This is a genomic window from Allobosea sp. RAF48, assembly GCF_052114025.1.
In the GTDB taxonomy this organism is placed as follows: domain Bacteria; phylum Pseudomonadota; class Alphaproteobacteria; order Rhizobiales; family Beijerinckiaceae; genus Allobosea.
Genome location: NZ_JBFRDZ010000009.1, coordinates 161885 through 219555, shown reverse-complemented (window position 1 = coordinate 219555; position 57671 = coordinate 161885). Strand labels below are relative to the sequence as shown.

At 67.0% G+C, this 57671-nt stretch carries 46 protein-coding genes, 1 tRNA gene and 1 pseudogene (1 of these 48 cut by a window edge); 26 read left to right on the top strand and 22 right to left on the bottom strand.

All coding sequences use genetic code 11. The features are described from left to right. Nucleotides 1-690, bottom strand: partial view of a TRAP transporter large permease gene (locus tag AB4Z10_RS18250; protein ID WP_441471798.1) — the 5' portion only. 1158 nt of this gene lie to the left of the window's left edge; only the first 690 of its 1848 coding nucleotides appear in the window; its start codon is at nt 688-690; the stop codon falls past the left edge of the window. A gap of 174 nt (nt 691-864) precedes the next feature. Here AB4Z10_RS18250 and glpD point away from each other — a divergent pair, with 174 nt between their 5' ends. Beyond that, nucleotides 865-2415 carry a glycerol-3-phosphate dehydrogenase gene (glpD, locus tag AB4Z10_RS18245; RefSeq protein WP_441471797.1) on the top strand — a complete coding sequence of 517 codons (1551 nt, stop codon included), beginning with the start codon at nt 865-867 and terminating at the stop codon, nt 2413-2415. Nucleotides 2416-2627: 212 nt separating this feature from the next. On the opposite strand, the gene AB4Z10_RS18240 is transcribed toward glpD, so the two are convergent. The 10 genes from AB4Z10_RS18240 to AB4Z10_RS18195 form a co-directional block, all read right to left on the bottom strand. After that, nucleotides 2628-3893 (bottom strand): peptidoglycan-binding domain-containing protein, encoded by a 1266-nt coding sequence (locus AB4Z10_RS18240; RefSeq protein WP_441471796.1) that lies wholly within the window; start codon nt 3891-3893, stop codon nt 2628-2630. A 58-nt stretch (nt 3894-3951) separates the two neighbouring features. After that, nucleotides 3952-6687 carry a type VI secretion system ATPase TssH gene (tssH, locus tag AB4Z10_RS18235; RefSeq protein ID WP_441471795.1) on the bottom strand — a complete coding sequence of 912 codons (2736 nt, stop codon included), beginning with the start codon at nt 6685-6687 and terminating at the stop codon, nt 3952-3954. Nucleotides 6688-6709: 22 nt separating this feature from the next. Then, on the bottom strand, nt 6710-7762 hold the full coding sequence (tssG, locus tag AB4Z10_RS18230) for a type VI secretion system baseplate subunit TssG (RefSeq protein WP_441471794.1): 1053 nt from the start codon (nt 7760-7762) through the stop codon (nt 6710-6712). Beyond that, nucleotides 7759-9720, bottom strand: coding sequence for a type VI secretion system baseplate subunit TssF (gene tssF / locus AB4Z10_RS18225; protein ID WP_441471793.1), 1962 nt, complete (start codon nt 9718-9720; stop codon nt 7759-7761). The genes tssG and tssF overlap by 4 nt, the downstream gene beginning before the upstream one ends. Nucleotides 9721-9724: 4 nt before the next feature. Next, nucleotides 9725-10273, bottom strand: a complete 549-nt coding sequence (locus tag AB4Z10_RS18220; RefSeq protein ID WP_441471792.1) for a GPW/gp25 family protein — start codon at nt 10271-10273, stop codon at nt 9725-9727. Nucleotides 10274-10433: 160 nt separating this feature from the next. Then, nucleotides 10434-10916 carry an Hcp family type VI secretion system effector gene (locus tag AB4Z10_RS18215; protein ID WP_441471791.1) on the bottom strand — a complete coding sequence of 161 codons (483 nt, stop codon included), beginning with the start codon at nt 10914-10916 and terminating at the stop codon, nt 10434-10436. A 139-nt stretch (nt 10917-11055) separates the two neighbouring features. Beyond that, on the bottom strand, nt 11056-12561 hold the full coding sequence (gene tssC, locus AB4Z10_RS18210) for a type VI secretion system contractile sheath large subunit (RefSeq protein WP_441471790.1): 1506 nt from the start codon (nt 12559-12561) through the stop codon (nt 11056-11058). Between the two features lie 119 nt (nt 12562-12680). Further along, nucleotides 12681-13211 carry a type VI secretion system contractile sheath small subunit gene (tssB, locus tag AB4Z10_RS18205; protein WP_441471789.1) on the bottom strand — a complete coding sequence of 177 codons (531 nt, stop codon included), beginning with the start codon at nt 13209-13211 and terminating at the stop codon, nt 12681-12683. Nucleotides 13212-13330: 119 nt separating this feature from the next. Next, nucleotides 13331-14773 (bottom strand): type VI secretion system protein TssA, encoded by a 1443-nt coding sequence (locus AB4Z10_RS18200; protein WP_441471788.1) that lies wholly within the window; start codon nt 14771-14773, stop codon nt 13331-13333. Nucleotides 14774-14843: 70 nt separating this feature from the next. Then, entirely contained in the window at nt 14844-15401 is a 558-nt protein-coding gene (locus tag AB4Z10_RS18195; RefSeq protein ID WP_441471787.1) for an OmpA family protein, read from the bottom strand. A gap of 118 nt (nt 15402-15519) precedes the next feature. On the opposite strand from AB4Z10_RS18195, the gene AB4Z10_RS18190 reads away from it, so the two are divergent. Genes AB4Z10_RS18190 through tagH form a run of 3 tightly spaced genes read left to right on the top strand, consistent with a single transcriptional unit; the run spans nt 15520 to nt 19334 of the window. Continuing rightward, complete coding sequence (locus tag AB4Z10_RS18190; RefSeq protein ID WP_441471786.1) at nt 15520-17379, top strand: type VI secretion system Vgr family protein; 1860 nt, start codon at nt 15520-15522, stop codon at nt 17377-17379. 14 nt (nt 17380-17393) lie between these two features. Further along, nucleotides 17394-17942 carry a DUF6931 family protein gene (locus AB4Z10_RS18185; protein WP_441471785.1) on the top strand — a complete coding sequence of 183 codons (549 nt, stop codon included), beginning with the start codon at nt 17394-17396 and terminating at the stop codon, nt 17940-17942. A 15-nt stretch (nt 17943-17957) separates the two neighbouring features. Next, complete coding sequence (gene tagH / locus AB4Z10_RS18180; protein ID WP_441471784.1) at nt 17958-19334, top strand: type VI secretion system-associated FHA domain protein TagH; 1377 nt, start codon at nt 17958-17960, stop codon at nt 19332-19334. 127 nt (nt 19335-19461) lie between these two features. Here the strand turns inward: tagH and AB4Z10_RS18175 are convergent, their stop codons facing one another. The 3 genes from AB4Z10_RS18175 to AB4Z10_RS18165 form a co-directional block, all read right to left on the bottom strand. Then, entirely contained in the window at nt 19462-19815 is a 354-nt protein-coding gene (locus AB4Z10_RS18175; protein WP_441471783.1) for a RidA family protein, read from the bottom strand. Between the two features lie 61 nt (nt 19816-19876). Continuing rightward, nucleotides 19877-20665, bottom strand: coding sequence for a hypothetical protein (locus AB4Z10_RS18170; protein ID WP_441471782.1), 789 nt, complete (start codon nt 20663-20665; stop codon nt 19877-19879). 67 nt (nt 20666-20732) lie between these two features. Continuing rightward, a complete protein-coding gene (locus AB4Z10_RS18165) occupies nt 20733-21233 on the bottom strand; it encodes a PAAR domain-containing protein (protein ID WP_441471781.1) in 501 nt (166 codons plus the stop codon). 193 nt (nt 21234-21426) lie between these two features. Between AB4Z10_RS18165 and tssK the strand changes: the two genes are divergently transcribed. From tssK to AB4Z10_RS18135, 6 genes are read left to right on the top strand one after another with little or no spacing between them, the layout of a single operon-like run. Further along, nucleotides 21427-22764, top strand: a complete 1338-nt coding sequence (gene tssK, locus AB4Z10_RS18160; RefSeq protein WP_441471780.1) for a type VI secretion system baseplate subunit TssK — start codon at nt 21427-21429, stop codon at nt 22762-22764. Further along, nucleotides 22761-24206 carry a type VI secretion system protein TssL, long form gene (gene tssL / locus AB4Z10_RS18155; protein WP_441471779.1) on the top strand — a complete coding sequence of 482 codons (1446 nt, stop codon included), beginning with the start codon at nt 22761-22763 and terminating at the stop codon, nt 24204-24206. Before tssK ends, tssL begins: the two co-directional genes overlap by 4 nt. 12 nt (nt 24207-24218) lie before the next feature. Further along, complete coding sequence (gene tssM / locus AB4Z10_RS18150; RefSeq protein ID WP_441471778.1) at nt 24219-27848, top strand: type VI secretion system membrane subunit TssM; 3630 nt, start codon at nt 24219-24221, stop codon at nt 27846-27848. Between the two features lie 4 nt (nt 27849-27852). Continuing rightward, a complete protein-coding gene (tagF, locus tag AB4Z10_RS18145; protein WP_441471777.1) occupies nt 27853-28560 on the top strand; it encodes a type VI secretion system-associated protein TagF in 708 nt (235 codons plus the stop codon). A 10-nt stretch (nt 28561-28570) separates the two neighbouring features. Further along, nucleotides 28571-29380 (top strand): PP2C family protein-serine/threonine phosphatase, encoded by an 810-nt coding sequence (locus AB4Z10_RS18140; protein ID WP_441471776.1) that lies wholly within the window; start codon nt 28571-28573, stop codon nt 29378-29380. Then, entirely contained in the window at nt 29377-31437 is a 2061-nt protein-coding gene (locus tag AB4Z10_RS18135) for a serine/threonine-protein kinase (RefSeq protein WP_441471775.1), read from the top strand. The genes AB4Z10_RS18140 and AB4Z10_RS18135 overlap by 4 nt, the downstream gene beginning before the upstream one ends. A 104-nt stretch (nt 31438-31541) precedes the next feature. On the opposite strand, the gene AB4Z10_RS18130 is transcribed toward AB4Z10_RS18135, so the two are convergent. From AB4Z10_RS18130 to AB4Z10_RS18120, 3 genes are all read right to left on the bottom strand, one after another. Next, nucleotides 31542-31820: a hypothetical protein gene (locus tag AB4Z10_RS18130; protein WP_441471774.1), complete on the bottom strand. Its 279-nt coding sequence runs from the start codon at nt 31818-31820 to the stop codon at nt 31542-31544. 73 nt (nt 31821-31893) lie between these two features. Then, nucleotides 31894-33651, bottom strand: coding sequence for a transglycosylase SLT domain-containing protein (locus tag AB4Z10_RS18125; protein WP_441471773.1), 1758 nt, complete (start codon nt 33649-33651; stop codon nt 31894-31896). A gap of 65 nt (nt 33652-33716) precedes the next feature. Next, nucleotides 33717-35273, bottom strand: coding sequence for a methyltransferase domain-containing protein (locus tag AB4Z10_RS18120; RefSeq protein ID WP_441471772.1), 1557 nt, complete (start codon nt 35271-35273; stop codon nt 33717-33719). A 270-nt stretch (nt 35274-35543) separates the two neighbouring features. On the opposite strand from AB4Z10_RS18120, the gene AB4Z10_RS18115 reads away from it, so the two are divergent. From AB4Z10_RS18115 to AB4Z10_RS18070, 10 genes are all read left to right on the top strand, one after another. Continuing rightward, nucleotides 35544-36572: a trans-3-hydroxy-L-proline dehydratase gene (locus tag AB4Z10_RS18115; protein WP_441471771.1), complete on the top strand. Its 1029-nt coding sequence runs from the start codon at nt 35544-35546 to the stop codon at nt 36570-36572. 216 nt (nt 36573-36788) lie between these two features. Continuing rightward, nucleotides 36789-36862: transfer RNA gene (locus AB4Z10_RS18110), tRNA-Gly, on the top strand. Between the two features lie 674 nt (nt 36863-37536). Beyond that, entirely contained in the window at nt 37537-38139 is a 603-nt protein-coding gene (locus AB4Z10_RS18105; RefSeq protein ID WP_441471770.1) for a flavin reductase family protein, read from the top strand. A 23-nt stretch (nt 38140-38162) separates the two neighbouring features. After that, a complete protein-coding gene (locus AB4Z10_RS18100) occupies nt 38163-39167 on the top strand; it encodes an MsnO8 family LLM class oxidoreductase (RefSeq protein WP_441471769.1) in 1005 nt (334 codons plus the stop codon). 26 nt (nt 39168-39193) lie between these two features. Further along, the gene (locus AB4Z10_RS18095) at nt 39194-40537 is read left to right on the top strand and encodes an LLM class flavin-dependent oxidoreductase (RefSeq protein ID WP_441471768.1); all 1344 of its coding nucleotides are present in this window, start codon (nt 39194-39196) and stop codon (nt 40535-40537) included. Between the two features lie 36 nt (nt 40538-40573). Continuing rightward, complete coding sequence (locus tag AB4Z10_RS18090; protein ID WP_441471767.1) at nt 40574-41110, top strand: GNAT family N-acetyltransferase; 537 nt, start codon at nt 40574-40576, stop codon at nt 41108-41110. A gap of 37 nt (nt 41111-41147) precedes the next feature. Then, nucleotides 41148-42950: an amino acid ABC transporter permease/ATP-binding protein gene (locus AB4Z10_RS18085; RefSeq protein WP_441471766.1), complete on the top strand. Its 1803-nt coding sequence runs from the start codon at nt 41148-41150 to the stop codon at nt 42948-42950. A 27-nt stretch (nt 42951-42977) separates the two neighbouring features. Further along, nucleotides 42978-43910, top strand: coding sequence for an ABC transporter substrate-binding protein (locus tag AB4Z10_RS18080; RefSeq protein WP_441471765.1), 933 nt, complete (start codon nt 42978-42980; stop codon nt 43908-43910). Nucleotides 43911-44115: 205 nt separating this feature from the next. Continuing rightward, complete coding sequence (locus tag AB4Z10_RS18075) at nt 44116-45048, top strand: ABC transporter substrate-binding protein (protein WP_441471764.1); 933 nt, start codon at nt 44116-44118, stop codon at nt 45046-45048. Nucleotides 45049-45066: 18 nt separating this feature from the next. Next, nucleotides 45067-46104, top strand: a complete 1038-nt coding sequence (locus AB4Z10_RS18070; protein WP_441471763.1) for an LLM class flavin-dependent oxidoreductase — start codon at nt 45067-45069, stop codon at nt 46102-46104. Between the two features lie 4 nt (nt 46105-46108). Here the strand turns inward: AB4Z10_RS18070 and AB4Z10_RS18065 are convergent, their stop codons facing one another. Further along, nucleotides 46109-47119, bottom strand: a complete 1011-nt coding sequence (locus AB4Z10_RS18065) for a DUF2891 domain-containing protein (RefSeq protein ID WP_441471762.1) — start codon at nt 47117-47119, stop codon at nt 46109-46111. Then, nucleotides 47116-48042 carry a hypothetical protein gene (locus tag AB4Z10_RS18060; protein WP_441471761.1) on the bottom strand — a complete coding sequence of 309 codons (927 nt, stop codon included), beginning with the start codon at nt 48040-48042 and terminating at the stop codon, nt 47116-47118. Before AB4Z10_RS18060 ends, AB4Z10_RS18065 begins: the two co-directional genes overlap by 4 nt. Before the next feature lie 93 nt (nt 48043-48135). On the opposite strand from AB4Z10_RS18060, the gene AB4Z10_RS18055 reads away from it, so the two are divergent. Beyond that, nucleotides 48136-49047, top strand: coding sequence for a LysR family transcriptional regulator (locus AB4Z10_RS18055; RefSeq protein WP_441471760.1), 912 nt, complete (start codon nt 48136-48138; stop codon nt 49045-49047). A gap of 34 nt (nt 49048-49081) precedes the next feature. On the opposite strand, the gene AB4Z10_RS18050 is transcribed toward AB4Z10_RS18055, so the two are convergent. Further along, nucleotides 49082-50056: a Bug family tripartite tricarboxylate transporter substrate binding protein gene (locus AB4Z10_RS18050; protein ID WP_441471759.1), complete on the bottom strand. Its 975-nt coding sequence runs from the start codon at nt 50054-50056 to the stop codon at nt 49082-49084. 200 nt (nt 50057-50256) lie between these two features. Here AB4Z10_RS18050 and AB4Z10_RS18045 point away from each other — a divergent pair, with 200 nt between their 5' ends. The 3 genes from AB4Z10_RS18045 to araD all read left to right on the top strand — a co-directional run bounded on the left by AB4Z10_RS18045 (nt 50257) and on the right by araD (nt 53736). Then, entirely contained in the window at nt 50257-50958 is a 702-nt protein-coding gene (locus AB4Z10_RS18045) for a GntR family transcriptional regulator (RefSeq protein WP_441471758.1), read from the top strand. Continuing rightward, entirely contained in the window at nt 50948-51865 is a 918-nt protein-coding gene (locus tag AB4Z10_RS18040) for a dihydrodipicolinate synthase family protein (protein WP_441471757.1), read from the top strand. Before AB4Z10_RS18045 ends, AB4Z10_RS18040 begins: the two co-directional genes overlap by 11 nt. Nucleotides 51866-52005: 140 nt before the next feature. Then, nucleotides 52006-53736, top strand: coding sequence for an L-arabinonate dehydratase (gene araD / locus AB4Z10_RS18035; RefSeq protein WP_441471756.1), 1731 nt, complete (start codon nt 52006-52008; stop codon nt 53734-53736). Between the two features lie 124 nt (nt 53737-53860). Here the strand turns inward: araD and AB4Z10_RS18030 are convergent, their stop codons facing one another. Both AB4Z10_RS18030 and AB4Z10_RS18025 read right to left on the bottom strand, forming a co-directional pair. Then, entirely contained in the window at nt 53861-55255 is a 1395-nt protein-coding gene (locus AB4Z10_RS18030; protein ID WP_441471755.1) for a DUF2793 domain-containing protein, read from the bottom strand. A gap of 94 nt (nt 55256-55349) precedes the next feature. Continuing rightward, nucleotides 55350-55483, bottom strand: a pseudogene (locus AB4Z10_RS18025) (aspartate/glutamate racemase family protein); the annotation flags it as partial. A gap of 208 nt (nt 55484-55691) precedes the next feature. On the opposite strand from AB4Z10_RS18025, the gene AB4Z10_RS18020 reads away from it, so the two are divergent. After that, nucleotides 55692-56066, top strand: coding sequence for a VanZ family protein (locus AB4Z10_RS18020; RefSeq protein ID WP_441471754.1), 375 nt, complete (start codon nt 55692-55694; stop codon nt 56064-56066). A 152-nt stretch (nt 56067-56218) separates the two neighbouring features. Further along, nucleotides 56219-57661: an undecaprenyl-phosphate glucose phosphotransferase gene (locus AB4Z10_RS18015; protein ID WP_441471753.1), complete on the top strand. Its 1443-nt coding sequence runs from the start codon at nt 56219-56221 to the stop codon at nt 57659-57661. Nucleotides 57662-57671: the final 10 nt, after the last annotated feature.

Sequence of the window (57671 nt, the reverse complement as noted above, 5' to 3'; positions counted from 1 at the left end):
CGGCTCCGGCAGCAACCCAGCGAAAGGCCCTGTCAGCGAGACGCCGGCCAACAGGGCGAAAGGCAACGGCGCGCCGAGCAGCAGCCCCACTCCGGCGACAAGCGCGGCAACGAGGCTCGGCGTTGGGAAAAAGTCGAAGGAGAGCTGCGCGAGCCCGTAGAGGCCCAAACCCAGCAGCAGTGAGGCAATCGCGCCGGCCCAGCCCCGTTCGAGCCCGCCGCGCAGGAACAGCGCCAGAATCGTCAGCCCGCCCCCGCAGGCGAAGACGGCGAAGCGCAGCGCCTCCGGCAGGCCGAGCACGGTGGACTGGCCACCGACCAGCAACGCGACGTTGACCCCGCCGCCCGCCAGCACAAGCGCTCCATGGAACGCGATCGCATCGGCGGCAATCGCGGCGACCTTGCGGAACCCATCGGGCAGCAGCCGGACCAGCACGTCGAGCCGCATCGCCAGCGTCCCCGTCACCGCGAGCGGAGCGCCGACAGCGATCAGCGCCAGATGCAGCCAGATCGCAAGCTCGTCCGACCAGACGAAGCCGCCGCCGAACAGGTAGCGCCGCAGCACAGCCGCCATGACCACCGCGAACAACAGGGCGAGGATGGCCGCGCCGGCCAGTTCCAGCACATGGCGCAAGGCCGCTTCCGCCCGTGCCGCCGGCCTCCCGCCACGGTTTCGCTCTGTCCCGGTCATCCTGCCGCCATGCCCAGCCTCGCTGCCCAGTTCCGGCCTCCGACGGCCCGCGTCAAGCGATCCGAATTGACATCGCCCATGATTTGGCGACAGGAGCGGGTTCATCGCATCGATGCGGCAGGGCCCGGATGGCGCCATTGCCGATCAGCGTCCAGGTCTGCCAGAAGACGAGCTATGGCTTCCGAAATCACCTCGCCCGCCGCCGGCTTCGGCACGGACCCCGGCGCCCCCTACGACCTCGCCGTCATCGGCGGCGGCATCAATGGCTGCGGCATCGCCCGCGATGCGGCCGGGCGCGGCGCCTCGGTCGCGCTGTTCGAGAAGGACGATCTCGCCAGCGCCACCTCCTCGCGCTCGACCAAGCTGATCCATGGCGGGTTGCGCTATCTCGAATATTACGAGTTCAGGCTGGTGCGCGAAGCGCTGATGGAGCGCGAGCGGCTCTGGGCCATCGCCCCGCACATCATCCGCCCGCTGCGTTTCGTGCTTCCGCATCACAAGGGGCTTCGCCCGGCCTGGCTGCTGCGCCTGGGCCTGTTCCTCTACGACCATATCGGCGGTCGCAAGCTCCTGCCCGCCACCCGCACGCTCGATCTCGCGCACGACGTCGTCGGCAAGCCGCTCAAGGACAACCAGGCGAAGGCTTTCGAATACTCCGACTGCTGGGTCGAGGACGCCCGGCTCGTCGTATTGAACGCGATGGACGCCGCCGTGCGCGGCACCGCGATCCACACGCGCACGCGCGTGGTCTCGGCGCACCGTCAGAACGGCCTGTGGCAGCTCGAAACCGACGGCCCGGAAGGCAGGCGGACGGTCTGGGCAAAAGCGCTCGTCAACGCCGCCGGGCCCTGGGTCGCCGAGGTGCTGAGCGGCGTGATCCACACCAATGCCCGGGCCGGCGTCCGCATGGTTCAGGGCAGCCATATCGTCGTGCCCAGGCTCTACGATCACGACCGCTGCTACATCTTCCAGAACGCCGATGGCCGCATCGTCTTCGCGATCCCCTACGAGCAGGACTTCACCCTGATCGGCACCACCGATCGCGACTACAAGGGCGATCCGGCCGAAGTGGCCGCCACGCCCGAGGAGATCACCTATCTCTGCGCCGCCGCGAGCGAGTATTTCCGCCAGCCGGTCACGCCGGATTCGGTGGTCTGGACCTATTCCGGCGTGCGCCCGCTCTACGATGACGGCGCCTCGAAGGCGCAGGAGGCAACCCGCGACTATGTGCTGACGCTCGACGCTCCCCAGGGCGAGGCGCCGCTGCTTTCCGTCTTCGGCGGCAAGATCACGACCTATCGCCGCCTGGCGGAAGCCGCGATCGCCAAGCTGGCGCCACATGCGCCTTGGGCGGCCCGCGCCAGCTGGACGATGACCGGCGCGCTGCCCGGCGGCGATTTCCCGGTCGGCGGCTTCGACAAGCTGGTCGCCGAGATCGCCGGCGCGTACCCTTGGCTTGAGCGCAAGACCGTGGCGCGGCTCGCCCGCTGCTATGGCACCCGCGCCCGCGAAATCCTTGCCAGCGCGAAGAGCCCCGCCGATCTCGGGCGCCATTTCGGCGCTGATCTGTATGCAAGCGAAGTCCGCTATCTCATGCGCGCCGAATGGGCGCGGAGGGCCGCAGACGTGCTCTGGCGCCGCGGCAAGCTGGGGCTGCGGCTCTCCGCCGACGAGCGCGAGGCGCTCGACGACTTCATGCAGCGGGAAGTCACTGCGGCCGCCTGATCCGTTTTCCCTATAAGAGCAATTGTTTGCGGGCCGACGCGGAATCAATACTGCAAGTTCAGCGTTGGAGCTTGAGTCACTTTCACAGAACCACGTCGTCATCCCGGGCTTGAACCGGGATCCATGCCAGAGCGCTTCCGAGGAAGGTTCCGGTATGGCCCCCAGCTCTCCGCAGCGCTGCGGCGAGCGTTTCGGTAAAAATCGGCACGGCGTCAGAAGCCGCAGATCTCCACGAGCCTGTCCTGCGTCTTCGAGCCGGGAACGCCGTCGACCTTGAGTGGCGGATAGGTCTTCTGGAAGGCCTTGACCGCTTTCGTCGTCTTCGGCCCCTTGATCCCGTCGACGGGTCCTGCTCCGAAGCCCAGCGCGTTCAGCCGAAACTGGACTCCGGTCAACAACGCGGCCTTCGGCGCAGCCTTTTCGCCCGCCTTGATCACCATTTCGGGCAGCTGGATGACGGTCTTGCCCCGCTTGCGTTGCTTGAAGGCATCGAAGCTCGCCTTCACGACCTCCGGCGGCGCGGGGTCGGATTTCGTGGGCGCGGACGTGGCCGCCACGACCACCGGCGCTGCGAAATCGACTCCCTCGAGCGTCTCGATCGCGGTCATGCCTTCGATGACGAAGGCGACGCCCTTGAACAGCGTGATCCCTTGCTCCATCAGCCCGGTGACGCCCAGCGTTTTGACCGCTCCGATCGCCTGCCCCTCCATGAGATTGATGCCGGCCTTGTTGACCGCCCCGTAGTTCAGGCTTTCGACGAGGCTCTCGAGCGTGGCGTGATACCGACCGCCGTAATCGGCGAAACGCACCCGGCCCAGCGCATCGCGCACCGCGATGACGGTATGATTGATCGGCTCGCCTCGGGTGGTCACGCAGCGGATTGCGAAGACCGTGACGCCGTCCTGGGACTTGGCGAGCTGGGTAACGCCCTGGATCGACCTCGCCTGCAGCTGCCTGACCTTAACGCCCTGGGCGATCATGAAATCCATCGCCTGCTTCACATGCGCGCCAAGCTCGTCGACACCGAACTGGTCCTTCGTGATCGACTTCAGCGGCCTGCCGACGGCCTTGGCCATCTCCTTCAGGGTTACGAAGTAGCTCCTCCCCCGCGCGATCGACATGGCGTTGTTGACCGCCTGGAAGGTGCAGGGTCCGGTCACGCCCTGGACCTGCACCGCAAACCGGATCCGTTGCATATGGATCAGCCGCGAGAACATCCCGCCCGCCTTCCCCATCGGGCCGAGCAGGGCAAGCAGGCGCAGGCCGTCCTTGCCGACCCCTGCCAGGCCGCCCTCCGCCATGCCCTGACCGAAGCGCAGCACATCGACATAGCCCGCTCCGAGGTCCATTGAGGTCTGCACGGTGGTGGCAACCGCGACCGCCCACCATTGCGGGTTGTCCTGGACCCATTCGCCCAGTATTTTTTCGGTTTCCCGCTTCTGCTTGTCCCACCAGTCGGCATATTCGGAGAAGGCCATCGTCGCTTCCTTGTCGTGACGGTCTGCTCCTCTTTGTCGATGTCGGACGCCGATCGGTTCACGCCACCTGATAGGCGAAGGCGCCGCCCTCGACGGAAACCCTCGCCTCGGTCAGCGGCTTCTTCTCGAGCTGCAGGTTGAGGATGGCGCGCGAGAGCGCGGGAAGCATCGAGTTGGTGATGATGTTGTCGATCATGCGCCCGCCTGAATCCGGGTCGTTGCACTGGCCGACGATGTGCTCGACCACCGCGCCGTCATAGACGAAGGCCGCCTTGTGGTTCTCGGCCAGCCGCTTGCCGATGCGCCCGAGCTGCAGCCGCACGATGCCGGCCAGCATGTCCGACGACAGCGGATAATAGGGAATGGTCACGAGCCGCCCGATCAGCGCCGGTGGGAAGACCTTGAGCAGCGCGGGCCTGAGGCTCACCGCCATCTGCTCGGGATCGGGCTTGGCCGCGCCGTTCGCCGACATGCTCATGATCTCGTCAGTGCCGACATTCGAGGTCAGGATGATCAGCGTGTTCTTGAAATCGATGCGCCGGCCGGTGCCGTCCTCCATCTGGCCCTTGTCGAAGACCTGGAAGAACAGCTCGTGCACGTCGGGATGTGCCTTCTCGACCTCGTCGAGCAGCACTACCGAATAAGGCTTGCGCCGCACGGCCTCGGTCAGCCGTCCACCCTCGCCATAGCCGACATAGCCGGGAGGCGCGCCCTTCAGCGTCGAGACGGTATGCGCCTCCTGGAACTCGCTCATGTTGATCGTGATGACGTTCTGCTCGCCGCCATAGAGCGCCTCCGCCAGCGCTAGCGCCGTCTCGGTCTTGCCGACGCCGGAGGGGCCGCAGAGCATGAAGACACCGATCGGCTTGTTCGGGTTGTCGAGCCTGGCGCGATTGGTCTCGATGCGCTTGGCGATCATGCCGATGCCGTGCCCCTGCCCGACCACGCGCTTGTTCAGCGTCTCGGCGAGGTTGAGCACCGTCTCGATCTCGTCCTTGACCATCCGGCCGACCGGGATGCCGGTCCAGTCCGAGACGACCGAGGCGACCGACTGCTCGTCGACATGAGCGTAGATCATCCGGTTGGCCGGATCGATCTCGCCCAGCGCCGCGAATTTGGCGTTGAGCACGGCACGCGCGTCCTCGGGATCAGCCGCGAGCTCGGCGGCCGGGGGCTCCGCTTCGGTAGGCGCAGGCGCGACGTTCTCGTTCGCCTCCGGCTTGCCGTTTTCCGTCTTCGCCTCCCCGCCGGGCGCCTTCTCCCCGAGCTTCGCGCGCAGCGTCTTGATCTCCTCGACGATAGCGAGCTCGCCCGCCCAGGCGCCTTCGAGCGCCGCGAGATTCTCCTGCCGCTCAGTGATCTCCGTCTCGATCTCGCCGAGCCGCTTGGTGGCATCGGTGCCGAGATCGGCATCGGCGGTCAGCGACGCCTTCTCCTGTTCCAGCGAGGAGATCGCGACGCGCGCATCCTCGATCGCGGCCGGCGTCGCGCTCTGGCTGACCGCGACGCGGGCGCAGGCGGTATCGAGCAGGCTCACCGCCTTGTCGGGCAGCTGGCGCGCCGGGATATAGCGCGAGGAGAGCTGGACAGCTGCGACGATGGCAGCATCGGAGATGCGGACCTTGTGGTGCTTCTCCATCGGCCCGATCAGCCCGCGCAGCATGGTGCAGCAGCGCGCCACATCGGGCTCGTCAACCTGCACCGGCTGGAAGCGCCGGGTCAGCGCCGGGTCCTTCTCGAAATATTGGCGGTATTCCGACCATGTGGTTGCCGCGATGGTCCTAAGCGTGCCCCGCGCCAGCGCCGGCTTGAGCAGGTTGGCGGCGTCGCCCGTGCCGGCCTGTCCGCCTGCGCCGATCAGCGTATGCGCCTCGTCGATGAACAGGATCACCGGTGTCGGCGAGGACTGCACCTCGTCGATCACGGAACGTAGCCGCTGCTCGAACTCGCCCTTCATCGAGGCGCCGGCCTGCATCAAGCCGATATCGAGCGCGCAGACCTTGACGCCTCGGAGCGGCGGCGGCACGTCGCCGGCCGCGACGCGCTGCGCGAAGCCCTCGGCGATCGCGGTCTTGCCGACGCCGGCCTCGCCGGTGAGAATCGGGTTGTTCTGGCGTCGGCGCATCAGCACGTCGATGACCTGCCGGATCTCGTCGTCGCGGCCGAGGATCGGGTCCATCGTGCCGGAGCGGGCCTTGGCGGTGAGGTCCTGCGAGAAGCGGTCGAGCGCTGTGGTGCCCTTCGGCCCCTCAGCGGCCTCGGCACCCGCCGTGCCGGCTGCTCGCAGGCCTGAGCCGTCCATCGGCCGCAGGTTCTCTTCCTGCGAGCCTTCCCAGATCTTGCCGTAGCCGGCGGCGAGTTCATCGACCGGAATCTTGCCGAATTCCTTGGATAGCCCCGAAAGCGCCCTGCGCAGATCGTTCGACTTCAGCGCCGCGACGAGCAGATGGCCTGTCCTGATCTGCGTCTCGCCGAAGAACAGCGTCGCGTAGTGCCAGCCACGGTCGAGGATATCGACGATGTGGTTGGCGATGCCGGGCATCTCCGTCTCGTTCCGGCGGAAGCCTTCGACCACGCCGCCCAGATCCATCAGCAGCTTCGCGCGGTCGAGCTTGTAATGGTCCGCCGTGAGGGTCAGGTCATTGGCGCTGCCCTGCAGGATCTGCAGCAGCCAATGCGCCAGCTCGACATTGCGGTTGCCGGCGCCCTTGGCCTGCCTCAGCGCCTGCAGGAAGGTGTCGTAGCCGACCCGGTTGAGCTTGCCCGTGACGGCTTCGAGGCTGATATCGGCCATGGTCGTCCCCTTGGAGTATCGGTTAGGCGGCGCTGCTGCGCTTCAGGCGCATGCGCTCGGCGGGATGGAAGCGGGCGTCGCGGCGTAGCGCGCCTTCTTCGATAGTCCAATTCGGCGCCATCCAGCTCGTCCAGCCGAGATGGCCGGACTGGCCGAGCCTGACGGGCTTCACCTCGCCCACCGGCAGCGCCAGCTCGACATCCCATTCGAACTGCTCACCGAGATGCAGGAACACCGCGTCGGCCAGCGGCGCGCAGCGGTCGCCGTTCGGCAGGAAGCGCTGGAACTCACCGAGGTCACCAGCCACGATCTTCACGCGGAACTTGTCCTCGACACTGTAGACGCTGGCGCCGAGCAGCGCGTCGCCGCCAAGCGTGCAATGCGCCCCGCCGAGCCGCGTCCGGTCGGCCGGATCGAAGACGAGACGCATGCCGACGAACTGCTCGATCTCGACCTCGGCCTTGAACAGCCCGGCGAGGAAACGCTGCAGGCGCGAGGCGGATTTCGCTTGCGCGCCGATCAGCCCGGCATGGGCGAGCTTTTCGGCATCGGGCACGCTGTCTCGGGCGAGATAGGGCTTCGAGCCCACGCCGATCATGCTGCCGATATAGGCGGCGAAGCGGTCGAGATCGGGCCTGTCGTGCTGCGCGATCGGCCGTGCATCCGCCCAGGCGCGGTAGAAGAGCTGCAGGAAGCGGTGGTTGAAGATGTCGAGGAAGCGCGGGAAGGCGTCGTCGCGCGCGATCTGCCAGTGATAGCTCTCCTCCGTCGTCGCCAGCGGCAACGCGCCCTGCGGGCCGAGCAGGCCGAGGAACTTGACGAAGAGCCTGAGCCGCCCCTGCGCGTCGCGATCCGCCTCTGCGATGCTCGAGGCGGGGAAGTCGAGAAAGGCCTGCTCGCCCAGCGCGACATATTCCTCCCGCCGCGAAGCGACATCGCCGATGCGCGGACGCTCCGGGAAGCTGCGTTCTAGCCGGCGCATCACCGCATAGAAGTCGAAACGCCAGGGCTCGGCTTCAAGCTGCGCCTGATAGTTCGGCGCCTTTTCCAGCGGAGTGGGGGCGTCTTCCGTCACAGGATGCGCCTCGAACCGGCACGCGGCGGAAAGCGCATGACTTCGCCGCGCTCCACCGTGCGGATCACCGTCTGGGTGAAATGGTTCATCGCCGCGTATTCGGCGAAGAAGCGATCGAGCACCGCACCGAGCAGGAAGACGCCCGAGCCCTCGAAAGCTTTCTCGTCGAGCAGCACGGTGATCTCGAGCCCGCGCCCCGCGCCTGTCCCGGCCCGCTGCGGAAAGCGGCGCACGACGGGGCGGCTGTCGACGCTCTTGATCCCGCGGATGCGCCGCTCGGTGGCGCTGTCGGCGAGATCGGCGAAGAGCGAGAGCAGCTCGCGCAAGGCCGCGCCATTCTCGCCCGCGCCACGCTGGACCAGGCCGAGCTGGTTCAGGCTGATCAGATTGATTAGCCGCCAGGTCACGACGCCCGTCGAGGCTGTCTCGGCGCGCAGCTTGAGCTGCGAGACGACCGGCTCGCGCGGCGGGGTCGGCCCGGCGAGGCAGGCGACGTCGAGCGAGACATTGTCGATCAGGCGGAAATCGGCGCCGCCGACGCCGGTCGGCAGATGCTCGGTCAAATGCCGGTTGGAGCAGAGCGCGCGCACGCTGAGCTCTGCCACCGAGGCGCTGTCGTTCACGCCTGCCGATTCGACCAACGAGATGAACATCTCCGTGCCGGTGTAGTCGGAGGCGCGCCCCTGGCGCCGCTCGGCCGAGGAGCGCCGCCGTGGCAGGCGCCTTTGCGTGTAGTGCAGCCCGTGCAGCGGCGACGCGCCCTCCGGCGAGGAATAGAGCGGGTGCACCGGCTGCTTCTCACGCCCGCCAGCGTAGTGGGCGTGGACGGAGAGAATGCTGTGCGGCTCATAGTCGAGCGCGCGGCTCCGATCCGGCACGACATGAAACTCGTGCTGGTTCGTCTTCACCGGAATGCGATCGGCGGTCTTCTCGAACAGGTTGACCGCGGGCGCGGCATAGAGCGCGAACATCTCCTTGCGCACGGCGCCGGGCAGCCGCGTATTGACCTCGTCGAAGACGAAGATCAGTTCGACCGTCTTGGCCGTGAGCCTCGGCATGATCCCGCCCAGCCCTTCCAGCCGGAAGCCGAGGAACTTGCGCGGGAACCAGAACAGCTCGCGCAGCAGCTCGAAGCCGCGGAAGACGCGCGTATCGGCCGGCAGCATCGCCTCGTCCTCATCGAAGCCGATCTGCTCCAGCCCGCAACCTTCGCCCGGCGTCACCACCGGATCGCCGAACGGGTCGAGATGGCGGAAATGGATGCCGATGCAGTTCGCGAAGAGCTGCTCGTAGAGCGCAACCGCATCGCCCTCGCCGCCGAGCAGATGGAAACTCAGCTCCCGCGCGCGGCAGCCGGCAAACCAACTCGCCGGGTTCTTGAGCGCGTCGGCCGCCGAGGGTTCCTGCACGGGGTCGGCCATGACGCGATGCGTCAAGGTCAGGCGCAGGCCGGCCAGCGCGCGCGGCCCGGCCTTGATGCCGAGCGCCTGCAGCGGCCCCGGCGCGGGAACGTACTCCGCCGCCGTGATCTCGAAGGGCCAGAGCGTGACGTCCGCGCCAAGACGGTAACGGCAGGCGACACGCCGCTCGCGTTCGAGATAGGTCGCATCGACATAGGAGCCACGCGGAATCCGGACGCCCTCGCGCAGGCCCGGATCCGAGTAAGGCGGCGTGATGCCGGCCAGCAGAGCCGAGGGCGTCGGCGCGAGGTAGTTCGGCAGCAGCTGTTCGAGGAGGTTGTTGGTGAACTCCGGGAATTCGTGCTTCAGCTTGAGCTGCACGCGCGCGGCGAGGAAAGCGGCGCCTTCCAGCAGTCCGGCGACCATCGGGTCCATGCGCTCACCGGCAAGCCCGCCGAGCCGCTCGGCGATGCCGGGATACTCCTCGGCGAACTCCTTGCTGTGCTCCATGAAGAGCCGGAGTTCCTGGTTGTAGAGGTCGAGAAACTCCCGGTTCACCGCGTCAGCGCCCCTTGATCGCGATCTTGCCGGTATCGAGTTCGAGATCCGCGACGAACTCGACGGGCACGTTGAGCGGCTCGCAGTTCAGATCGGCGCGGACGAGGAAACGCACCTTGAGCTCGGCCGGATCCAGCGCGTGGTCGCGCTCGACGGCGATCGACTTGCGGATCAGCCGTGGCTCGTAGCCCATCAGCACACCCGCCAGGTCCTCACGGATCGTGTCGACGCGCTGCTCGTCGATCGACAGCCGTGTCATGTCCGGAAAGCCGTGATTGAGGATGGAGCGGCGCACATCCTCCAGCCCCGAAAGGTCGAGCGCGGATGCGAGGTTGACGGTATTCACCAGCGCATCGAGATCGATAGCGATCTCGCGCCTGAGCTTCTGTTCGGTGATGGCAGCCCGCGGCGCCGCGCGTCGGTTCGCAATCACGCGTTCGCCGCCCTCGTCCCTCAGGTCGAGCGCGGTCTTCGCATCCTTTTCCAGATGCGCTTCCCGAAATGCGAACATCAAAGGCGGCCGCAGCCGCTTCTTCGCAATCGGATCGGTCATGTCGCCTCGCCTGCCACGGAAAGGCGCCGGTTCCGGCCGGACCGCCTGACGTCCTCGCGGACGCAGAATGGCGATCCAGCCCTTTGCCGAGGCATCGGATGGGTCCGAAAAGCGCGTTCCACTTTTCGGTCCGATGCCGGCGGAACCGGCGCATTGCACTTCACTTCGCGTTGGCCTTGATGTCCCAGGTCATCGTCATCGCCGCATCAAGATCGCCATCGGCCTTCTGCGGCTTGTACTCGAACTTGATCTTGGCGTAGTTCAGCGAGAACTGATCTGTCGGGATGCTGTTGCCGCCGACTGCATCGCCGGACTGATAGCTCGACACCAGCAGGTCCTCCAGCGTCACGACATAATAGTCCTTCTGTTGCTCGCCCTGCTTGCGGACATAGAGCACGGCCTTCTTGATGTGCTTGCCGCTGGCGCAGGCCTGCGCAAGGTTGGTCGAGGCCTTGCCGACCTGCGAGGTGAAATGGACGTCCTGGAAGCTCGCCTTGCCGGCGCCGCCGCCGGCATTCGCGGCATGCGAACCGGCGTTCGAGATGCCCCAGGAGAAGGAATCCACCTCGATCGTGTCCTTGTGGGTCTTGTCCTTGCTTTCGCCCTTGATGCCGTCGATCTCGAGCAGGAAGTCGGTAGCCATGTTTACCTCCAGAGTGTGAATGGTGGGATGCTCACTTCCGTGAGCGGACCGGTGGACGCACCTCTCCTGTCGCGCCGCCCGGGCGGGCCGGCGCGCCGAAGATTCTCGTTGCCGCCGTCACCTGACGATCAGGTGGCGGTCACTGCTTGGGAGCTGGCAGTCGCGAGACCAGGCTCAGGCCGATATCCATGCCTTCGAGCTGGAAGTGCGGCCGCAGATAGAACTTGGCCGAGTAGTAGCCAGGGTTCTCCTCGTCCTCGAAGACATCGATGCGCGCATCGGAGAGCGGGCGCCGCGCCTTCGTCTCTTCGCTGGAATTGACCGGATCGCCGTCGACATATTCGGTGATCCACTCCTGCAGCCAGCGGCGCAGAGGCTCCTTTTCCTTGTAGGAGCCGACCTTGTCGCGGACCATGCACTTCAAGTAGTGCGCGAAGCGCGAGACGGCGAACATGTAGGGCAGCCGCGACGACAGGTTGTCGGAGGCGGTCGCCGCCACACCGTCCGGCCCCGAGAAGGCCTTGGGCTTGTAGAGCGACTGGGCGCCGATGAAGGCGGCCTTGTCGGTGTTCTTGCGATGGATCAGCGGGATCAGGCCGGACTTGGCCAGCTCCGCCTCGCGCCGGTCGCTGATCGCGATCTCGGTCGGGCATTTCAGATCGATGCCGCCATCATCCGTCGGGAAGGTATGCGTCGGCAGGTTCAGCACCTCGCCGCCCGACTGGACGCCGCGGATGCGGGTGCACCAGCCATATTCCTTGAAGGCGCGATTGACGTTCACTGCCATCGCATAGGCCGCGTTCATCCAGGCGTATTTCTCGCCGCGATGGCCGTCGGTGTCCTCCTCGAAGGCGAACTCCTCGACCGGCTCGGACTTGGCGCCATAGGGCACGCGGGAGAGCACCCGCGGGAGGCACAGGCCGACATAGCGGGAGTCGGCCGCGTCGCGCAGCCCCTTCCAGGCGGCATAGTCCGGCGTATCGAAGACCTTGCCGAGATCGCGCGGGTTCGACAGCTCCGTCCAGCTGTCCATGCCCATCAGGGTCGGATCGGCGCCAGCGAAGAAGGGCGCATGGGCCGCTGCCGCAACCTTCGACAGATCGCGCAGGAGCTGCACGTCGGTCGGGACATGGCTGAAGTGATAATCGCCGACCAGACAGCCGAAGGGCTGGCCGCCGAGCTGACCGAACTCCTGCTCATAGACCTGCTTGAAGAGGGGGCTCTGGTCCCAGCGCGCGCCGGGATAGGTCTTGAGATTGCGGGCGAGCTCGTTCTTCGAGACGTTCATCACCTTGATCTTCAACTGAGCATCGGTCTCGGAGTTGAAGACGAGGTAGTTGAGGCCGCGCCAGGCGCTCTCGATCTTCTGGTATTCGGGTGCGTGCAGCACCTCGTTCATCTGCTCGGTCAGCTTGGTATCGAGCCGCGCGATCATCTCCTCGATCGTGTCGATGACATCGCCCTTGATCAGGGTCTGGTCCGCCAGAGCCTGGTTGACCAGAGTCGCCACCGCGTTCTCGACCTCGGTCGCCGCCCGCTCGGTCTTGGGTTTGAAACTCTGCTTCAGGATCGCCGAGAAATCATCGATCTCGCGGGTCTCTACAGCCGCGCCACCGGGCTGCTGGGTTTGTGCTTCCGCTGCCATTGCCGCCTCGCTCGCTTAACCGCCTGGCGGACCCTTGATCCACGCGAGAGCATTGCTTCTGCGAAAACCGGTTCCCACGTTTTCGCGCATGCTCACACGGCAGGTCCGTGCACCTGTTCTCAGTTCGCCGTCTTGCCTTCGGAAGGTTCGCTCTTGCCGAGCCTGTCCTTCAGCGCCGTCATCAGCTGCGGATCGGCGAGCAGCGCCTTGATCTGGTCGCTCGCTGCCATCTTGCCGTCCATGTAACGCAGCAGGTTGGCGAGCTGCTCGCGCGCTTCCAGGAGCTTGGCCGTCGCCGGGACCTGGCGGGCGATCGCCGCCGGGTTGAAGTCCTCGAACTTCTTGAACTTCAGCGCGACCGAGAGCTTCTCGCTGCTGTCCTCGCCCAGCTTGTTGGGCACGTTGAACGACACGGCGGGCTCGATCGCGGCCATGCGCTGATCGAAATTGTCCATGTCGAAGTCGAGGAACTTGCGCTGCGAAATCTCCGGCTTCTCGATCGCCGAAGCATTGCCGGAAAGGTCGGCGAGAACGCCCATGACAAAGGGCAACTCGATCTTCTGCTCGGCGTTGTACGGGTCCTCATACGTGATGTGGACCCGAGGCGGCCTGTTGCGGCGGATGAACTTCTGTCCTGAATCTCCGGCCATGACGTGCCCTCTGCATCCGTGCCACGTCGACGTAACGTGACATCTTACCCAGTTTCACCCATTATCGATATAGTCGTACCATCGCGACGGAAGGTTCAAAGAAAAGGCGAAAAACTGACCTAGCTGTCGCTCTCCGGAATCTGTGCGACATCGGGCAGGATATTGCCGAGAAGCGACATGAAATCCTGCTGTGCCAGCCCGCAGGCCTTGTCCATCAGCAGCGGCGTCGGGTGCGACGGCTCGACCTGGCGATAGAAGGCAGCAACCGCTCTCATCGCGCTGACCGCGTCGGCACGGCTGCCGATCGCGATCGCCGGCACCGCCTCGGCCGGCGGACGCGCAGCCTCTATCGGCTGCACCTCGGTGGCGCCGCCACCATCTTCCGCGACCCGCGCGTCAGTGGGGCTATCCTCGTCCGCATAGCCGCTATCATCAGCCTCTTCGGCATAGCCCTGCTCTGCGTCGTCCGTTGCCTCGTAGCCATCCGGCGCCGGCAACCGCTCGAGCGGCAGCCGGAATCGACGCAGCTCGCCGATCTCGATCACCGCCTTGTCGACATGCTCGGGAAACATGATCTGGATGACCTCGATCAGTGACTTTCCGATCAGCTGCTGCGCTTGTCCGATCAGCAGGACGGCCGGGCTGGAAGGCTCAGTTTTGCGAAAGTAGCCGAGGCATGCGGCAAGCGTATCCTTCACTTGAAGGATGTTCGAAAGGCCGCCGGGACCGAAGCTCGCAGGGCTCGCTGCCGGCACTGGCGCGTCGTTCGCCGCTGGCGCCACCCCGGCCGGTTGATGGCCCGGAACGCGCCGCGCGATCGCTGCGTCGAGGAAGGCAGCGATCTGGTCGAGAAGCGCCGCCAGGCGCGGAAAGCCGAGGGGATGATCGACACCGACCTTCTCGAGCCAGACCATGCCGATGCGGGCGAGCGCATCCCGCGCCGCGCCGATATGGCCGAGGGTGGCGGTCAGTTGGTCCGGGTCGATCTCCGCCAGCGTGGCATTGATCGCACCCGTGTCGGGATGCTGCTCCCCTTCGACCAGCTTCGTCTCGCCGCTGGCGACGAGCTGGCTGCGGAAGATGAAGGGGCCGAGGCGGCGGCTGACGAAGAGCGGCGCATGCTGCAGCGGCAGCACCACGGTCGGCAGCTCGTCGAGCCCTTGCAACGCGACCTCGCGCATGACGAAGTCGCCGTCCATCGCCCGCGGATGGACCTCCGCCCAATAGCTGCCGAGGAGATCGGCAATGGCTGAAAGGCTGGCCGCGAAACCCGCGACGTCCCGGTTGAGGATCGTCAGCTTGGCCGCGAGCACGAGCAGGCGCAGATCGCGCGAGCGTTGCAGCAGCTTGCCGAGATCGGAAAAGGCGACCGGAAACTCGATGCTGGTGCGATCGAAGGCGACCTGGCGGCCCTCGTCGTCGCGGCGGAAATACGAGGGCGGCAGCGCGACTTCGAGCCGTGCCATGACGTTCATGAAGTCGTTGTCGTCCTCGAGGTCCGGCCCGCAGGGCTCCTCGGCCGAAACGAGCTTCGTCAGTTCGGCAAAATTCAGGCCCGCCATCGCTCTCCCCGCTCACAGGCTGGGCAGTGAGGGCGGAGCCCGCATCGCCCCGTTATTCAGATCCAGCGTCTCATTCGGTGCGCAGGCGGGTTTCCACCCGGCGGTTGTCGCCGGAGAGCGGATCGGCGACGAGCGGCCGTTCCTGACCGTAGCCCTTGGCGACGAGCTTGGTCGGACTGACGCCCTGCTGGCCGAGATAGCGGACCACCGCCTGCGCCCGGCGCTGCGACAGGTTGAGATTGTAGCCGGGGGTGCCGGCGGCATCGGTGTGCCCCTCGACCATGAAGGTCTGCGCGGCGAGCTGCGGCGTCTTCAGAGCCTTCGCGAACTCGTCGAGATTGACCCTCGCCTCCGGCTCCAGCACGTCGGAATTGTATCTGAACTTCACCACGAGATCGAAGGCGCTCGGCGGCCTGGCGACCTCGACGGCATGGCCGGCCTTGGCGCATTCGGCTTCCGTGCCGACGCAAAGACCGCGTGTGAGGCCGGGCTTGGGCGCCGCCGTCGGCCCGAAATGCTTGACGATATCCTCGGCCTTGTAGGTCTGCGCCGCCGCCGGTGCGGCTGCCGTGAGAACCGCAGCGCCGGTCAGTGCGACAAAGGCCATGAAGCCGGACTGCTTGCGCATGGGAACCCTCCCGATAAATGGCGCCATTCGGCGAACGAAGACTTGAGGAGCCGACGATGACTCCCGTTGTTAGTTGCGTCAAGGCGAATTTAAGTTCAATCGGCGAAGGATTTCGTTGATGTCCGCCAATCTAGGGCAAGCTCAAAGAACCGCTTCATTCACGACACCATCTGGTCAAGATAAATTTGCACTTATCAAGTTCGAAGCCAGCGAAGCTTTGAGCGAGTTATTTACCTACAACATCGAAGCAGCAAGCAAAACCGAGAATGCCGACCTGCAAAGTATCATGAGCGAAAAATGCTCGATCAAATTCACGCTCAAGAACAAGAGCGAGCGGGTCCTGAACGGCACGCTGGTCGATGCGCAGTGGCTCGGCCAGCAGGATGACCTCCAGATCTACCGCTTCACTCTGAGGCCCTGGCTCTGGCTGCTCTCGCAGCGGGCAGACTGCCGGATCTTCAAGAACAAGACCGCGCTCGACATCATCAAGGAGATCTTCGGCAAGGAAGGCTCGGCCAGCTTCGAGGATCGGACCAGCGAGACACTCCAGCCGATCGACTACTGCGTGCAGTATCGCGAGACCGATCTCGATTTCGTGCTGCGGCTGATGGAGCAGTACGGCGTCTACTACTATTTCAAGCACAGCGACGGCGACCACAAGCTGGTGCTCTGCGACTCCCGCTCCGGCCATGACGAAGTCGCGGCGGCAGCCGAGCCGAGTTTCCAGGGAGCGTCGTCGGCCTACGCTTTCGTCCCGCAGGGCAACCGCTTCCCCCGCTCGCAGGTCGAGCACCTCACGCATTGGTCGACGATGCGCCGCCTGCGGACCGGCAAGTTCGAGCTCAAGGATTACGACTTCGAGAAATCGGAATCCGACCTCACCGCCCGTGCCGAGGAAGGCTTCCCGAAGGCCAAGTCCTACGAGGCCTACGACTACCCCGCAGCCTACACCAAGCGCGACCGCGGCGAGCATTTCGCCCGCGTCATGGCGCAGGCCGAGCAGGCCAAGGACGACCGGCGCCATGCCGGCGGCGATGCCGCCAGCCTCTATCCCGGCGCGCTGATGAAGCTCTCCGACCATCCGACCGGCTCCGAGAACGCCGAATACCTCGTCGTCAGGGCCAGCCATGCCTACGGCATCCAGAGCTACCGGTCCTCAGGGCGGCAGGACGAGGCGCTCTATCACGGTTCCTACGAGCTGCAGAAAAGCGACCGGCGCTTCCGCGCCCCGCTCGTCACGCCGCGCCCAGCGATCTACGGGCCGCATACGGCCAAGGTCGTCGGCGAGCGCAACCGGGGCGAGGAAGGCGATATCGACGTCGACGAGTACGGCCGGGTCTGGCTGCGCTTCCATTGGGACCGCGAGGACGGCTCGACCTCCTGCCGCACGCGCGTCGCGCAGATGTGGGCCGGCAAGAACTGGGGCGGCCAGGTCATCCCCCGCATCGGTCAGGAGGTGATCGTCGAATATATCGAGGGTAACCCCGACCTGCCGATCATCGTCGGCGCCGTCGTCAACGACCAGCACAAGCCGCCCTACGATCTGCCGGCGAACAAGACCCAGTCGGGTCTCAAATCGGAATCGACCGACGGCGTCGGCTTCCCGGATTGCTACAACGAGATCAAGTTCGAGGACCGCAAGGGCCAGGAAGTCTTCGAGATGCACGCGGAGAAGGACCACAAGGTCGTGGTCAACAACATCGAGACGCGTGAGATCGGCGACAACTTCCAGAGCGGCGGCTATTCCCGCAGGACCACGCTGAAGAAGGGCGACGACAAGCTCGACGTCGAGAACGGCAAGCTCGATATCGAGGCACTGACGGAGATCAATCTCAAGGTCGGCGAGAGCCGGATCAAGATGACGCCGGGCAGCATCGAAATCACCTCGCCCAGCATCAAGATCAAGAGCGTCGGCATGACGGAGGTCGGCAGCGACGGCACCGTCGTGATCAAGGCTCCCATGGTGACGATCAACTGAGAGAGCGGCCGGACATGTCACGCCTGCGTTTCAGCACCGCCAGCGAGGTGTTCGAGACCTTTCCCTCGGCGCATGAGGCCGTCACCATGCCGCCGACAGCCGAGCCGCCGCTCTCGTTCCTGGCGCGGCTCGCCAAGGGTCCGGCGCCGACGGAGGCGATCGGCTTCTGCGCCTTCCTGCTGCCGCGGCGCGAAGCGGTCTGGTGGGGGCTGCAGGCGGTGCGCGCCATGCAGCCGCCCGGCGCGCAGGACCCCGGCCTCGCCGCGGCCGAGGCCTGGGTGCGCGAACCCGGCGACCGCACACGCTTCGAGGCGCTGAAGCTCGCACAGGCCGGCGATCGCGCCCGGCCCGGCACCTGGGTTGCCTGGGCCGCCGGCTATTCCGGTGGCAGCATGGTCGAGAGCCACGGCGTGCCCTGCCCGCCCGACCTCACCGCCAAGATGGTACGCATCGCCGTGCTCAACGCGATCAATCGCCTGCCCTCACGCGAGCGCGAGGTCGCCTTGCATCGCTGCATCGAGGCGTGCATTCGTTTGGCGGAAGACGATGCCGGCAAGCGCTAGCGACGGTTCGAGACCATGGCGCTGACACTGACGATCGAGAACGAGACCTCCCTGCCGGATGGCGGGCCGCTGAGCGTGACCGCCAGCGGCGGGCGTGGCCTCGACATCGGCCGCGATCAGCATCTCGACTGGGCGCTGCCCGATCCCTCGCGTGCCGTCTCCGGCCGCCACTGCGAGATCCGCTTCCGCGACGGCGCCTGGTGGCTGCGCGACATCTCGACCAACGGCACCTATGTCAACGGCGGCGAGCATCGTGTCCAGTCGCCCTATCGGCTCCAGAACGGCGACCGGCTGGAGATCGGCCACTACGTCATCGCTGTGACGATCGATGATGAGGGGAGGCAGGCTCCCCCGGCGTCGTTCTCCTCGCCGCCCTATTCGGCCCGCCCCGAAGCGCTCTGGGAGGCGAACGAGGAAGCTGCCCCGCCCATTGCCCGCCGCGACCTGATGCCGCCCAGCCACGCGAAGCCGGTCCACGCCAGCTTCATCGACTGGGCCGCTGACATCCCAACGCCGGATGCCGGGCCACTCCCACCCGTATCCGCCCCACCCCGCCCCTCACCGGCCTCGCAGAGTGACGACTTCGCCTGGGCGCCCCTGCAGCCGCCACCCGTCCCGCCGGCCGAGCCTGTGGCGCCGATCCCGACGCCCCGGCGCCCGCCCGTGAGCCCTGCGTCGGCAAACCCGTGGGATGAGCCCGTGCCCGACGCCGTACCCGCCGAAGTCTCAAACGCGCCGCCGGAGCCGGCCTTCACGCCCGTGCCGACCTTCCCGTCGGAAGCGCCCGTGCGCGCCGCAGCACCGCCGCCGATCTCGATGGGCGAGTTCATGCAGCGCTTCGCCAAGGGCGCCGGCGTCTCGCCGCAATCCCTATCGGCGCAGGATCCCGGCGCCTTCGCCGAGCAGCTCGGCGGGCTGATGCGCCTGATCGCGGAGGAACTGAAGGGCCTGCTCGCCGCCCGGGCCGAGACCAAGCGCATCGCCCGCAGCACCAACCAGACCATGATCCAAGCGCAGGACAACAATCCGCTGAAGTTCTCGCCGACCGTCGATGACGCGCTGCAGCTGATTTTCGGCCAGCCGCGCAGCGGCTATCTCGATGCGAAGCGCGCCTTCAACGAGAGCTTCCGCGACCTCAAGGCCCACCAGATCAAGACCTATTCGGCCATGCAGCATGCGCTGAAGATGCTGGTCGAGGACCTCGATCCGCAGGCGATCGCGGAAGCCACGGCGCAGGATGGCGGTCTCGGAGGCCTGATCGGCTCGCGCAAGGCGAAGATGTGGGAGGCCTATGTCGCGCGCTGGGAAGCCAAGACCGCGCCTTACGAGAACGGCCTCGTCGACGCCTTCATGATCTATTTCGCCGAGTGCTATGATCGCGGCGGGAAATGACGGCGGCTGACACCGTCATGCTCGCCCTTGTGGTGAGCATCCACGTCTTGGACACGTCACGCGGCAAGGAAGACGTGGATGGTCGGGACAAGCCCGACCACGACGCCGCCGGAGAGCGCACAAGAAGCTACCCCTTCGCCGCCACGGCGGTGATCTCGATGCCATAGCCGGGCGAAGCCAGCTTCGCCTCGACGGTCGCGCGGGCCGGCGCATGGCCGGGCGCCACCCACTTGTCCCAAACTGCGTTCATCTCGCCGATCTTGGCGATGTCGGTCAGGAAGATCTGGACGCTGAGGATGCGCTCCTTGCTGCTGCCGGCTTGTGCCAATGTGTCCTCCAGCAGCGCCAGAACCTCCTCCGTCTGCTCGGTCAGCGAAGCGCCTTCGGTCTTCTCGGCGACATGGCCGGCAAGGAAGACGATGCCGTTGAAGATGGCGGCGTCGCAGTAGCGGGCGGCCAGTCCGATGCGTTCGATGGTCATAGGCTTGCGTCCTGTCGGCGGAATGGTTGGGCCGCCGGCTTCGCCCGCCCGCCCCGGCAGGTCAAGCCGCTGGCAGCGCCAATATCTCGCGGATCGCGCGCGGCTGGAGCTGCCGCGGCAGCTCGTCCATCGCCGCCTGGTAGTAACCGAGAATGCTGAGCTGCTCATAGGTCGCCCAGATCGACTCATCCTCAAAGGCCGCGACGCGCTCCTCGAGGTTCAGGATCATGCCGTATTCGAGGCCGCCCGGTTCGCCATAGACAATCGGCGGGGGCGTCGGCTTGCTGCGCTTGCGTGCCTCGGCCGCGGCGAAGGCCGCGAGCGCACCGGGCTGCCAGATCTGATTATAGGCGGCCGTAACGTCACCAACCGGATCGCCCCTCACGGCCAGGATCTGCCGGCAGGCGGCGGCGAAGGCATCGGTGAGGCCGTTCGCCTCGGCGGCAGAATCCGCCTTGTTGTAGTCGGCGCCGAGCGGCTCGACATAGGCGAAGAGGTTCTCGAGCTGCCGCGCCGCCGGCCCAGACAGGAACAGCCAGGGAAAGGCGCCGTCGATCGAGAGCTGCCCGGGCAGGAGATGCGCCGCCTGTTCGCCGTCATCGGCCCGGAAGAACTGACGTGTCGCCGCCGTGCAGCTCACATGCGGGACCGGCAGCATCGGCCTCTTGCGCCGCGCCGGATCGCGGATCAGCGCCATGAAGCAGAGCGCCTCCGCCACCCGGCCGTTGCGGGCCATGCCGTGGTTCAGCGCCCGGCGCTGATCGGAGGAGAACCGCTGCACGATCTTGTGGCGGAAGCGCTCGCTCTTCGCCTCGCCCCGGTCCGGAACCGTCCGCCTGTTCTTGCCCATCGCGTCACCGGAATAGGAAACGATTCGCAATCAACGGCTTACGCCGTTTTCTTGAATCAGTTCGGGCTCAACCGCCGATCACCACTGTAGGCAGGCCCATTGCGATCTTGTTCGGCGGCCCCAGCGCCTCGATGATCGTATCGCCCATCCGGCAGGCGGGCAGGTTGTTGATCAGCACGGTCTGCGAGCCGTCGATGACCACGCCAGGGCCGTGCGGCTGCGGGGGCATCGGCGTCAGGCAATTGTGGATGTCCGCTCCGCCCGCGGCGCCGGTAATGGTCGAGCTCATCGCTGAAAGCGCCGCCGTCTTGGCCGCCTCCTCCGCAGCCTTCGCCGCGGGAGCGCCAGGCGTTCCCGCGGCAGCGAGCGTTGCAGCCGCGGCCGCCTGAAGCGTCGCATCCGATGCAGCCTTGGCCGACTGGATCGCGGCCGCCGCCGCTGCAGGCACGCCGCGCCAGGCCGGCAGGCTCCCGATCAGCACGTTGGGGCTGCCCGGCCCCGGCTGCAAGATCGGCGGCAGGGGGTGGATCACCGGGTCGGTGGTGCGAGCTGCAGGCCCTTTCGGCATGATCGCTCCCTTGATGACCGCTCCTTGGCCGGAACGGATTCGCCATCGACAGGACTGCGCCGAATTTCTCCGCCCGGCATCCTTCAAGTCAATGACGGCGGCGCGCGCCCCGGAGGCTTAGTATTCCCTTGGTGACGCTCGGTTATCTCCCGGATAAGCTCACCATGCCTGCCTTCGAGTGAGCGAGACCGGAATGTCGTGGTACAGCAAGGTCGTCTGGTCGGAAGGGCTTTTCCTCAGGCCGCATCACTTCCAGCAGAGCGATCGCTACCTCGAGAATTTGCTGGAAAGCCGCGTCAGGAACGTCACGCCCTATCCATGGGGTTTCTCCGTGCTGGAGATCGACCGCGACCTCGCCCAGCAGAGCCGGATCGGGCTGCGACGCGCGGTTGGCGTGATGCCGGACGGCACGCCCTTCGCCATGCCGGACAACAGCCCGCTGCCCGCCGCGATCGAGGTGCCCGAGAACGCCGCCGGCCAGCTCGTCTGGCTCTCGCTGCCCCTTGCCGCTGCCAATACGCGCGAGGTCGAGGACACGCTGAACGGCTCGGCCAGCCGCTATGTCCCCGCCAATGAGATACTGATCGACTCCACTGCTTCGCTGCGCACCGAGGAAGAGATCGACGTCGCCCATCCGCGCCTGACACTGGAGCTGCGCAAGACCTCGAAGGCCGGCTATGTCGGCCTGGCGCTCGGCCGCATCCTCGAAGTGCGCGACCGCGCCGTACTCTTCGACGAGAAATTCGCCCCGCCGGTGCTGGTCTTCTCGGCCTATCCGGTGATCGAGGGCTGGCTCGACCGCGTCATCGGCTGGATCGACAACAAGCTGGAGGAGCTCGCCCGCTACGCCGCCGATCCCACGGCGGGCGGCGGCCTGCAGAGCGCCGACTATTTCGTGCTCCAGCTCCTCAATCGCAGCATCCCCGTGCTGAAGCACATGCGCCGCTCGCGCTTCATCCATCCCGAGCGGCTGTTCACGGTCTTCGTAGCGCTCGCCGGCGAGCTTGCGACCTTCACCACGGCCGAGCGCCGCGCCCGCGACTACCCGGCCTATGACCACGACGACCTGGAGAACTGCTTCGCCCCGGTGGTGCGCGACATCCAGGACTTCCTCTCGGCCAATCTCGGCCGCCGCGCCATCCGGCTGGAGATCGTCGAGCGGGCGCAGAACGCCTTCATGTCGACGATCCGCGACCGCAGCCTCGTGCGCAATGCGACGCTGGTGCTGGAAGTGGCGGCGCGCCGGCCATTGACCGAGATCCAGGCGCAGTTCCCGCAGCTCTTCAAGGTCGGCCCCAACACCAAGATGAACGAGATCGTCCATGCCCATCTGCCGGGCATCAATCTCGTCCATCTGCCGACGCCGCCGCCGCAGATCCGCGCGCTGACGGATCATGTATACTTCTACCTCGACCGCACCTCGCCGCTCTGGCCGGAGTTCAGCACGGCGAGCTCGATCGGCATGCATTTTTCCGGTGACTGGCCCGATCTCGAACTCGAGCTCTGGGCCGTTCTGGAGGGCAGGCGATGAGCGATCCGGGTTCGCCGTCCGACCCGTTCGGCCGTTCCGAGCGGACCATCATCCGGCCGAACCCCGGCGGGCGCCGCGCGTCCCTGCCACCCGCTCCCGCCACGCCCTCGCCGAGCGCGCCACAGGCGCCCCAATCCTATCAGCCGCCGCAGGTGCCCTCGCCCGGCGTGCCCGGCGGCGGCGACGAGTGGATGTCGAACCCGGCGCCGATTCCGCAGCGGCAACAGGCCCCGCCGCCTTCGGGCGGCGGCCAGGCGCTGCCGCGCCGCGAGCAACTGCTGACGCCCAACGCCAATCCGCTGCTGCGTGCCGCAGGCCCGCTCCTGCTGTTGCTCGGGCGGATGCGCGCGAACCTCTCCAACGCTCCCTTCGCCCAGCTTCTCGGCCAGGTCGGTGAGTCCATCGAAGCGTTCGAGCACGAAGTACGTGCCGCCGGCGTCTCGGCCGAGACCGCACAGACCGCGAAATATGTGCTGGCCGCCACCGCCGACGACATCGTCCAGAACATCCCCGGCGACGACCGCCATGTCTGGACCCAGTACAGCATGCTCTCGCGCTTCTTCGGCGAGCGCACCGGCGGCGTCCGCTTCTTCGAGGAGCTGGACAAGGCCAAGGCCGACCCATCAGTCAATTACGACCTGCTGGAGCTGATGCATGCCTGCCTGGCGCTCGGCTTCCAGGGCATCCACCGCACCTTCTCAGGAGGCGCCAACAACCTGCAGATGATTCAGCGCAACCTCTTCGAGACGCTGCGCCGCGTGAAGCAGCCCGACCCCGAGCTTTCGCCGCGCTGGCGCGGACAGGCGATCGCGGCAACGGTCGCGGGCTTCAAGGTGCCGGTCTGGTCGGTGGCGGCGATTGCGGCCGTCGCGCTGCTCGGCGTCTATTTCGTCTTCCGCGCGTTGCTCTCGGGTAATGCCGAGGCGGCCTCAACCGCTCTGCTCTCGGTCCATCCCAAGGGCGAGATCGGCATCATGCGCAAGGTCTTCTCGGCCCCGCCGCCATCTCCCCCACCTCCGCCGCAACCGCCCAAGGTCTGCGCTGCGGTGCAGCCGCCAATCGTCTGCCTGGTAACGCCGAACGTCGTCATCGTCCGCCTGACCGGCATCACCCTGTTCGAGCCGGGGCAAGCCACAGTGCGCGTGGAGTTCCAGCCTCTGATCGAGCGCATCGCCGCGGTGCTGGAGCAGGAGGGCGGCGCGGTGAAGGTCGTCGGCCACACCGACAACGTGCCGATCCGCACCGCCCGCTTCCCGTCGAATGTCGAGCTGTCGCAGGCCCGCGCCAAGGCAGTCGGCGACCTCCTGAAGACCAAGCTCAGCAAGCCCGATCGCATCGGCTTCGAGGGCAAGGGTGCCGACACGCCGATCGCGCCGAACAATACCCCCGCCGGCCGCGCCCAGAACCGGCGTGTCGAAATCCTGATCCAGCGGCAGGGCTAGGGAGGCGAACCGATGAACCTCGCCACCGGGCTGCGCATCCTCGCGATCCTGATCGGTGCGCTCGCGCTCGCGGCGCTGGTCTGGTTTGGCGGTCCCTTCCTCGCCTTCGGCGAAGTCCGTCCCTTCGAGTCGCTCTGGGTCCGCCTGCCCATCGCCGTGCTGCTGCTCCTTGGCGCGCTCGTCTGGATCGGCTTCATCGTCGTCCACCGCCGCAAGGCCACCGCAGCGCTGACCGAAGCGCTGGAAAAGGAGGAGTCGACCGGCGACGGCGCGGCCCTCTCCAGCGCCATGAAGGACGCGCTCGCGACCCTGAAGAGCGCGCGCGGCAAGGGCGGCGGCGACTATCTCTACGACCTGCCCTGGTATGTCATCATCGGCCCGCCCGGCGCCGGCAAGACCACCGCTCTGGTCAATTCCGGGCTGAAGTTCCCGCTGGCGCGCGGCGCGACGCCGGCCGCCATCGCCGGCTCCGGCGGCACGCGCTATTGCGACTGGTGGTTCGCCGAGGATGCGGTGCTGATCGACACTGCCGGGCGCTACACCACGCAGGACACCGACACCAAGGCCGAGAAAGCGAGCTGGTTTGCCTTCCTCGACCTGCTCAAGACCAACCGCCCGCGCCAGCCGATCAACGGCGTGCTGGTCGCGATCAGCGTCGAAGATCTGCTGACCTCCTCGCCTGAGGAGATCGCCGCCCATGCCGACGCGATCCGCTCGCGCCTGCTCGAATTGCACGAGCGACTGAAGGTCGATTTCCCGGTCTATGCCATCTTCACCAAGGCGGACCTGATCGCCGGCTTCAACGAGTTCTTCGGCCAATTGACCGAGCCGCAGCGGCGCATGGTCTGGGGCCATACCTTCCAGACCGCCGACAAGACCCGCAACATGATCGGCGACGTGCCGCCGGAATACGATGCGCTGATCGAGCGGCTGAACGAGCGCCTGCCCGACCGGCTCCAGGACGAGCACAATCCGACCTCCCGCGCCCAGATCTTCGGCTTCCCCAGCCAGATGGCGACGCTGAAGCGCTCGATCGTCGATTTCCTGACCCGCGTCTTCGAGCCGACGCGCTACCACGCCAATGCGACCCTACGCGGCTTCTACTTCACCTCTGGCACGCAAGAGGGAACGCCGATTGACCAGTTGATCGGCGCGCTCTCGCGCAATTTCGGCTCGGACCACGCCGGCGCAGCCTCCTTCTCCGGCAAAGGCAAGAGCTATTTCCTGACCGAGCTGGTGCAGAAGGTCGTGATCGGCGAATCTGGCTGGGTCTCGACCGATCTCGGCGCCGCCCGTCGCACGACCATGCTGCGCATCGCCGGCTTCGCCACGGTCGCGCTCCTGTCGCTCGCGGCGCTCGGACTGTGGTGGACGAGCTTCTCGCGCAACAGCGACCTGATCACCGCGACCAATTACGGCCTCGCCGACTATCGCAGCGCCGCAGCCCCCGTCCTGCAGGAGACCACCGTCTCCGACCGCAATTTCAGTCGCATCCTGCCGCTGCTGCACAAGCTCAGGAACATGCCGGCGGGCTACGCCACCCAGGACGAGCCGACGCCCACGCTCGCAACCTTCGGCCTCAACCAGCGCGAGCGCCTGCAGAACGCGACGGAGATCACCTATCAACAGGCGCTGGAGCGGATGCTGCGCCCGCGCATCATCTTCCGGCTGGAAGAGCAGCTCGAGCAGCAGGCCAACAATCCCGGCTTCGTCTACGAGGCGCTCAAAGTCTACATGATGATCGGCGGCCAGGCGAAGCTGGACCGCGACCTCGTGACCTCCTGGATGCGGCTAGACTGGGCAGAGAACCTCTTCCCCGGCCCGGCCAACGCCAAGGGCCGCGAGGCGCTTGAAGAGCATCTCACCGCCATGCTCGACCTCGACGAGGGCGACACCGAGCCGATGGTCAAGCTCAACCAGTCGCTGATCGAGCAGAGCCAGCGGACGCTGCGCCGCCTCAGCATCGCCGAACGCGCCTATGAACTCCTGAGGACGCAGGCCCGCAGCGAGAGCGCGAAGGACTGGGTCGCCTCGCAGCGCGGCGGCTCTGATGTGCGGCTGGTCTTCGAAGGGATCAGCGGCGAGGACCTCGACCAGATCCGCGTGCCCTATTTCTACACCTATGACGGCTTCCAGACCGCTTTCATCGGCAGGCTCGGCGATATCGGCGACCGCATCGAAAGGGAGCGCTGGATCCTGGGCGAGAATGTCGACCAGCAGGCGATCACCGCCCAGTACGCCACGCTGTTCCAGGATTTGATGAAGCTTTACAGCCGCGACTATGTCGCTACCTGGCAGAAGACACTGCGGCGACTGAAGCTCCGGCCGCTCAACGCAGACAAGCCGCGCTATGTCGCGCTCAGTGCCATCTCAGCCGCGACCTCGCCGTTCAAGCAGGTGCTGGAATCGCTGCGCGACGAGACGCAGATCACGAAAGAACGCCCGAACGCGAAGAAGGCCGTGGCCCAGGCGGCCGCGAAGAACGTGGCGCAGACGCTGGACGAGCGCGCCAGCCAGGCGCTGGGCCGGCTCGGCACCAATCTGCCGATGGCCTCGGCAGGCGTCGACCGCGTGCTCGCCGGCAGCAACGACGTCTCGCTCGGCGCCGATATCGAAGTGCAGTTCAAGCCCTACCACGTCCTCGTCGACGGCGATCTCGGCCGCCGGCCGGTCGACCAGCTCCTCCAGACCTTCTCGGAGATCAGCCAGAACCTCGCCATCGCCGCGACCAACCCGGCCCAGTCGGCGGCGGCAAACGCGGCGCTCGTGCCGCTGATCGCGACGTTGCGCGCCAACTCCTCGCGCTATCCCGCCCCCTTCGACGGCATGATCGTCCAGGCAGTCAACGACTTCGAGGGCGATGCGACCGGCGCCACCGTCGCCCTGCTCCGGCAGGCGCTGGCCGAGCAGGTCACCGGCGTCTGCAACGAGATCGTCACCAACCGCTTCCCCTTCACCAAGGCCAGCGCCCGCGACGTGCCGCTCGCCGATTTCGCCCGGCTCTTCGCGCCCGGCCAGATCATGGACAAGTTCTACAAGGAGCGTCTGGAGCCCTTCGTCGACACCTCCAGGCCGCAATGGAACTGGCGCGTCGACAGCCGCGTCGCCCGCGCCCTCTCGCCGAGCACCCTGCGCGAGTTCCAGCGGGCCAGCGAGATCAAGGAGGCCTTCTTCCCGACCGGCGGCAACCTGCCCTCGTTCCAGATGGTGGTGACGCCGACGGCGCTCTCGGCCGACGCCTCCAACGCCAAGCTCGAGATCAACGGCTTCACGGTGACGAGCCAGCAGGGCGTCAACACACCGGCCCCGGTGATGTGGCCAGGTGGCGGCGTCGGCAAGACGGCGGTGACGCTGACGCTCGGCGGCGGCAGCAACGCTTCCGGCGGCATGTTCGGCGGCGGCTTCTTCTCCTCGGGTTCGCAAGGCGGCGCGCAGGGCGAAGCCAAGCTCTTCGAGAAGGACGGCACCTGGTCCTTCTTCCGCCTGCTCGATGCCGGCTCGGTGCTGAAGCAAGGCGACAATGTCGGCTTCACGCTGAGCGCCGGCGGCCGGCAGGTCGGATATTCCTTCGGCGTCGGCTCTCTCAAGAACCCGCTGATCCTGCCGGCGCTGCGGGAGATCCGCTGCCCTTCCGGGATCTGAGCGCATGCCCTGCGGCCTCTTCGGCAAGCTTCCGGCCAAGCGTGACTTCATCGCGCTCAACGCTCCCTCCGGCTTCCTGGCAGTCTACGAGAAATGGCTGCAGGGCGGCTTGACCGCGAGCAGGCTCGAACTCGGGGGCCGTTGGCAGGAGGCATATCTCAATGCGCCGATCTGGCGTTTCTGGCTGGGCGCCGCCCATGGCGGGCAGACGGTCGCGGGCGCCTTCATGCCGTCGGTCGACGGCGTCGGCCGCTATTTCCCGCTCACCGTCTTCGCCGTTGCCGGGCCCGGCAGCGCTATTCCGCCGCCGGAACTCGATCCGCAGGATCAATGGTTCGCGGCGATCGAGGACTTCCTGCTGCAGGCGCTGGAACCCGATGCGCGCTACGAAACCGTCGCCCAGCGCCTCGCCGCCCTGCCCGTCGCCACCGACCATCTCCTCGCCGCCCCGCCGCAGGACATGGTGCGCCTTTCGGACGGCACCATCGTCAGCGCAGCGATCGCTTCCAGTTTTCCGGAGCGGCTTGCGGCGCTACGCGTTGAGGACCATGCCCGTGCCTACGCGCATGCCTGCTACCTCTGGACCGTGGGCGGGCCGAATTTCGAGCCGCTGGCGCTCACCGGCCAGGCCCTGCCGGATCCCTATCTCTTCTCCGGTCTGCTGACCGGCCGTTTCGATACCCATCTCGAATCCAAGCGCGTCAGCTCATGAGGGCGCTGCCATGAACGACACCCCGCGCGAGGCCTCCGACTTCGAGACCGGCTGCATCAGCCACACCGGCAAGGTGCGCAAGGCGAACGAGGACAATTTCATCCTGCGCCCGGAAATCGGCCTCTGGGCGGTGGCGGACGGCATGGGCGGGCACGAGAACGGGGCGCTCGCCAGCGCGACCGTGGTCGCGGCGCTGGAAGCGGTGGGAACGGCGAGTTCGGCGCCCGATCTGCTGGCCATGCTGGAAGACAGCGTGCTCAACGCCAACGAGACGCTGCGCGCGGAGATCCGCCGGCGCGGCGCCACCATGGGCGCGACCCTCGTCGCCTTGCTGATCCATCAACGCCATTTCGCCTGCCTCTGGTCGGGCGACAGCCGCATCTACCTCGTCCGAGGCGGGCACATCGCGCAGGTCTCGCGGGATCATACCGAGGTGCAGGACATGGTCGATCGTGGCCTGCTGACGCCCGACGAGGCCAAGCGCTCGCCGCGCCGGCACATCATCACGCATGCGATCGGCGTCCATGAGCGGCCGGAACTCGATCTGGAAAACGGCGAGATCGCCGATGGCGACGCCTTCATCCTCTGCTCGGACGGATTGACGGAGCATGTCGCCGATGGCGAAATCCTGCAGGCCGTCGAGGCCGGCGGAGCGCAGGCCGCCTGCGACGCCCTGCTCGCGCTGACGCTCGACCGCGGCGCGCGCGACAACGTCACGATCGTCATCGTCCGCTACCGGCAGGGCGCGACGGAGAAGACGCGCTGGATGCCGAACCGGCGCGCGCAGGGCGCCAGCCCGCCAGGGAGCACCACGCCATGAGCGACGACTCCGAGCGCACCGTCTTCGCGCCCCGCGCCAATGCCCGCCTCGGCACGCGGCTCAACGGCATCTACGAGATCGAGAGCCTGATCGCGGTCGGCGGCATGGGCGAGATCTATCGCGGCCGCGCCATCCAGACTGGCGACGCGGTGGCGATCAAGATGATCCGCCCCGACATGGCACGCGACGAAGCCGTGATCGCCCTGTTCCGACGCGAGGCGGCGGCGCTGCACAACCTCTACAACGAGGCCATCGTCCGCTATTACGTCTTCGCCATCGATCCCGTGACGGAGACGCCCTATCTGGCGATGGAGTTCGTCGACGGCCAGCCACTCTCCGAGCGCATCAAGGAGCGACCGCTGTCGATCCAGGAAGCCGACATCCTGCGCCAGCGCGTCGCGCCGGGGCTGCACGCGGCCCATCGGCTCGGCATCATCCACCGCGACATCTCACCGGACAACATCATCCTGCCCGGCGGCGATCCCTCCCGCGCCAAGATCATCGATTTCGGAATAGCTCGTTCGAGCATCCTCGGCGAAGGCACGGTGATCGGCTCCGGCTTTGCCGGCAAGTACAATTATGTCTCGCCCGAGCAGCTCGGCCTCTACGGCGGCGAGGTCACCGGCCGCTCGGACATGTATTCCTTCGCGCTGGTTCTGGCGCAGGCGGTGACGGGCCGCGCCATCGACATGGGCGGTTCGCAGGTCCAGATTCTCGACAAGCGCCGCCGCCTGCCCGATCTCTCGGCCGTCGATGCACGGCTGCGCCCCTTGCTCGCCCGCATGCTCGCGCCCGATCCGAAGAACCGCCCGGCCGACATGGCGGAGGTCGCGGCCTGGCAATCATCCGCAGCGGGCCGGAAAGCTGCAACCTCCTCCGGCACGACCGGGGAGAAACGCTCCCCTGTGGCACTCGTTGCCGGTGTCGCGGTGCTGGCAGTGCTGGCGGGCGGAGGCCTCTACGCCTGGAGGACCCTGCAGCCCGACCAGGCAGCCCACATGGCGCGGCTGCAAAAGGCCGCCCCGCCTTCCCTGTCCGAGCAGCCGTCGGCGAGCGCGGGCGGCAACGCCGCCAGCAATGGCCCGCCGCCTTTGACCGAAGCTCCCGCTGCCTCGCCGCCCCAATCCACAACCGCCCCGAGCACCGCGGCCCAGGCCCCCGCATCGCCGGCCGCTGCACCGCCTCCGACGTCGTCACCTTCGGCACCGCCACAGCAGAACTCCGGAAAACCGCAGATCGCCACCAACCTCGAACCGGTGCCATCTGCGCAGCCTTCGCGCCCGCCCGTCGCCGAACCCGCCGCCAAGTCGCCGCTACCAGAGGCGAAGCCCGCCGAGAAGCCGCTGGCCGCGGTCATGCAGCCGCCGCCTTCCACGCCACCCGTGACGCCGCCCGCCCCCCAAGCGCCGCCGGCCGCGGCGCAGGAGCCAGAGCCGCGCACGCCCGCCGAACGTATCGAGCGCTATGTCCGCGACTATGATGGCGGGCCCTGCTTCTTCCTCTGGCCGCAGGAGATCGGCGACCGCAAGGCAACGCTGGAGGGCTTCGGCAGCGCCTCGGCCCCCTTCATCGCCTTCGACAACGCCTTCAAGGCCGAGCAGGGTTTCGAGGCCCAGATCAACCTGCGCCCGGTCACCAACGCACAATGCCCGATGGTCGATTTCCTGCGCCAGCCCGGCATCGGGATCGATCGCAGCCCGCGGCTCCAGATCGGCGCCTTCAACATGAAGAGCGGCGATGTCCTCAACGGCTCGGTCGACGCCGGCGGCGGCCAGAACCTCGATGTCGTTCTGATCGGCGACGACGGGCTGGTCTATAATCTGGAGAGCTTCATGAAGCGCGAAGGCGGCAAGGTCACCTTCAACCTCAAGCTCGAATCGACCGGCGGCGCGGCTCGTCCCCAGACCGTGCTCGCGCTCGTCAGCCAGGAGCCCTTGCCGGCGTTGGCCGGCCCGAATCCTGCGCCGGCCAGCGAATTCTTCGCCAATCTCAAGCTCGATCTCGCCCGCCAGACCGGCAAGCTCGGCCTCGCCATCAAGTATTTCCGGATCGAGTAGGTTTCGGCGGGCGCGTCGTTCTCGGGCGCAGCGAAGCGCACACCCGAGAATCTCTCCCCGGAGATGCTCGGGTCGCGCCCGATCATGGCGGAGCGTTGCTTCTCCTACTCCTCCCGGTAGAGCACACCCCACTCGTCCTGCCAGACGTCGTCGACATCCGCGACGACGATCGGCGCCCGGAGCTCGTTGGCGAGGCGGATCGCGGTACGAAAGGCGTCCTTCGCCGGGAGCTCGTCGCTGACGAAATCATTGACGAGATGCCCGCTGGCGAGCTCGGCCGGGCAGAGCACACGGCCGAAGGCCTCGCCGCCACGCTCGCTCAGGCTGAGCGTGATCGCATCGGCCTGTGGCTCGTCGACCTGCTCGAAACGGTTCCCCGGCATGAGCTCTCTCCTTTCAATGCCTCCCGAAGCGGGAGGAGATGGCCGCAGGCGGAATCGCACGCGGCGAAACACGTCACTTCTTCGGCTGCGGGCGCGCCAGTCCCGGCCCCATTGTCGGCCTCACGGCGCTGTAGCGATCGAGCCTGACCTTGATCATGTCGTTGAATTTCTTGTGGACCTCGGACACCGAGAGCGTCTTGGTCTCGCCGCCGGCGTCGGCATAGAAGATCGGCCGGTTGGCCTGGGCAGGCTTCGGCAGCAACTCCGCCGCCTTGACGCCCGGCGTCTCCTCCATCGTCTCGATGAAGGTCTGCGCCGCATCCGGGCCGAGAAAGTGGATGAGGTAGATCTCGCCGCCGGTGAGATGGCGCCCCATCGCGCGCTCGAGCCGCAAGGTGTCGCGCTTGAGCATCTCAGCAGCGAGCAGCGCCGAAATATAGGGTTCGCGCCGCATGTCGAGGATGCGCTGGCGCTGCCCCCCGTCCAAGATGATGAATTGCCGGCCGGAGCGGCCGATCAGCTTCGCTTCCGAAGCGAGCCCGTGCTTGGCCCCGAATTCGTAGATCACGCCGAGCCAGGTCTGCTCGATGAACTGGTAGAGCCCCGTTGCCGATGACGTCTGCGCCTTCACAGCCGTCGAGAAAGAGGATTCCTTGTCGGCGACCGCCATCAGCAGCGTCGGATCAGCACCGACGATCTTGCTCGCGCGCACGATCGTGTCGACCAGATGCCGGCGGATCTTGATCGGCCCGAAGGTCAGGATCTGGTCGGGATCGCCGCCGGAGATCTGCGGCGGCGGTTGCGGGGCGCCGCTGGACGTGGCCGATCCCGTTGGCGCGCCCTGCATCTTCGGCGGCACCAGCAGGATATTTGAGGGGAGCTGCAGCTGATTGACCGGCACCTGCTGGGTCGGCGCATCCTCCTGCGGCCTGATGGCGGCGAGCGACGGATCGTTGTCGAGTGCGAACTGGGCCGCCTGCCGGGCGCCCTCCAGATCCTGCTCGACCGAAGACAGGATGAGCGAGGGGCGAGCCGGGCCGTCCTTGAGCGCGGGGGCGTCCGTTGACGCGACGTCCTCTGTCGCAGCCTGTAAGGGCCGGTCCGGCGGCCGCAGGCGCGCATAGGCGAGACCGAGCACTGCTAGCGCGATACAGGCGATGCCGCCGCCCACGGCAGCGATCGCCACGCCTCTGGAAGGCCCGTGCCTGGGCGCCCGAGCCTGGGCGGGTTCTCCGTCAGGCGACGCTGCCTTCTTCGCCCCAAGTGCCGGAGAACCGACGGCCGAAGCCGGCGCCGAAACCGACGACTGCGCCTTTGCAGCCGGTCCGGCGGCTCTGACGGGGCCAGCCTTCCCAAGCGGCGCAATGGCTTGCGGCGCTGATGGCTGTACGCGAACCGGCTGGCTCGTTGACGAGCCTACCGCATTGCCGACCGAGTGGCGCAGGCTTGCGAACCAGGCCGCATCGCTCCGTTCACCGAGCGCCGAAAGCTCGTCGACGAGCCGCTGCGCCGTCATGTGCGGGACATTGGCCTCCCGCGCGATCGCCGCCGCCGCTCCCTTGCCGGGCTGCTCGGCGAGCGTTTTCAGGGCAAAGAACCAGAGCTGCAGCGGCGTGCGCCGGCTTTCCATCGGCGTGCCGGCGGCGGGATGGATCATATAGTGGCAGTGATTGCAGGCGAAGCCGCGCAGCTTCGGCCGCATCGCGAACGAGGTGCCGCGCCCACAGGCCGGGCAGGCCATGATCGTGCCGCCATGGCGCAGGCGCATCAGCTCGGCGAGGCAGGCCTCCTCGGGAAACAGCGCCTGGAATTGCCGGAAGCGCTCGCTCATCCTGACGGTCCGCGCCTCTTCGTCCCTGACGCAAGGTTACGCCCCGAGCCGCGGGGCAACAATCCTCATGCCCGCAGCAAGGCGAGACGGGCGACATCCTTCAGATGCATCGCCACTTCCGCTGCCGTCGCCCGCTCCGGCAGGTTGGTGACCGCGATGCCCGCCGCCCTCGTCTCGGCCAGGAAGGCGTTCATGTCGTCGAGCAGCGTATCCTGATCGCGCGAGCCATCGAGCAGACTGACGAATTTCCGGACGACGAGGCTGTCGAGCTGGACGGTGCGGTGGCGCAGGTCCGTCACCTCGAAGGCGCTCGAGGCCTGCCACCGCGCGATCTCGCTGGCGGCTGGCTTCTCGCTGATCTGCGTCGTCAGCGCCGGCGGCTCCAGCCGGATGTCGAGCAGCCCCGCCTTGAAGATCGCGATCAGCGCCTCGTCGAGCCGCTCCACCTCGTGATCGAGATCGGGACCGAGCTCGCCGGCCACTTCGCGGCAGGAGCGCGCGACCAGTTCCTCCCAGGCGATGCTGGCCGGCCAGATCGCGCTCATGATGCCGAGCGCCGCCTTGCACAGTGGCAGATCGACCGAAAGCCGCACGCCCTCGTCGAACTCGAAGCGCTCGACGCCAGGCCTCTCCTCCTCCGTCGCCTGCGCGGCCAGCCTTGCATTGGCCGCGAGGTAGTAAGGCCTCAGCGCATCAGCCCGGATGCCCCGCCGCAAGGGCAGTTCGGCCCGGCAGAGCAGTGTCTCGCGGAAGGCGCGCCCGATCAGCAGGTCGAGCATCTGCTCGCGCCGCGCCGCCGCCTCGACCGGGATTTGCGCCAGGAGCTGCTGCGCGGGGCCCTTGGCGGCGCCGTAGAGATTCGGGAACGACGCTTCCGCCAGGAATTGCAATCGGTGCCCCTCCGCAGCAGACAGAACCTCATGCAGCGCGAAAGCCCGCGCCCCCGGATTCAGGTCGTCATGGTAGAAGACATTGTCCGGAAGCTCGTCGATCTGCTTCAGGCGCTGGCGCAGCGCCGCACCGTGATAGCTGTCGGGATCGCTGGCTTCGGCGACCTCCTTGAGCGCGGCGCGCGCCGCCCGCACCCGCTCGCACGGCTCGTCGATGTCGCGGACCGCATAGAGCATGACGTCCCGCGCAAGATCGCGCAGGCGGCAGCCCGGCAGCGCGTTGTAGCTGACATAGGCGACGCCCTGCGGCGCCAGCAATTCGCCGAACAGGGCGATGATCCGCTCTCGTACCGGATCAGGCACCCAGGAATAGACGCCGTGGACGATGATGTAATCGAAGCGTCCGAGGTCGGATGTCAGCTCCAGGATATCCTCCTGCCTGAAGGCAACATTCGACAGGCCGAGCTCTGCCGCATTGGCATTCGCCTGCCGGATCGAATCCCCGCTGAGGTCGATGCCGAGGAAACGGCCCTGCGTATACTGCGCCGCCATCGGGATCAGGTTGCCGCCGCGCCCGCAGCCGAGTTCCAGCACGCGCATCTGCGACGGCAACGCCGGACTCATTCCGTGGAAATGCGCAATGGTCGCCAGCCGCGCCGGGTGGGTCTGCGAGAACGAATGGCCGGGATAGGCCACCGCATCATAGGGGTTGATCGCTGAAGCGCTCGTCATGGCCGCCGCCCGGCTGCGTTCAGCCCATTCGAGCCCAGCCGCCTCTCCGGCGCCTCATCCATTTGAAGGAGCGGCCAAACCATCCTGCTCCAAGCATGTCGAGCGATGGGTCGGCCATGCCGGAAAATCGGCGAGATCAGAAGGGCTCGATCCCGCCCGGCAATTCCCAGGCTCGGACGATATCGTGAAGGCCTGCTTCAACTTCGGCTTCTGAAAGGCGCGTGAACTGGCTAGGCTGCCGGCACACGTCAATCCTGCCGGGTCCCGTCGATGCGCAGCCAAAAGATCATCCATGTCGTCGGCTGCCATGCCGCGGGCGAGGTTGGCGACGTCATCGTGGGCGGCGTCCAGCCGCCTCCGGGCGAGACGATTTGGGAGCAGTCGCGCTTCATCGCCGCCGACGAAACCCTGCGGAACTTCGTGCTCAACGAGCCGCGCGGCGGAGTCTTCCGCCACGTCAACCTGCTCGTTCCGCCCAAGGATCCGCGCGCCCAGATGGGCTGGATCATCATGGAGCCGGCCGACACGCCGCCGATGTCGGGCTCAAACACGATCTGCGTCGCGACCGTGCTGCTCGACACCGGCATCCTGCCGATGCAGGAGCCGCACACCGATATCGTGCTGGAGGCGCCGGCCGGGCTGATCGAGATCCGCGCTACCTGCCGCGACGGCAAGGCCGAGGCGATCAGCCTGCGCAACGTCCCCTCCTTCGCAGCCCGGCTCGACACGACGATCGAGGTCCCCGGCCTCGGCACGCTCACGGTCGATATCGCCTATGGCGGGGACAGCTTCGTCATCGTCGACGCGGCGCGTCTCGGCTTCGCGATCGCGCCCGACGAGGCCCGCGAGATCGCCGAAACCGGCATGAAGATCACCCGCGCGGCGAATGAGCAGCTCGGCTTCGTCCATCCCGGCGATACCGCCTGGGATCACATTTCCTTCTGCCAGTTCGCAGCCCCGGTCGAACGCATCGATGGCGTCCTGACCGGCCGCAATGCGGTGGCGATCCGCCCCGGCAAGATCGACCGCTCGCCGACCGGCACAGGCTGCTCGGCGCGGATGGCCGTGCTGCATGCGCGCGGACAATTGGGCGTCGGCGAGCGCTTCGTCGGCCTGTCGATCATCGGCTCCCGCTTCGACTGCGAGATCGAGGGCCTGACGCGCGTCGGCGATACGCCGGCGATCATCCCGCGAATCACCGGCAGCGCCTGGGTGACCGGCACCTCCCAGCTCATGCTCGATCCCGACGACCCCTGGCCCGCCGGCTACAGGCTCTCCGATACCTGGCCAAAACTCTGAGATGACGCGAGACTGACTGGGAAACGGTACAGCAGCCCTTGACACCTGCCGGTGCGATAGGGAATTTGGCCGCCGATGCGGGTGTAGCTCAATGGTAGAGCAGCAGCCTTAATGCGCCATCGATCAAAACGTTCAAGTTCGACACGGCGGCGGGCTTGAACAATGTAGGTGGCGATTGCGAGTTGATTTTGATAAGGCGTCAGCAATGGCGCGCACGCGGGCGTAGCTTAGTGGTAAAGCACTAGCCTTCCAAGCTAGCTATGAGGGTTCGATTCCCTCCGCCCGCTCCAACTCCCTTCCCGACTGCATAAGCTGAGCCCGCCGCCCTCGGCGACGGACTGCTCCCTCCGCGGCCTCGGCTGTGCGGACCGCGCGTGCTTCGGCCTTGAGGCGGCCGCCCCGCCGGGCGCCGCCCCGGCCGACGAACGGAATTCTCCCGCCGAAGCCCCTGTCGTGGCGCTTTCCACCTCCGGCTCAACTGATCTTTGAAAAGCTGTTTCATTGACCGCGGGTCTCTCCGCAGAAACAATGACAGTATCGAGCGATATTCCTCTCGCTCCTTCGCGGGATTTGCTGGAGCAGCTTGCGCCGCGTCAACAACGCTAAAAGCACCACGATGAAATCGTGGGCTCCGAAGCACGGAGACACGCCGGCGATGCCGACCAACGTCACAGTCAGTTCTGCTGCCCCGCCGCGGAGGCGATGTTCCTGACGGAACGCCGGCGCCGCTGAGCGCCTGACGACTTCCTTTCCGAATTCGTTTTCCCTGCGACGCCGGCCTGCCGGCGAAGGAGACCTCATGTCTCGTGCGAACACCGACAGCAGCGCCGAAGCGCCCAACCGGCTCTCCCCCGCAACAGAAGACGGCCGGGTCATCTCCCTTCCGGCTCGCCGCCATCATCCGACAGCGCGTCAGGCTCCCCCGCCCGCCGCCCCCGATCCGCAGTCTCCGTCAGAGGTTTCCATGGCGATCGTCTCGCTGACCCCCCCGGCTTCGCACGCTGCCATCCGACCAGCGGCGAGCGCTTCGCCGCCTGCGAGGGACGTCAGTCGCGAATTCAGGTCGGCGCTGCGCCATCTCGCCGGCGGCGTCTCCGTCATCACGACGGGGCGTGGCGATGACCGGACCGGCCTGACCGTGACCTCGCTGTCCTCGCTTTCGGCCGAGCCGCCGACCGTGATGTTCGGCGTCAACCTGTCGTCCTCCTCCTTCCCGGTGCTCAAGCGTCACCGCAGCTTTGGCGTGAACTTCCTCACCGCCGCGCAGAAGGAGGTCGCCGACCGCTTCGCCGGCCGCGCCGGCGAAAAGGGCCCCGCCCGCTATGCCGAGGCGCGGTGGAGCGAAGGCCGCACCGGCGCGCCCCTGCTCGAAGGCGCGCTGGCCGCACTGGATTGCGAGCTGGAAGAGCTGATCGAGCGGCACTCGCACGCCATCGTCATCGGCCGGGTGCGCGAGATCAGGCTCGGCGCCAACGATGCCGCCCTTCTCTACTGGCGCGGTGACTATGAGCGGCTCGGCTGGATGGCCGAGGAAGCTCGCACCGCGCTCGGCCTGCGCTCCCTCTGACCTTCTCGATACGGCTTTCCGACATGACCTATAGCCTCAGCCTGCTCGACAAGAGCCCGATCCTCGAAGGCGAGACCGCCGCCACGGCGCTGCAGCGCACGACGAGCCTCGTCCAGGCCGCCGAGCGTCTCGGCTATCGCCGCTTCTGGCTGGCCGAGCACCACGATTTCCCCGGTCTCGCCAGCCCGGCCCCCGAGGTGCTGGCGGCCTATCTGCTGGCGCGCACGCAGCGCATCCGCATCGGCACCGGCGGCGTGCTGCTGCCGCATTACAGCCCCTACAAGGTCGCCGAGATCTTCAACCTCCTGGCCTCGCTGGCTCCCGGCCGCGTCGATCTCGGCATTGGCAAGGCTCCCGGCGGCCTGCCCTTCGCGACCAAGGCCTTGCGGGTGCTCCATGATCCGGCGCGCTCGCCCTCGTTCGAGGCTCTGCTGGACGAGCTCGACACTTTCCTTGCCCCGCCAACCGAGGCACCCGGCCCGCAGGAGAAGGCCCGTGCCTTCCCGGTACCGCCCGTGACGCCGGAGCGCTTCCTGCTCGGCGCGAGTCCCGACAGCGCCCGGCAGGCCGGCGAACGCGGCTGGCACTTCGTTTTCGCCGGCCACCACAATGGCGACCCGAAGGCGATCGAGGTCAGCCTGAACGCCTATGCGAAAGCCGGCGGCCCGGCTGCACTGCTGCTCGCGGTTGCCGCCTTCGCCGCCCCGACGGCCGAGGAGGCACTCAGCCTGACGGAGAACCATCGCGTCGTCCGTCTCACGCTCGACAACGGCCAGAACCTCAATCTCGGCAGCGAGGAACAGGCGGCCGAATACGCCCGCCAGGCCGGCGCCTCCTCCTACAGCACAGAGATCCGCAAACCACACATCCTCGCCGGCACGCCCGAGCAGGTCCGGCGCGAGCTCGACGCGCTGCATGCCCGCTTCGGCATCGCCGAATTCGTCATCGACACGCCGGTGGCCCTCACCGCCCGGCGCCTCGCCTCCGTGACGCTGCTCGCCGGTGAGACGCCGGCGCTGGCGGCCTGATCCCTCCCTCCCGAAAGGACACATCCATGTCCCGCACCCGCCTCACCTTCGGCCTGATGCTGCAGGGCGCCGGCAGCCACATGAACGCCTGGCGCCACCCGAGCAATCCGGCGGATGCCAGCGTCAATCTCGACTTCTTCATCCGCAACGCCCGCAAGGCCGAGGAGAACGGCATCGCCTTCGCCTTCGTCGCCGACGGGCTCTACATCAACGAAAAGTCGATCCCGCACTTCCTCAACCGCTTCGAGCCGCTGACCATCCTCTCGGCACTGGCGACGACGACCAGCAAGCTCGGCCTCGTCGGCACGGTCTCGACCTCCTACAGCGACCCCTTCACCATCGCCCGGCAATTCGCCTCGCTCGACCTGCTCAGCGGCGGCCGCGCCGGTTGGAACGCAGTGACCTCTCCGCTGGAGGGCTCCGGCCGCAACTACAGCCGCCCGCATCCCGAGCACGCGCTGCGGTACGAGATCGCGCATGAGTATCTCGACATTGCCAAGGGCCTCTGGGATTCGTGGGATGACGATGCCTTCCTGCGCGACCGCGAGAGCGGCCGCTTCTTCGACCGCGAGAAGCTCCACGCGCTCAATCACAAGGGCCGCTTCTTCCAGGTCGAGGGCCCGCTCAACATCCAGCGCTCGCCGCAGGGCCAGCCGGTGATCTTTCAGGCCGGCGCGTCCGATGCCGGGATCGGGCTCGCCGGCCGCCATGCCGATGCGGTCTTCGCCAACCATGTCCCGTTGGAGGAAGCGCAGAGCTTCTACCGCAGCATCAAGACCAGCGCCGTCGCCCATGGCCGGTCGGCCGACGAGGTCAAGGTCTTCCCGAGCGCCGGCCCCATCGTCGGGCGCACGCAGGCCGAGGCCGAAGAGAAATACCGGGCGATCCGTGACCTGATCTCGATCGACGACGCGCTCGCCTATCTCGGCCGCTTCTTCGACCATCACGACTTCAGCGCCTATCCGCTCGACGCCCCCTTCCCCGAGCTCGGCGAGATCGGCAAGAACAGCTTCCGCTCGACCACCGACCGCATCAAGCGCAACGCCGCCCTCAAGGGGCAGTCTCTGCGTGAGGCCGCGCTGGAGGCCGCGACGCCGCGCAGCGACTTCATCGGCTCGGCCGAGGAGGTCGCCGACAAGCTGATCGGGCGCGTCGAAACGCAGGCAGCCGACGGCTTCATCCTCGGCTTCCCGGTGATCGGCCAGGGCCTCGACGATTTCGTCGAGCTCGTCATCCCCGTGCTGGAGGCGCGCGGCGTCTACGACCGCAACCTGCCCGGCGCGACGCTGCGCGACCATCTTGGCCTGCCCCGCCGCGAGAGCCGCTACGCGGCGATCTCGGACCTCGCGCCGACGCGCCGCGCCGGCTGAGCCGCCCCGCAACGATTTCACGGAAGGGCTCACGCCATGGCCGACGCGTTTTTCTACACCACCCCCCTGCATCCCCTCGCCCAGCCGCTGGTCGAGCAGCTCACCTGGGAATACGCCACCCGCTACGGCAGCTATTTCGGTGAGCCGCCGGGCGCCGAGATGAGCCGCTACCCGGCCGAGCTCTTCGCCCCGCCGGACGGCAATTTCGTGCTGCTGCTACGTGACGGCCACGCCATCGCCGGCGGCGCCTTCAAGCGCTACGACGAGCGCACCGCCGAGATGAAGCGCATCTGGACCCATAGCGACTTCCGCCGCCAGGGCCTCGCCCGCCGCATCGTGGTCGAGCTGGAGCTGCAGGCCATACGGCAGGGCTACGGCAAGATCTTCCTGACCACCGGCTTCCGCCAGCCGGAGGCCAAGGGCCTCTATCTGGAGGCGGGCTATACCCCGCTCTTCGACGTCTCGGCCGATCCCGAGACCTATGGCAAGCTGCCTTTCGAGAAGGAGCTTTCCGTCCTGCCGGCCTCGCTGCCGCGCCGGCCGGACACCCGCTCCTCGCTCAGCGCTGCCTGACGGGCCGCTCCTCCTTCTCACAAAACAAGAGCCAGCCATGACCCTCGCCAGCGACTTCGCGGGCTTGCCCGCGCACGCCCAGACCCCGGCACCACACCGAGATTTCAGCCGCTATCGCATCGTCCCGGCGCGCTATCCGGCACGCACCATCGGCACCATCTTCGCGGCCGTCGTGCTGTTCGCCGTCCTGAATTCGGTGCTGTCCAATCCGCGCTGGGGCTGGGACGTCTTCGCCGAATGGTTCTTCGCCGAGCCGGTTCTGGCTGGGCTTGGCCGCACGCTGCTGCTCACCCTGCTCGGCACCGTCTTCGGTTTCCTGCTCGGAACCGTGCTGGCGCTGGCGCGGGTCTCGGGCTCGCCGCTGCTCGCCTCGCTGTCCTGGGGCTATGTCTGGCTCTTCCGCTCGATCCCGCTGATCGTGCTGCTGCTGATCCTGAACAATCTCGGCTATCTCTACAGCACGATCTGGCTCGGCATTCCCTTCACCGGGATCAGCTTCGGCTCCTGGCAGACGACACAGCTGATCACGCCCTTCCTCGCCGCCGTGCTGGGACTGACGCTGAATGCCGCCGCCTTCTCCTCGGAGATCGTGCGCGGCGGCATCCTCTCCGTCGACCAGGGCCAGTTGGAAGCCGCTGCGGCGCTCGGCCTGCCGCGCCGTCGCCAGGTCTCGCGCATCGTGCTGCCGCAAGCGATGCGGACAATCCTGCCGACTGCCTTCAACGAGGTCATCACCCTCGCGAAGGGCACCTCGCAGGTCTACATCCTCGCCCTGCCGGAGCTGTTCTACACCATCCAGGTCATCTACCGGCGCAATCTGGAGGTGATCCCGCTCCTGATGGTGGCGACGGTCTGGTACCTCGTCATCCTGAGCGTCCTCTCCTTCATTCAGCACCATGTCGAGCGCTATTACTCGCGCGGCGCCCTGCGCAATCCGCCGCCGTCGGTCATCGACCGCGCCCTGCGCTGGCTGGGCGGCAGCCGCATCGCGGCGGCGACGGCCGCTGGCGGCGTCGCGGTTCCGAGCCAGGCTGCGGCCTCGCAGGGCAAGGTCTCGCTCGCCACGCTCTCCCCGCGCAGCGGCGGCGAGATCCGCATCAGCCATGTCTCGAAGAGCTTCGGCCCGCTCAAGGTGCTCGATGACGTCAACCTGTCGCTGCGCCCGGGCAGCGTCACCGCGATCATCGGCCAGTCCGGCTCCGGCAAATCGACCCTGCTGCGCTCGATCAACCATCTGGAGCGCGTCGACGAGGGCTTCATCGCCATCGACGGCGAGCTGATCGGCTACCGGCAGGACGGCGAGACTCTCTACGAGCTGAAGGAGAAGGACATCCTCGTCCGGCGCGTCGACGTCGGCATGGTCTTCCAGAACTTCAACCTCTTCCCGCATCTGACCGCGATCGAGAACATCGTCGAGGCGCCGGTGACGGTGCGCGGGCTCTCCCGCGATCAGGCGCTGGCCGAGGCGCAGGAACTCCTCGTCCGCGTCGGGCTGGCCGACAAGGCGCAGGCCTATCCGCGCCAGCTCTCGGGCGGCCAGCAGCAGCGCGTCGCCATCGCCCGCGCCCTCGCGCTCAAGCCGAAGGTCCTGCTCTTCGACGAGCCGACCTCGGCGCTGGACCCGGAGCTCGTCGGCGAGGTGCTCGACGTGATCAAGGAGCTCGCCCGCTCCGGCACGACACTGGTCATCGTCACCCATGAGATCGGCTTCGCCCGCGAGGTCGCCGACCAGGTCGTCTTCATGGAGGCCGGACGCATCGTCGAGACCGGCGCCCCTGCCCAGATCCTCGGCACCCCCGATCACCCCCGCACCCGCGAATTCCTCGCCAAAGTGCTCTGACCTCCCCCCCGCACAAGGAAACCGACCATGATCACGCGACGCGATTCATTGAGCCTTCTCGCCGGCGCCGCCTCGGCCGCCATCCTCCCCGCCAGGGCCTTCGCCCAGCAGGCGATCGACCTCTCGCCCGAACAGGCCGGCCGCCCGCGCGCGCAGATTGACGAGGAGGCGATCAAGCTCATCGCCAAGGATGCGAAATTCGCGAAGGACGGCGTCTTCACCATCGCCAACACCGCTGGGCGCCTCCCCTTCGGCAGCTACGCCAACGACACCCGGACGATCATCGGCTCGGAGCCCGACATCGGCCAGCTCATCGCCGATGCGCTCGGCCGCAAGCTCGAGGTCGTACCGACCGCCTGGGCCGACTGGCCGCTCGGCGTCACCTCCGGCAAATACGACGCGGTGATTTCCAACGTCACGGTCACCGAGCAGCGCAAGGAGAAGTTCGACTTCTCGACCTACCGCAAGGACCTGCTCGGCTTCTACGTGAAGAAGGATAACGAGATCGTCATCCGCGAGCCGCGGGACGTCGCCGGCCTCAAGGTCATCGTCTCGGCCGGCACCAATCAGGAGCAGATCCTGCTGCGCTGGAACGAGGCCAACATCAAGGCGGGGCTCAAGCCCGTCGAGCCCCAGTATTACGACGACGACGTCGTGCTCTATCTCGCACTCGAATCCGGCCGCGCGGACGCCTATCTCGGACCCAACGCCCTCCTGAGCTTCAAGGCAGCGCAGGAAGGCAAGACACGGCTCGCCGGCAACTTCAGCGGCGGCTGGCCGGTCCTCGCCGAGATCGCGGTCACGACGCGCAAGGGCGCCGGCCTGGCCGACGCGATTACCCATGCGCTCAACGGCCAGATCAAGAATGGCAACTACGCCAAGGCGCTCGCCCGCTGGAACCTCTCGGCCGAAGCCATCGAGCAGTCCCGCACCAACCCGCCCGGCCTGCCGAAGGCGTGAAAGCCTTCGAAGCTGCTGACCATTCACAGCCCTCGTCCTGAGGAGCGGACGAAGTCCGCGTCTCGAAGGGCGCTCCAGATGCCTCTCGAACCTCCTGAAGCATCCTTCGAGACGCCATTCCAAGGGAATGGCTCCTCGGGATGAGGGCTCGAAAAAGTCATCGGCGTGGCCTGATCGCGCCCCATCTGAAGAATTGGAGACCATCATGATTCCGCGACGGACACTCCTGTCGCTTCTCGTCGGCGCGCTCGGCGCCACGAGCCTGCCCGCCTTCGCCCAGCAGGCGCCCTTCGATCTTGGCCCCGAACAGCCCGGTCGTATCCGCGCCGAGAAGGACCCGGCCGCCGTCGCCGCCGTTCCGAGGGGCTTCACTTTCGTCGAGCCCGGCGTGTTCACGGTCGGCATCAGCCCTGGCGGGCCTCCGCTTTCCACCTATGCCACCGATGCCAAAACCGTGGTCGGCGCGGATCCCGACTTCGCTCAGCTCGTCGCCGACAGCCTCGGACTCAAGCTCAACCTCGTGCCGCTCGCCTGGGCCGACTGGCCGCTCGGACTGGCCTCCGGCAAATACGACGCCGTCATCTCGAATGTCGGCGTCACCGAGCAGCGCAAGGAGAAATTCGACTTCTCGACCTATCGCCAGGGCCTGCACGGTTTCTTCGTCAAGGCCGACAGCAAGGTCACCAGCATCAAGGAACCGAAGGACGCGGCGGGGCTGAGCTTCAGCGTCGGCGGCGGCACCAACCAGGAACGCATCCTGGTCGAATGGAGCAAGCAGAATGTCGCTGCCGGCCTGAAGCCGCTGGAGCTGCAGCTCTTCGACGATGAGGCAGCGCGGCTCGTCGCGCTGCGCGCCGGCCGGGTCGACGTCGTCGTTCAGCCCCATGCCCAGCTCGTCTTCGTCGCCGCCCGCGACAAGGACATCAAGCGCATCGGCACGCTGAGCGCCGGCTGGCCGCTCAAATCCGATGTCGCGATCACCACCCGCAAGGGCAGCGGCCTCGTCGACGCGCTGACGCTCGCCACCAACAACCTGATCAAGAGCGGGAAATACCGGCAGGCCCTCGCCCGCTGGGGCATCGAGGAGGAAGCCGTGGAGCGCTCCGAGACCAACCCGCCCGGCCTGCCGAAGTACTGACATGACGAAACGACTGACATGACCAAGCTCTCGATCCGGCACATCGCCTTCCTGACACCGGGCAACTACGACGACGCCGATCCCCGCAGCGGACTCGAAGATTCGCTCTCGCTGTTCGAACATGGGGAAGCTGTCGGCTTCGACAGCGCCTGGGTGCGCCAGCGCCATCTCGAACCCGGGGTCTCCTCAGCGGCGACCTTCCTGGCCGCCGCGACGCAGCGCACGCGCCGGATCGGGCTCGGCACCGCCGTCATCCAGATGGGCTACGAGAATCCGTTCCGGCTGGCGGAAGACCTCTCGCTGGTCGACGTCCTCTCCGGCGGCCGGCTGAACATCGGGCTCAGCGCCGGGCCGCCGCCCTTCGGCAAGCTGCTGGGCCAGCGTCTCTTCGACGGTGATCCGGCGACGATCGATTTCTCGCATGCCCGTGTCGCGCGGCTCGCCGCGAACATCGAGGGCGGCTGGCTCGGCGATCCCGATACGCGCATCACCTCGGCCGCCGGCGAGCATCGGCCGCGGCTGCGCCCGCACGCTCCCGGCCTGCGCCAGCGCCTCTGGTACGGCGGCGGCTCGCTGCGTTCAGCGCGCTGGGCAGCGGAGAACGGCTTCCACCTGCTGGTCGGCAACATCAACATCGGCGAGGAAACCGATGATTTCTTCGAGGCGCAGCGGCGCCATATCGAGACGTTCCGCGAACTTTGGCGCGGCGCAGTCACACCGCGGATCGCAGTCGGCCGCGTCATCGTCCCGATCGACGGAGCAGACGCCGCGACGCGCCAGCGCTATCGCGACTACGCAGCCAGCCGCCACGCCCGCACCCTCGCCCCGCAGGGCGAACGGCGCACGCAATTCGCGCCGGATTTGGTCGGAACGGCGGCCGAGCTGATCGAACGGCTTGCGGCGGACCCGATCCTGCCGCTCGTCGATACCTTACGGCTGGAGCTGCCCTACAACTTCCGCATCGACGACTACCGCCAGATCATTGGCGACTTCGCTGCCCTCGTCGCGCCGGCGCTCGGCTGGCGCGGAGGAGCTGAGCTGAAGGGAGCTGCCTGAACGGCTACCGCTCCTCGATAGCGAGCACAGCGAAGGTCGCGAGCCAGTGCTCGCCCATATAGTCGCCGGCGATATGCGGCAGACCGGCTTCGAGATGCCGCCGCCCGGCATCGTCGATGACCGGGCGCCGCGCATCGCCCGCCGGCAAGGCCGCGGCGAGCGCGCTCCAGCACCAGGCCCGGCTGAGATTGAGCCCGTCGAGATGCGCGATCTTGCCGTCGGTCCGGTCGCTCACGGTGGCCGGCTTGAACAGAATGRCCGGCTTGCTCTGTGCGACATGCGGCAGGAAGCGCTCGAACCAGGGTAGGAACCGTTCCGCCGGAAGCAGGCGGCGCATGCATTCCGCCTCGATCAGGGCCGAGGATTGGAAATCGTCCCCGCTCGGCTCGCCCCAGGCCGGGCAGTCGACATCAGCGCCGTACCAGCGCAGCGCCGTCTCGCGCAGCAGCGTCAGGAACGCCCCATCCTCAGTCGCCGCCGCATAGTCGGCAGCCATCCGCAGGCCGAAGGCGGTGTTGAAATGCGTGCCGACGCGGACCGGATAGGTCGCGATCGGCAGGAAGTCGCGGAAGCGCTGCGCGAAGATCTCGGCGAGCGGCGCCAGTGCCCTGCCCCAGCGCCCATCGTCTAACCCGTCCAGCTCGGCGGCGAGCTTCAGCAGCCAACCCCAGCCATAAGGCCGCTTGAAGCCGCGCGCCGTCGGGGCAGCGAGATAGGCGCATTCGACTGCGATCTTCTCCGGAACGAGCTGCGCATCAAACAAGGCCACGATGTCGGCGGCGGCCTCCATGTTTGGATAGCGCCGCAGCAGGCGGGCCAGCATCCAGTAGCTATGCACGCAGGAATGCCAGTCATAGCTGCCGTAGAACACCGGATGCAGCGCGCTTGGCGTGCGCGCGTCCTCCGGCCCGGCCAAGGTGTGGTCCGGCTTGTTCGGGTACTCCCGCCGGACATGGCCGAGCGCGATCCGGGCGAAGCGCAGCGCAATCTCTTCGGTCAGGGCGGGGGCGGTCATGGCTTGGCTGTCTCCGGTTCGGCGCGACGCATCACGAAGGCGATCAGGCGTGGGGTCATGTAGATGGGAAACTGCGTCGCCGCGAAGAAAAGCGCCATCGTCGGCGAGGTCGCGGCGCCGAGCGCGGACCAGACCAATCCGACATTACGGTTGCCGAGGGTCAGGCCGACGGTCAACCGCGCGGCGAGGCTGCCGGGCGTCAGGACGACGCCGAGCCCCTGCAACGCGATGTTGCAAGCGAAGGCGAGCGCAACGCAGGACAGCGCCATAGTGGGATCGGCCTCGATCTGGACTCGCACTCCGGCCATCGCGGCCAGCGCGAAGATCAGCAGGGCGCCGAGAACGGTTGCATCGACCGTAGCTCCATGCCGGCCCAGCGCCGCACCCGCATGGCGGCGCAACAGCCAGGCGAACGCAGCGGCTCCGGCCGTCAGAGCGAACAGCCGGAATGCCAGCTCATAGGGGTCGAAACCGATACCGCCGAGCCATTGCGCGAGGAGCGGCACCGTCAGAGGCGCGGCCGCCATCGACAGCAAGGTCACCGTAAGCGGCAGCGTCGGGTCGAGGCCAAGCAGCCGCGCCACCGCCGCGTTTCCGCCGGAAGGCGGTGCGCAGACGGCGAGCACCACCGCCAGTGCAAGCTCAGGCGCCAGCCCGGCACCGCGCACCACCGCCGCGACGAGCAGCGGGCAAACCAGCATCACTAGCCCCGGCAGAAAGAGCGACAGGCGCGGTCGCCGCAATGTCATCAGGAAGGCGTTGCCGTCGACCCTGAGCAATGTGCCCAGGACGATCACGAAGATGGCGGCAGCCATTGCCGGGCGCACAGCATCGGCCAGCGCCGGAATCGCGAGGCCTGCGAGCACCCCGACCATCAGCAATGTCGGTCCACCTGGAATGCAGCGCGCAAGAGAGGGGGACATCGCAGCTATCGGCCCGTCGGTACAACGGATGCCGGTGTAGATACCTCCACGACATTCTTGAAATCGATTGTTCGTATATGCATCATTGTCTGCATGAATTTAGCGTCGATCGATCTCAACCTGCTGGTGGCCTTCGAGGCGCTGATCGAGGAGCGCCACGTCACCCGCGCCGCCGGCCGGATCGGCCTGGCGCAGCCCTCGATGAGCAGTGCCCTGCGGCGTTTGCGCGAGTTGTTCGACGACGAGCTGTTCCTGCGCACCGCCTCCGGCATGCAGCCGACCGAGAAGGCGCTGGCGCTTGCCCGGCCGATCGGCGCCGCGCTCGAGCAGATCCGGCAAGCGCTCGCGCCCCGGCAAGGCTTCGAGCCCGCCACATCGAACCGGCGTTTCGCCGTTGCCGTGACGGACTATGGCGATCTCGTCGTCGTCCCCACCCTGGTCAGGCTGCTGCGTCGAGAGGCTCCGGGCGTCGACCTCGCCGTGCGGCCGATCACCGACGCAGGAGACGCTCTGGCGCGGCTGGAGCGGGGCGAACTCGACGCCCTGATCGGCGGCCACCTGCCCGATTCAGCACTCTGCCTGCGCCGGCGCCTGATCGAGGAACGCTTCGTCTGCATCCGGGACCCTGCGCGCGCCGGAGGCGGAGCCGATATGACGCTGAGCGAGTATGCCGCCCTGCCCCACGCCCTGTTCTCGGCGGCCGGTGGCGACGGCCTGCCGAGCGCCATCGATATCGCCCTTGATCAAATGGGGCTGAGGCGCCGCGTCGCCGTCACCCTGCCCCATGTCGTCGCGGTTCCCTTCGCGGTAGCCGGCACCGATCTGGTGGCCACGATGGCCGAGCGGGTTGCCCGCCGCTTTGCAGCAAGCGCCGGCGTCGCAGTGTTGCCGCTCCCCTGCGAAGTGGCCGCCTTCGATATCGACCTGCTGCACGCACGGCGCGCGCTGGCGGACCCCGCGCTGCGCTGGCTCATGAATGCGATCGCCACTGCGGCCGCGGATTGATTCCACGGCTCGCGGCGCCGGAAGCCCGACCGCCTCACTCGATCTTCACATTCGCCTTCTGCGCCACCTCGGCCCAGCGCTTGGTCTCCGAGGCGATATGGGCGGTGAACTGCTCCTGCGACGAGCCGACGGGATCGACGCCGAGCTTCTTGAGCTGGTCGATCACCGCCTGCTCTTTCATGATCGCCTGCGTCTCGGCCGAGAGCTTGGCGACGATCTCTTTCGGCACGCCGGATGGCGCGAAGAAGCCGTGCCAGGAGCTGGCATCATAGCCTGGAATGAACTCGGCCAGCGCCGGCAAGTCCTTGGCGACCTCCAGCCGCTGCGGTGTCGCGGTAGCCAGCGCCCTGATCTTGCCCTCCTGCACATGCGGCCAGGCAATTGTGATGTTGTCGAAGGTGATCTGGATCTGGCCGGAGAGCAGGTCCTGCGTCACCTGCCCGCTCGACCGATAAGGCACATGCGCCATGTCGGTCCCGGTCGCGACCTTGAACAGTTCCGCCGCCATATGGGTCGAGGTGCCCGCCCCAGACGAGCCGAAGGAGTACTTGCCGGGATTTTTCTTGAGCAGGTCGATCAGTTCGGGAACCGTCTTGGCCGGCAGATCGATATTGACCATCAGGATGTTCGGCACACTCGCCACCTGTGAAATCGGCGCGAAGTCCTTGGTGTGGTCGAAGGGCAGCCTGGCATAGACAGCCGGGTTGATCGCATGGGTCGAGACAGTGCCCATGGTCAGCGTGTAGCCATCGGCCGGCGCGCGTGCGACGGCAGCAACACCGGTATTCCCGCCGGCGCCCGGCCGGTTCTCGACGATGAATTTGCCGCCGAGGCGCTGGCCCAGCCGGTCAGCCAGAATGCGCCCGAGCAGGTCGGTGGTGCCGCCGGCCGCGAAGGGCACGACGATGGTGACGACCTTGCTGCCCGGATAGTCGCCTTGCGCGAAGGCAGGCCCAGCCGCAGCCAGGCAAGCGGCGGCGATGATGATCGTTCTGCGGCTGATGCTCATTGGTCTTGTTCCTCCCCGTCACGGACATTCCGCCTTGCGCCTCGTTCTGGGCGCTTGCCCGAGGGATATCACAGGATTGCAGATTTGAAATCTGAAATTTCAGATTGCCGGAACAGGAGGATTGTGCTGTTTGATGCCGGTGTGCGGCGCGGGTCGTTATCCGGCTTTGGTGGATGTTGACTGGCCGCTTCGGAATGATGATGTTGCAGCCTGCCGTCGAACCCGTCGCCCCCGATCTGCTGCGTTCGCTGCGCGAGCACGTGCATGAGCGCCTGCGCCGCGCCATTGTCGCCGGGCGCTTCCGCAATGGCGAGCGGCTGAACGAACGCCAGCTCGCCGAGATGCTCGGCGTCAGCACGACACCGGTGAAGGACGCGATCCGCAAGCTGGAGAGCGAAGGGCTGGTGCGGACGGAGGCGCGGCGCGGCGTCTTCGTCGAGTTCTCGCCGCGGCAGGCGCTGGAGATGGCGCTGGGCCGCGCCGCGCTCGAAAGCGTCATGGCCCATATCGCGGCAAACCACCTGACCGGGAGCGACGAAAGAGAGCTCGCCCGGCTGATCGCCGAGATGGAGCAGGCGACCGAGCATGGCGACCTCGAGGATCTGGTCGCGCTCAACGAGACTTATCACCGCGCGATCCATCGCATTTCGGGCTGCACCTATCTGGAGCGCCGGCTCGACGGCCAGCGCATGTACGATCACGCCCAGCGCATTTCGCTTCATTCGGAGCTGGCCGAACGCCGCCGCGGCTTCGAGGAGCATCGCGGCATCTACGAGGCGCTCCTGGCGCGCGATCCCGCGCTCGCCGAACTCAGGATGCGCCGCCACATCGTCCGCTCGGCGAAGGCCCATGTAAGGCTGGTCTTCGGCGCGGATGCGGAGGGACTGGACTATGACGAATGACAAGGTGCGCAGCGCGCTGCGCGGCATTTCCGGCGTCCATGTCACCGCCTGGAAGGCGGATGGCGAGGCCGACTGGGGCCTGACCGGCAAGATAGTCCGGCGCATCGCCGAGGCCGGCATCCACAATATCGTCTCGGCCGGCAACACCGGTGAGTTCTACCCGATGACGACGGCGGAGGTGGAACGTTCCCACGCCGTCGCAGCCGAGTCTGCCGCCGGCAAGGCGCTGGTCACCGCCGGCATCGGCAGGTCCCTGCGCGAGGCGGTAGCGACCGGCAAGCTCGCCGCCAGGGCCGGCTGCGATGCCGCGATGGTGCATCACCCGCTAGACCCCTTCGCCGCGCCGCAAGCCCAGGCCGACTACATCCTCGCCATCGCCGAGGCGCTGTCGATCCCGCTCGTCGCCTATATCCGTTCGGACGCGATCGGCGTGAAGGACCTGATCCGCGTCGCGACGCATCCGAACGTCGCCGGCGTCAAGTTCGCTTCCAACAACATGATGCTGCTCGCCGATTGCGTACGCGAGACCGAAGGCTCCTCGGCCAACTGGATCTGCGGCCTCGCCGAGGGCTGGGCCGCACCCTTCTATGCGCTCGGCGCGCGCGGCTTCACCTCCGGTCTTATCAATGTCGTGCCCGAGCGCTCGCTCGCTGTCTGGCGTGCGCTGGAAGCCGGTGACTATGCCGCGGCGCGCCGGGAGGTCGATGCCATCGCCGGCTTCGAGAAGCTGCGCACCAAATACGGCAACGGCGCCAACGTCACCGTGGTGAAGGAAGCACTCGGCCTGCTCGGCACCGATGTCGGCCCGGTCAGACTGCCCGGCCTGCCGGAGCTGAACGAGGCCGAGCGGGCGGAATTGCGCGGCATCGTGTCGGGCTGGGGCGCCGTGAAGGCCGCGGCTGAGTGACAGGCCGTCATTCTCGGGCGGAGCGAAGCGCAGACCCGAGAATCTCATGACAAGATGGCACTGGTTTCCGGGATGGTCGGGTCAAGCCCGACCATGACGCCAGAACCGACTAGAACGACAAGAATTCCGAGGAAACGCCCATGTCCCGCCCCCGCAAGACGCCCGAGACCCTGCGCAGCTGGCGCTGGTTCGGGGCGAGCGATCTGCGCTCCTTCGGCCATCGCTCGCGGGCGCTGCAGATGGGCTTGGGCCATGAGGAATTCATGGGCAAGCCGGTCATCGGCATCATCAATACCTGGTCAGAGATCAACCCCTGCCACACGCACCTGCGCGACCGCGCCGAGGCGGTGAAGCGCGCGGTCTGGGCGGCCGGCGGCTTCCCGATCGAAATCCCCGTGATGTCGGTCTCGGAGCAGTACCAGAAGCCGACGACAATGCTCTATCGCAACTTCCTGGCGATGGAGACGGAGGAATCGATCCGCTCCCACCCGCTCGACGGCGCGGTGCTGCTCGGCGGCTGCGACAAGTCCACGCCGGCCCTGATCATGGGCGCCTGCAGCGCGGGGCTTCCCTTCATCTTCGTCCCGGCCGGGCCGATGCTGCGCGGCAACTGGGCCGGCAAGGTGCTGGGTTCCGGCGCCGACGTCTGGAAGTACTGGGCCGAGAAGGAAGCCGGCAACATCACCGACGATCAGTGGCGCGATATGGAAAGCGGCATTGCCCGCTCCTACGGCACCTGCATGGTGATGGGCACGGCCGCGACGATGATGAGCCATGCCGAGGTAGTCGGCCTCACCTTGCCCGGCGCCTCCGCCATCCCTGCCGCCGACGCCGCCCATCCACGCATGGCCGCCGCCGCAGGCAAGCGCATCGTCGAGATGGTCTGGGAGGATCTGACGCCGGACCAGATCCTGACCCGCAAGAGCTTCGAGAATGCACTGACGGTCCACATGGCCGTCGCCGGCTCGACCAACGCGATCATCCATCTCGTCGCCATGGCCGGTCGCGCCGGAGTGCCGCTGACACCGGATGATTTCGACGCCTTCTCGCGCACGGTCCCGGTCATCGCGAATTTGCGCCCCTCGGGCGACTTCCTGATGGAGGATTTCTTCTATGCCGGCGGCCTCCCCGCCCTGCTGAAGCAGCTCGAGAGCAAGCTCCACACCGATGCGATGACCGTGACCGGCAAGCCGCTGGCGCAGACCATCGCGCTCGCCAATGTCTATGATGACAACGTCATCCGCCCGCTCGACCGCCCGGTCTCGACGGCCAATGGCCTCGCCGTGCTGAAGGGCAACCTCGCCCCCGATGGCTGCGTCATCAAGCCCTCCGCCGCCGAGCCTCGCCTGCTCAAGCATTCCGGCCCGGCCCTCGTCTTCGAGGATTACGACGCAATGATGCGGGCGGTGAACGACGAGAACCTCGACGTCAGCGCCGACCACATCATGGTGCTGAAGAATTGCGGCCCGGTCGGCGGCCCCGGCATGCCGGAATGGGGCATGCTGCCGATCCCGAAGAAGCTGCTGAAGCAGGGCGTGCGCGACATGCTGCGTATCTCGGATGCCCGCATGTCCGGCACCAGTTACGGCGCCTGCATCCTGCATGTCGCGCCGGAGGCCTATATCAAGGGCCCGCTCGCCGCGGTGCAGACCGGCGACATCATCAGCGTCGACGTCGAGGCCCGCAGCATCTCGGTCAACCTCACCGAAGCAGAGATCGCCGCCCGCCTCGCCGTCTGGACGCCGCCCGACCGCGACTATCCGCGCGGCTGGGGCAAGATGTCCGCGGCCCATATCCGGCAGGCCGACAAGGGCTGCGATTTCGACTATCTCGAAGGCACTGCCAAGGTGGCGGAACCCGAGATTCACTGACGCGAGCAGGAGGCGTCATTCCCGGGCCGCGCCCGGCGCGGAATCGAGAATCTCGAGCCGAGGGAGGCTCCAGAGCCCACTCTCCCGGAGATGCTCGGGGCAAGCCCGAGCATGACGCGCTGCCCTAAAACTCCGCATCGAAGGCGATGGCGTCGAACGCCGCCCGCACCCGCCCCAGCGTTTGTGCGGTGACATAGGCATAGGCACGCTCGGGTGATTGGGCGACAACGCCGCGATCGCTGCCTTGCACATTGATTTCCGAGGACACGGTGAAGCCGACTGCCGGCGTCGTTCGCATTGGTACGGGCATCCCGATGCTCTGGCGAGCGCCCGCCGCCGCAGCCTGGTAGGCGTCGATCAGGATCTGTCCGTCCGGGCGCCAATGGTAGCGTCGGCACAACATTTGCTCGATCGCCAGCGCGCGGGCTCCCCATCCAGTGGCGACGCCGCCCCGCTCCAGCTTGATGCGGGCGAAGCTGACCGTCCCGGCGCTCGGGGACAACCGCACCGTCAAGGCCCCCGTGTCGCCCACAGCCGGGGTCAACGTCACCGAACGCCGGTCTGCGCCTGCCGTAATCGTGCCGGTCTGGCTACCGATGGCGACCGAGAGATTGCCGCCGCTCAGGCCTTCGACGGACAGCGTCAGCGACAGACCGGCGAAGGAGGCAAGGCCCCACAGCGCCGGCTCGACGACCTGCACGATTCCACCTGAGTTCAACGTGATAGCGAAACCGCTGCGCGAAAGATTGGCGCCGCCGCTCGCCGCCTTCCAGCGATCGAACCCGTAGTTTCCCGTCGCAAGCGCTCCGCCCGCGAAGCCGCGCTGGTTGATCTGCATGTCGCCATTGATCAGGAGGTCCGTGCCGCAAGCCCAGGCCGAGCCTGGCAGAACCACGCTTCCCGTCCAGCGATCGATCGCGATTGCATCGTGCCAGGCCGAGCCGTCCCCGCTGACCTTCACCCGGAATTCGTCGTCTCCGGCCAGGCCGAATTCGGCGCGCCCCGACCAGTTGGCCTGGAACAGAACGCTCGCGGTGTTGCCCGCAGCGCCCTTGTTGATCTTGAGGCGATGATCGCCGCCGGCATGGTTGAACAGGCTGGCCTCGGAGGAGACCGCGAGCCGGTTGGTCGCATCCGCAGACGCGTTGATGCCCCAGCGTTCGGCGCCGAGGCTGCTGAGCGGGCTGGCGCGGCGCCATTCCGTCCCGGTCCAGAGATTGTGCTCGGCTTCGTCCGCGACCCAGGCCTGCCAGCCCGCACGCGGCGTCAGGAAGGTCCAGCCGCCATCCTCGAACAGCGCCAGCTGATCGGCCCGGCCGGCGAAGGCGCCGGTGCCGCCCGGGGGCACGATATAGGCGGAAAGCTCCGTCGGCGAGGCCGGCGGCGCGGTCTGCGTGCGACTGTCGACGACGAGGTGGATCAAGGCATCCAGTCGCGTCAGCGCGTCGTTGTGGGTGACGTGCTTCTGCGCCTGTCCGGCGGCGAGCAGGGGTAGGGAAAGTCGGGGGGTGTCGGTCATGTGGCCTCGCGAAGGGGATGCAGCGCCGGGCTGTCGCGAGGGGGATTATCGGGCGATTGCCGAAGCCGGGGATAAGTCGGCCGGCTCAGCCGAACGTGCCATTGCCCATGTCGCCGGGAATGCGTGGAAAGCGCGCCTCCGGCATCAGGTGCCGAGCGGCATGCCATGGATGGCCTTGCCGCCCGGCGCGATCCGCGCCGCCGACGACGCGGCAGAACTCTCCAGCATGAAACCTCTCCCGTTCATCGCCGACATGTTGACCCGACGCCCTTACGACAGCATAGCCGGCGCGAAGACATGACACAGATTTCACCTATGCCATTGCTTCGCCGTTTTTACATTGCCATAAGGGCATAGCTGGGCATCGGCGCGAAACGATTCTTACAGTGCTGGCCTAAATCTTGCTATGCGCCCCGCCAGCATTCGGAGTTCCGGTTTGAACGCCTCCCTCGACAAGCTGCGCCGCGCCGCCGTCCTGATCGGCTGGACCGCCCTCCTCGTGATCGTCGTTTCGACGCTGTCGCCGATCGATGCGCGGCCCCACCTCATGGACCTGGGTGCGGATACCGAACGCTTCCTCGCCTATCTTGCCGCCGGCGCATTGCTCACCTTCGCTTACCCGCGCCAGCGCTGGCTGGTGCTGCCCGGCCTGATCGGTCTGGCCGCAGGTTTGGAATGGCTGCAGACGCTGGAGATGACCCGTCACGGGCTGCCTCATGACGCGCTGGTCAAGATCATGGGGGCGCTTGTCGGCTCCGCCATGGCGAGCTCCTTCGAATATATGCTCCGGCGCTTCCGCAACGCCATCTGAACGTGGAACCCGCCAGATCCAGTGTCTCGATCTGGGCCACCTGTTGGCGGCACAGGCATTGCCACCTCAGCCTTCACGACGGATCCGCTGTGAGCCTGCGTCCCGCTTTGGGACGAGGCGTCGCTGCCGCTCGGATCTGAAGGCGGGGTGACATGAGCGTCAACGATCTGGACAGCACGCTGCTGACAACGTCCGAAAGCCGGCCGCGCCTTTGGCGGTACTGGCTCGGGCCGCTCACTGCGGCGAGCGACGCGATCATCGTCGGCTCTCTCGTCGGTGCGGCGTCGGCCGCCTATTACCTGGTAACTCAGAACGAAATCGGCATGGATCGCGCTGCCCCCGAGCTGGCGGCGATGCTGATGACGATCTTCGTCTTCATCAATCTGATGCAAGGGCGCTATCAGCTCAAAAACTACCTCTCGCCCCAGGGACAGATCGCATCGGCCTTCTCGGTCTGGAACATCACGATGGTCGCTTTCCTGGCGCTCATCTTCGTCGCCAAGATCACTGGTCACTATTCGCGAATCGTCATTTTCACGACCTATTTCGCCGGAATACCGGTGATTGCGCTGTCGCGCTCGCTTCTTGCCCGGTGGGTCGCAGCCGGTAGCAAGGCAGGTCGGATCACGTCCGAGCGCGTGTTCCTGATCGGGCGGGAAGACAACGTGATGTCCTTCGTCGCCCGGCACAAACCCTGGCATGTCGGTTTCGCGATCGCAGACGTTGCGTTCCTGAAATCGGGCCGGGATGGCAATCCGGCGGAACTCTCGGCCAATCTGGCCGCCGCCGTGGCAAATTGCCGGGCCAGGCGGCCCGATGCCGTCCTCATCGCCCTGCCCTGGTCGGAGCAGAAGACCATCGAGGCCTGCGTCGGCGCCTTCACCAATCTTCCGGTCGCGATCCATCTCGCGCCTGAGCCGATCATGGAGCGTTTTGAGACGCCGCATTTCGTTCGCTCCGGCTCGTTTTCCAGCCTGCGCCTGACCCGTCAGCCGCTGTCCGGAGCGGAGATCGCCACCAAGCGCGCGCTCGACATGGTTGCTGCCGTCTCGGGTTTGGTCCTGACCCTGCCGCTCCTCATCATGATCGCCGCGTTGATCCGGCTCGACTCGCCCGGCCCAATCCTCTTCCGGCAGCGTCGCTATGGCTTCAATCAGCAGGCGTTCCGCATCTTCAAGTTCCGGACCATGACCACGACCGACGACGGCCAGGTCGTCGTCCAGGCCAAGCGCAACGATCCCCGGATCACCAGGGTCGGGCAGGTGCTGCGCCGCTACAATCTCGACGAACTGCCCCAGCTTCTGAACGTGATTGCCGGTGACATGTCGCTGGTGGGGCCGCGGCCGCATGCGCTCGCCCATGATGTCGAGTTCCAGTGCAGGATCGCCAACTACGCGCGCCGTCACAACGTCAAGCCGGGCATAACCGGCTGGGCTCAGGTGAACGGCTTTCGGGGCGAGACCGACACCGACGAGAAGATGGCCAAGCGCGTCGCCTATGATCACTGGTACATCGACAACTGGTCGTTCTGGCTCGACGTCGCGATCCTGTTCCGAACGGTGTTCAGTCGAAAGGCTTTCACCAACGCGCGCTAGAACCGGGTCC

Excerpts from the sequence above, each read along its gene's own strand:
- glpD (WP_441471797.1), top strand. The coding sequence starts at position 865 with ATGGCTTCCGAAATCACCTCGCCCGCCGCCGGCTTCGGCACGGACCCC.
- AB4Z10_RS18240 (WP_441471796.1), bottom strand. The coding sequence starts at position 3,893 with ATGGCCTTCTCCGAATATGCCGACTGGTGGGACAAGCAGAAGCGGGAA.
- tssH (WP_441471795.1), bottom strand. The coding sequence starts at position 6,687 with ATGGCCGATATCAGCCTCGAAGCCGTCACGGGCAAGCTCAACCGGGTC.
- AB4Z10_RS18220 (WP_441471792.1), bottom strand. The coding sequence starts at position 10,273 with ATGACCGATCCGATTGCGAAGAAGCGGCTGCGGCCGCCTTTGATGTTC.
- AB4Z10_RS18215 (WP_441471791.1), bottom strand. The coding sequence starts at position 10,916 with ATGGCTACCGACTTCCTGCTCGAGATCGACGGCATCAAGGGCGAAAGC.
- tssC (WP_441471790.1), bottom strand. The coding sequence starts at position 12,561 with ATGGCAGCGGAAGCACAAACCCAGCAGCCCGGTGGCGCGGCTGTAGAG.
- tssB (WP_441471789.1), bottom strand. The coding sequence starts at position 13,211 with ATGGCCGGAGATTCAGGACAGAAGTTCATCCGCCGCAACAGGCCGCCT.
- AB4Z10_RS18200 (WP_441471788.1), bottom strand. The coding sequence starts at position 14,773 with ATGGCGGGCCTGAATTTTGCCGAACTGACGAAGCTCGTTTCGGCCGAG.
- AB4Z10_RS18195 (WP_441471787.1), bottom strand. The coding sequence starts at position 15,401 with ATGCGCAAGCAGTCCGGCTTCATGGCCTTTGTCGCACTGACCGGCGCT.
- AB4Z10_RS18190 (WP_441471786.1), top strand. The coding sequence starts at position 15,520 with ATGTCCGCCAATCTAGGGCAAGCTCAAAGAACCGCTTCATTCACGACA.
- AB4Z10_RS18185 (WP_441471785.1), top strand. The coding sequence starts at position 17,394 with ATGTCACGCCTGCGTTTCAGCACCGCCAGCGAGGTGTTCGAGACCTTT.
- tagH (WP_441471784.1), top strand. The coding sequence starts at position 17,958 with ATGGCGCTGACACTGACGATCGAGAACGAGACCTCCCTGCCGGATGGC.
- AB4Z10_RS18175 (WP_441471783.1), bottom strand. The coding sequence starts at position 19,815 with ATGACCATCGAACGCATCGGACTGGCCGCCCGCTACTGCGACGCCGCC.
- AB4Z10_RS18170 (WP_441471782.1), bottom strand. The coding sequence starts at position 20,665 with ATGGGCAAGAACAGGCGGACGGTTCCGGACCGGGGCGAGGCGAAGAGC.
- AB4Z10_RS18165 (WP_441471781.1), bottom strand. The coding sequence starts at position 21,233 with ATGCCGAAAGGGCCTGCAGCTCGCACCACCGACCCGGTGATCCACCCC.
- tssK (WP_441471780.1), top strand. The coding sequence starts at position 21,427 with ATGTCGTGGTACAGCAAGGTCGTCTGGTCGGAAGGGCTTTTCCTCAGG.
- tssL (WP_441471779.1), top strand. The coding sequence starts at position 22,761 with ATGAGCGATCCGGGTTCGCCGTCCGACCCGTTCGGCCGTTCCGAGCGG.
- tssM (WP_441471778.1), top strand. The coding sequence starts at position 24,219 with ATGAACCTCGCCACCGGGCTGCGCATCCTCGCGATCCTGATCGGTGCG.
- tagF (WP_441471777.1), top strand. The coding sequence starts at position 27,853 with ATGCCCTGCGGCCTCTTCGGCAAGCTTCCGGCCAAGCGTGACTTCATC.
- AB4Z10_RS18140 (WP_441471776.1), top strand. The coding sequence starts at position 28,571 with ATGAACGACACCCCGCGCGAGGCCTCCGACTTCGAGACCGGCTGCATC.
- AB4Z10_RS18135 (WP_441471775.1), top strand. The coding sequence starts at position 29,377 with ATGAGCGACGACTCCGAGCGCACCGTCTTCGCGCCCCGCGCCAATGCC.
- AB4Z10_RS18130 (WP_441471774.1), bottom strand. The coding sequence starts at position 31,820 with ATGCCGGGGAACCGTTTCGAGCAGGTCGACGAGCCACAGGCCGATGCG.
- AB4Z10_RS18125 (WP_441471773.1), bottom strand. The coding sequence starts at position 33,651 with ATGAGCGAGCGCTTCCGGCAATTCCAGGCGCTGTTTCCCGAGGAGGCC.
- AB4Z10_RS18120 (WP_441471772.1), bottom strand. The coding sequence starts at position 35,273 with ATGACGAGCGCTTCAGCGATCAACCCCTATGATGCGGTGGCCTATCCC.
- AB4Z10_RS18115 (WP_441471771.1), top strand. The coding sequence starts at position 35,544 with ATGCGCAGCCAAAAGATCATCCATGTCGTCGGCTGCCATGCCGCGGGC.
- AB4Z10_RS18105 (WP_441471770.1), top strand. The coding sequence starts at position 37,537 with ATGGCGATCGTCTCGCTGACCCCCCCGGCTTCGCACGCTGCCATCCGA.
- AB4Z10_RS18100 (WP_441471769.1), top strand. The coding sequence starts at position 38,163 with ATGACCTATAGCCTCAGCCTGCTCGACAAGAGCCCGATCCTCGAAGGC.
- AB4Z10_RS18095 (WP_441471768.1), top strand. The coding sequence starts at position 39,194 with ATGTCCCGCACCCGCCTCACCTTCGGCCTGATGCTGCAGGGCGCCGGC.
- AB4Z10_RS18090 (WP_441471767.1), top strand. The coding sequence starts at position 40,574 with ATGGCCGACGCGTTTTTCTACACCACCCCCCTGCATCCCCTCGCCCAG.
- AB4Z10_RS18085 (WP_441471766.1), top strand. The coding sequence starts at position 41,148 with ATGACCCTCGCCAGCGACTTCGCGGGCTTGCCCGCGCACGCCCAGACC.
- AB4Z10_RS18080 (WP_441471765.1), top strand. The coding sequence starts at position 42,978 with ATGATCACGCGACGCGATTCATTGAGCCTTCTCGCCGGCGCCGCCTCG.
- AB4Z10_RS18075 (WP_441471764.1), top strand. The coding sequence starts at position 44,116 with ATGATTCCGCGACGGACACTCCTGTCGCTTCTCGTCGGCGCGCTCGGC.
- AB4Z10_RS18070 (WP_441471763.1), top strand. The coding sequence starts at position 45,067 with ATGACCAAGCTCTCGATCCGGCACATCGCCTTCCTGACACCGGGCAAC.
- AB4Z10_RS18060 (WP_441471761.1), bottom strand. The coding sequence starts at position 48,042 with ATGTCCCCCTCTCTTGCGCGCTGCATTCCAGGTGGACCGACATTGCTG.
- AB4Z10_RS18055 (WP_441471760.1), top strand. The coding sequence starts at position 48,136 with ATGAATTTAGCGTCGATCGATCTCAACCTGCTGGTGGCCTTCGAGGCG.
- AB4Z10_RS18050 (WP_441471759.1), bottom strand. The coding sequence starts at position 50,056 with ATGAGCATCAGCCGCAGAACGATCATCATCGCCGCCGCTTGCCTGGCT.
- AB4Z10_RS18045 (WP_441471758.1), top strand. The coding sequence starts at position 50,257 with ATGTTGCAGCCTGCCGTCGAACCCGTCGCCCCCGATCTGCTGCGTTCG.
- AB4Z10_RS18040 (WP_441471757.1), top strand. The coding sequence starts at position 50,948 with ATGACGAATGACAAGGTGCGCAGCGCGCTGCGCGGCATTTCCGGCGTC.
- araD (WP_441471756.1), top strand. The coding sequence starts at position 52,006 with ATGTCCCGCCCCCGCAAGACGCCCGAGACCCTGCGCAGCTGGCGCTGG.
- AB4Z10_RS18030 (WP_441471755.1), bottom strand. The coding sequence starts at position 55,255 with ATGACCGACACCCCCCGACTTTCCCTACCCCTGCTCGCCGCCGGACAG.
- AB4Z10_RS18015 (WP_441471753.1), top strand. The coding sequence starts at position 56,219 with ATGAGCGTCAACGATCTGGACAGCACGCTGCTGACAACGTCCGAAAGC.